57 protein-coding genes and 1 tRNA gene (1 of these 58 cut by a window edge) are annotated in these 56,868 nt (G+C 56.7%); 16 read left to right on the forward strand and 42 right to left on the reverse strand.

What is annotated here, in order from left to right:
- The first annotated feature begins 249 nt into the window (after window positions 1–249).
- From ppk2 to FKCLFG_RS13165, 4 genes are all read left to right on the forward strand, one after another.
- Window positions 250–1,290, forward strand: coding sequence for a polyphosphate kinase 2 (gene ppk2 / locus FKCLFG_RS13150; RefSeq protein WP_472613526.1), 1,041 nt, complete (start codon window positions 250–252; stop codon window positions 1,288–1,290).
- A gap of 110 nt (window positions 1,291–1,400) precedes the next feature.
- The gene (locus tag FKCLFG_RS13155) at window positions 1,401–1,826 is read left to right on the forward strand and encodes a rhodanese-like domain-containing protein (RefSeq protein ID WP_472613527.1); all 426 of its coding nucleotides are present in this window, start codon (window positions 1,401–1,403) and stop codon (window positions 1,824–1,826) included.
- A gap of 262 nt (window positions 1,827–2,088) precedes the next feature.
- Window positions 2,089–2,400, forward strand: a complete 312-nt coding sequence (gene grxD / locus FKCLFG_RS13160) for a Grx4 family monothiol glutaredoxin (RefSeq protein WP_472613528.1) — start codon at window positions 2,089–2,091, stop codon at window positions 2,398–2,400.
- A gap of 16 nt (window positions 2,401–2,416) precedes the next feature.
- Window positions 2,417–3,010, forward strand: a complete 594-nt coding sequence (locus FKCLFG_RS13165) for a UbiX family flavin prenyltransferase (protein WP_472613529.1) — start codon at window positions 2,417–2,419, stop codon at window positions 3,008–3,010.
- A 94-nt stretch (window positions 3,011–3,104) separates the two neighbouring features.
- Here FKCLFG_RS13165 and FKCLFG_RS13170 read toward each other — a convergent pair whose 3' ends face one another.
- Window positions 3,105–4,406 (reverse strand): DUF445 domain-containing protein, encoded by a 1,302-nt coding sequence (locus tag FKCLFG_RS13170; RefSeq protein ID WP_472613530.1) that lies wholly within the window; start codon window positions 4,404–4,406, stop codon window positions 3,105–3,107.
- A gap of 308 nt (window positions 4,407–4,714) precedes the next feature.
- On the opposite strand from FKCLFG_RS13170, the gene FKCLFG_RS13175 reads away from it, so the two are divergent.
- Together FKCLFG_RS13175 and mdoH are read left to right on the forward strand one after the other, a co-directional pair.
- Entirely contained in the window at window positions 4,715–6,274 is a 1,560-nt protein-coding gene (locus FKCLFG_RS13175) for a glucan biosynthesis protein G (RefSeq protein ID WP_472613531.1), read from the forward strand.
- A gap of 32 nt (window positions 6,275–6,306) precedes the next feature.
- Entirely contained in the window at window positions 6,307–8,934 is a 2,628-nt protein-coding gene (gene mdoH / locus FKCLFG_RS13180) for a glucans biosynthesis glucosyltransferase MdoH (protein ID WP_472613532.1), read from the forward strand.
- 67 nt (window positions 8,935–9,001) lie between these two features.
- On the opposite strand, the gene FKCLFG_RS13185 is transcribed toward mdoH, so the two are convergent.
- The 6 genes from FKCLFG_RS13185 to petA form a co-directional block, all read right to left on the reverse strand.
- Window positions 9,002–9,077 (reverse strand) — tRNA-Thr (locus tag FKCLFG_RS13185).
- An 18-nt stretch (window positions 9,078–9,095) separates the two neighbouring features.
- A complete protein-coding gene (locus FKCLFG_RS13190) occupies window positions 9,096–9,611 on the reverse strand; it encodes a ClpXP protease specificity-enhancing factor (protein WP_472613533.1) in 516 nt (171 codons plus the stop codon).
- Window positions 9,612–9,723: 112 nt separating this feature from the next.
- Complete coding sequence (locus tag FKCLFG_RS13195) at window positions 9,724–10,335, reverse strand: glutathione S-transferase N-terminal domain-containing protein (RefSeq protein WP_472613534.1); 612 nt, start codon at window positions 10,333–10,335, stop codon at window positions 9,724–9,726.
- A gap of 85 nt (window positions 10,336–10,420) precedes the next feature.
- On the reverse strand, window positions 10,421–11,182 hold the full coding sequence (locus FKCLFG_RS13200; RefSeq protein WP_472613535.1) for a cytochrome c1: 762 nt from the start codon (window positions 11,180–11,182) through the stop codon (window positions 10,421–10,423).
- Between the two features lie 20 nt (window positions 11,183–11,202).
- The gene (locus FKCLFG_RS13205; RefSeq protein WP_472615861.1) at window positions 11,203–12,615 is read right to left on the reverse strand and encodes a cytochrome b; all 1,413 of its coding nucleotides are present in this window, start codon (window positions 12,613–12,615) and stop codon (window positions 11,203–11,205) included.
- Complete coding sequence (petA, locus tag FKCLFG_RS13210; RefSeq protein WP_472613536.1) at window positions 12,615–13,229, reverse strand: ubiquinol-cytochrome c reductase iron-sulfur subunit; 615 nt, start codon at window positions 13,227–13,229, stop codon at window positions 12,615–12,617. Before petA ends, FKCLFG_RS13205 begins: the two co-directional genes overlap by 1 nt.
- A gap of 299 nt (window positions 13,230–13,528) precedes the next feature.
- On the opposite strand from petA, the gene mscL reads away from it, so the two are divergent.
- Window positions 13,529–13,945 (forward strand): large conductance mechanosensitive channel protein MscL, encoded by a 417-nt coding sequence (gene mscL / locus FKCLFG_RS13215; RefSeq protein WP_472613537.1) that lies wholly within the window; start codon window positions 13,529–13,531, stop codon window positions 13,943–13,945.
- 12 nt (window positions 13,946–13,957) lie between these two features.
- Here mscL and FKCLFG_RS13220 read toward each other — a convergent pair whose 3' ends face one another.
- The gene (locus FKCLFG_RS13220; protein ID WP_472613538.1) at window positions 13,958–14,725 is read right to left on the reverse strand and encodes a Nif3-like dinuclear metal center hexameric protein; all 768 of its coding nucleotides are present in this window, start codon (window positions 14,723–14,725) and stop codon (window positions 13,958–13,960) included.
- A gap of 16 nt (window positions 14,726–14,741) precedes the next feature.
- Here FKCLFG_RS13220 and FKCLFG_RS13225 point away from each other — a divergent pair, with 16 nt between their 5' ends.
- Complete coding sequence (locus FKCLFG_RS13225; RefSeq protein WP_472613539.1) at window positions 14,742–15,908, forward strand: Do family serine endopeptidase; 1,167 nt, start codon at window positions 14,742–14,744, stop codon at window positions 15,906–15,908.
- Window positions 15,909–15,960: 52 nt separating this feature from the next.
- Entirely contained in the window at window positions 15,961–16,638 is a 678-nt protein-coding gene (locus FKCLFG_RS13230; RefSeq protein WP_472613540.1) for a DUF2461 domain-containing protein, read from the forward strand.
- A gap of 94 nt (window positions 16,639–16,732) precedes the next feature.
- On the opposite strand, the gene tatC is transcribed toward FKCLFG_RS13230, so the two are convergent.
- The 25 genes from tatC to FKCLFG_RS13355 form a co-directional block, all read right to left on the reverse strand.
- Window positions 16,733–17,503 carry a twin-arginine translocase subunit TatC gene (gene tatC / locus FKCLFG_RS13235; protein ID WP_472613541.1) on the reverse strand — a complete coding sequence of 257 codons (771 nt, stop codon included), beginning with the start codon at window positions 17,501–17,503 and terminating at the stop codon, window positions 16,733–16,735.
- Window positions 17,504–17,693: 190 nt separating this feature from the next.
- Window positions 17,694–18,188: a Sec-independent protein translocase protein TatB gene (gene tatB / locus FKCLFG_RS13240; protein ID WP_472613542.1), complete on the reverse strand. Its 495-nt coding sequence runs from the start codon at window positions 18,186–18,188 to the stop codon at window positions 17,694–17,696.
- Between the two features lie 78 nt (window positions 18,189–18,266).
- Complete coding sequence (tatA, locus tag FKCLFG_RS13245; protein WP_472613543.1) at window positions 18,267–18,491, reverse strand: Sec-independent protein translocase subunit TatA; 225 nt, start codon at window positions 18,489–18,491, stop codon at window positions 18,267–18,269.
- Between the two features lie 111 nt (window positions 18,492–18,602).
- On the reverse strand, window positions 18,603–18,974 hold the full coding sequence (locus FKCLFG_RS13250) for a histidine triad nucleotide-binding protein (protein ID WP_472613544.1): 372 nt from the start codon (window positions 18,972–18,974) through the stop codon (window positions 18,603–18,605).
- Window positions 18,975–18,997: 23 nt separating this feature from the next.
- Window positions 18,998–19,369, reverse strand: coding sequence for a phosphoribosyl-ATP diphosphatase (locus tag FKCLFG_RS13255; RefSeq protein WP_472613545.1), 372 nt, complete (start codon window positions 19,367–19,369; stop codon window positions 18,998–19,000).
- Window positions 19,366–19,770 carry a phosphoribosyl-AMP cyclohydrolase gene (hisI, locus tag FKCLFG_RS13260; RefSeq protein WP_472613546.1) on the reverse strand — a complete coding sequence of 135 codons (405 nt, stop codon included), beginning with the start codon at window positions 19,768–19,770 and terminating at the stop codon, window positions 19,366–19,368. The genes FKCLFG_RS13255 and hisI overlap by 4 nt, the downstream gene beginning before the upstream one ends.
- Entirely contained in the window at window positions 19,767–20,531 is a 765-nt protein-coding gene (gene hisF, locus FKCLFG_RS13265) for an imidazole glycerol phosphate synthase subunit HisF (protein ID WP_472613547.1), read from the reverse strand. Before hisF ends, hisI begins: the two co-directional genes overlap by 4 nt.
- 14 nt (window positions 20,532–20,545) lie before the next feature.
- The gene (gene hisA / locus FKCLFG_RS13270; protein ID WP_472613548.1) at window positions 20,546–21,310 is read right to left on the reverse strand and encodes a 1-(5-phosphoribosyl)-5-[(5-phosphoribosylamino)methylideneamino]imidazole-4-carboxamide isomerase; all 765 of its coding nucleotides are present in this window, start codon (window positions 21,308–21,310) and stop codon (window positions 20,546–20,548) included.
- A 67-nt stretch (window positions 21,311–21,377) separates the two neighbouring features.
- The gene (gene hisH / locus FKCLFG_RS13275) at window positions 21,378–22,016 is read right to left on the reverse strand and encodes an imidazole glycerol phosphate synthase subunit HisH (RefSeq protein ID WP_472613549.1); all 639 of its coding nucleotides are present in this window, start codon (window positions 22,014–22,016) and stop codon (window positions 21,378–21,380) included.
- Window positions 22,017–22,074: 58 nt separating this feature from the next.
- Window positions 22,075–22,671, reverse strand: coding sequence for an imidazoleglycerol-phosphate dehydratase HisB (hisB, locus tag FKCLFG_RS13280; RefSeq protein WP_472615862.1), 597 nt, complete (start codon window positions 22,669–22,671; stop codon window positions 22,075–22,077).
- Between the two features lie 19 nt (window positions 22,672–22,690).
- Window positions 22,691–23,779, reverse strand: a complete 1,089-nt coding sequence (gene hisC / locus FKCLFG_RS13285) for a histidinol-phosphate transaminase (protein ID WP_472613550.1) — start codon at window positions 23,777–23,779, stop codon at window positions 22,691–22,693.
- A gap of 11 nt (window positions 23,780–23,790) precedes the next feature.
- The gene (locus tag FKCLFG_RS13290; protein ID WP_472613551.1) at window positions 23,791–24,720 is read right to left on the reverse strand and encodes a DNA-methyltransferase; all 930 of its coding nucleotides are present in this window, start codon (window positions 24,718–24,720) and stop codon (window positions 23,791–23,793) included.
- Between the two features lie 154 nt (window positions 24,721–24,874).
- Window positions 24,875–26,197, reverse strand: a complete 1,323-nt coding sequence (gene hisD / locus FKCLFG_RS13295) for a histidinol dehydrogenase (protein ID WP_472613552.1) — start codon at window positions 26,195–26,197, stop codon at window positions 24,875–24,877.
- Window positions 26,198–26,345: 148 nt separating this feature from the next.
- Window positions 26,346–26,996, reverse strand: coding sequence for an ATP phosphoribosyltransferase (gene hisG, locus FKCLFG_RS13300; RefSeq protein ID WP_472615863.1), 651 nt, complete (start codon window positions 26,994–26,996; stop codon window positions 26,346–26,348).
- An 11-nt stretch (window positions 26,997–27,007) separates the two neighbouring features.
- Complete coding sequence (murA, locus tag FKCLFG_RS13305) at window positions 27,008–28,255, reverse strand: UDP-N-acetylglucosamine 1-carboxyvinyltransferase (protein ID WP_472613553.1); 1,248 nt, start codon at window positions 28,253–28,255, stop codon at window positions 27,008–27,010.
- Window positions 28,248–28,490: a BolA family protein gene (locus tag FKCLFG_RS13310; protein WP_472613554.1), complete on the reverse strand. Its 243-nt coding sequence runs from the start codon at window positions 28,488–28,490 to the stop codon at window positions 28,248–28,250. The genes murA and FKCLFG_RS13310 overlap by 8 nt, the downstream gene beginning before the upstream one ends.
- 73 nt (window positions 28,491–28,563) lie before the next feature.
- Window positions 28,564–29,337: an ABC transporter permease gene (locus FKCLFG_RS13315; RefSeq protein WP_472613555.1), complete on the reverse strand. Its 774-nt coding sequence runs from the start codon at window positions 29,335–29,337 to the stop codon at window positions 28,564–28,566.
- Window positions 29,334–30,251 carry an ABC transporter ATP-binding protein gene (locus FKCLFG_RS13320; protein ID WP_472613556.1) on the reverse strand — a complete coding sequence of 306 codons (918 nt, stop codon included), beginning with the start codon at window positions 30,249–30,251 and terminating at the stop codon, window positions 29,334–29,336. Before FKCLFG_RS13320 ends, FKCLFG_RS13315 begins: the two co-directional genes overlap by 4 nt.
- 148 nt (window positions 30,252–30,399) lie before the next feature.
- Complete coding sequence (locus FKCLFG_RS13325) at window positions 30,400–30,684, reverse strand: STAS domain-containing protein (RefSeq protein WP_472615864.1); 285 nt, start codon at window positions 30,682–30,684, stop codon at window positions 30,400–30,402.
- 17 nt (window positions 30,685–30,701) lie between these two features.
- The gene (locus FKCLFG_RS13330) at window positions 30,702–31,349 is read right to left on the reverse strand and encodes an MlaC/ttg2D family ABC transporter substrate-binding protein (protein WP_472613557.1); all 648 of its coding nucleotides are present in this window, start codon (window positions 31,347–31,349) and stop codon (window positions 30,702–30,704) included.
- Window positions 31,350–31,459: 110 nt separating this feature from the next.
- Window positions 31,460–32,167, reverse strand: coding sequence for an MlaA family lipoprotein (locus FKCLFG_RS13335; RefSeq protein ID WP_472613558.1), 708 nt, complete (start codon window positions 32,165–32,167; stop codon window positions 31,460–31,462).
- The gene (mlaD, locus tag FKCLFG_RS13340; RefSeq protein WP_472613559.1) at window positions 32,164–32,640 is read right to left on the reverse strand and encodes an outer membrane lipid asymmetry maintenance protein MlaD; all 477 of its coding nucleotides are present in this window, start codon (window positions 32,638–32,640) and stop codon (window positions 32,164–32,166) included. The genes FKCLFG_RS13335 and mlaD overlap by 4 nt, the downstream gene beginning before the upstream one ends.
- A 134-nt stretch (window positions 32,641–32,774) precedes the next feature.
- A complete protein-coding gene (gene mlaE, locus FKCLFG_RS13345) occupies window positions 32,775–33,557 on the reverse strand; it encodes a lipid asymmetry maintenance ABC transporter permease subunit MlaE (RefSeq protein WP_472613560.1) in 783 nt (260 codons plus the stop codon).
- Complete coding sequence (locus FKCLFG_RS13350; RefSeq protein ID WP_472613561.1) at window positions 33,554–34,348, reverse strand: ABC transporter ATP-binding protein; 795 nt, start codon at window positions 34,346–34,348, stop codon at window positions 33,554–33,556. The genes mlaE and FKCLFG_RS13350 overlap by 4 nt, the downstream gene beginning before the upstream one ends.
- Window positions 34,349–34,747: 399 nt before the next feature.
- Window positions 34,748–36,064: a hemolysin family protein gene (locus FKCLFG_RS13355; protein WP_472613562.1), complete on the reverse strand. Its 1,317-nt coding sequence runs from the start codon at window positions 36,062–36,064 to the stop codon at window positions 34,748–34,750.
- A 717-nt stretch (window positions 36,065–36,781) separates the two neighbouring features.
- Between FKCLFG_RS13355 and FKCLFG_RS13360 the strand changes: the two genes are divergently transcribed.
- The 4 genes from FKCLFG_RS13360 to FKCLFG_RS13375 all read left to right on the forward strand — a co-directional run bounded on the left by FKCLFG_RS13360 (window position 36,782) and on the right by FKCLFG_RS13375 (window position 41,736).
- Window positions 36,782–37,240, forward strand: a complete 459-nt coding sequence (locus tag FKCLFG_RS13360) for a cache domain-containing protein (RefSeq protein WP_472613563.1) — start codon at window positions 36,782–36,784, stop codon at window positions 37,238–37,240.
- A gap of 115 nt (window positions 37,241–37,355) precedes the next feature.
- Window positions 37,356–39,086 (forward strand): methyl-accepting chemotaxis protein, encoded by a 1,731-nt coding sequence (locus FKCLFG_RS13365; protein ID WP_472613564.1) that lies wholly within the window; start codon window positions 37,356–37,358, stop codon window positions 39,084–39,086.
- Between the two features lie 48 nt (window positions 39,087–39,134).
- Window positions 39,135–40,829: a gamma-glutamyltransferase family protein gene (locus tag FKCLFG_RS13370; RefSeq protein WP_472613565.1), complete on the forward strand. Its 1,695-nt coding sequence runs from the start codon at window positions 39,135–39,137 to the stop codon at window positions 40,827–40,829.
- Between the two features lie 286 nt (window positions 40,830–41,115).
- The gene (locus tag FKCLFG_RS13375; RefSeq protein ID WP_472613566.1) at window positions 41,116–41,736 is read left to right on the forward strand and encodes a LysE family translocator; all 621 of its coding nucleotides are present in this window, start codon (window positions 41,116–41,118) and stop codon (window positions 41,734–41,736) included.
- Between the two features lie 325 nt (window positions 41,737–42,061).
- On the opposite strand, the gene FKCLFG_RS13380 is transcribed toward FKCLFG_RS13375, so the two are convergent.
- The 3 genes from FKCLFG_RS13380 to FKCLFG_RS13390 all read right to left on the reverse strand — a co-directional run bounded on the left by FKCLFG_RS13380 (window position 42,062) and on the right by FKCLFG_RS13390 (window position 49,260).
- Window positions 42,062–43,525: a glutamate synthase subunit beta gene (locus FKCLFG_RS13380; RefSeq protein WP_472613567.1), complete on the reverse strand. Its 1,464-nt coding sequence runs from the start codon at window positions 43,523–43,525 to the stop codon at window positions 42,062–42,064.
- A 101-nt stretch (window positions 43,526–43,626) separates the two neighbouring features.
- Window positions 43,627–48,354, reverse strand: coding sequence for a glutamate synthase-related protein (locus FKCLFG_RS13385; protein WP_472613568.1), 4,728 nt, complete (start codon window positions 48,352–48,354; stop codon window positions 43,627–43,629).
- Between the two features lie 192 nt (window positions 48,355–48,546).
- Window positions 48,547–49,260: a transposase gene (locus FKCLFG_RS13390; RefSeq protein ID WP_472613569.1), complete on the reverse strand. Its 714-nt coding sequence runs from the start codon at window positions 49,258–49,260 to the stop codon at window positions 48,547–48,549.
- A 404-nt stretch (window positions 49,261–49,664) separates the two neighbouring features.
- Here FKCLFG_RS13390 and yiaY point away from each other — a divergent pair, with 404 nt between their 5' ends.
- A complete protein-coding gene (gene yiaY / locus FKCLFG_RS13395) occupies window positions 49,665–50,816 on the forward strand; it encodes an L-threonine dehydrogenase (RefSeq protein WP_472613570.1) in 1,152 nt (383 codons plus the stop codon).
- A gap of 123 nt (window positions 50,817–50,939) precedes the next feature.
- Window positions 50,940–51,758 carry a symmetrical bis(5'-nucleosyl)-tetraphosphatase gene (locus FKCLFG_RS13400; protein ID WP_472613571.1) on the forward strand — a complete coding sequence of 273 codons (819 nt, stop codon included), beginning with the start codon at window positions 50,940–50,942 and terminating at the stop codon, window positions 51,756–51,758.
- 24 nt (window positions 51,759–51,782) lie between these two features.
- On the opposite strand, the gene FKCLFG_RS13405 is transcribed toward FKCLFG_RS13400, so the two are convergent.
- The 6 genes from FKCLFG_RS13405 to FKCLFG_RS13430 form a co-directional block, all read right to left on the reverse strand.
- Entirely contained in the window at window positions 51,783–52,520 is a 738-nt protein-coding gene (locus tag FKCLFG_RS13405) for a lysophospholipid acyltransferase family protein (protein WP_472613572.1), read from the reverse strand.
- 118 nt (window positions 52,521–52,638) lie between these two features.
- Window positions 52,639–53,934: a dihydroorotase gene (locus tag FKCLFG_RS13410; protein WP_472613573.1), complete on the reverse strand. Its 1,296-nt coding sequence runs from the start codon at window positions 53,932–53,934 to the stop codon at window positions 52,639–52,641.
- Window positions 53,935–54,000: 66 nt separating this feature from the next.
- Window positions 54,001–54,960, reverse strand: a complete 960-nt coding sequence (locus tag FKCLFG_RS13415; RefSeq protein WP_472613574.1) for an aspartate carbamoyltransferase catalytic subunit — start codon at window positions 54,958–54,960, stop codon at window positions 54,001–54,003.
- Entirely contained in the window at window positions 54,953–55,471 is a 519-nt protein-coding gene (gene pyrR / locus FKCLFG_RS13420) for a bifunctional pyr operon transcriptional regulator/uracil phosphoribosyltransferase PyrR (protein ID WP_472613575.1), read from the reverse strand. Before pyrR ends, FKCLFG_RS13415 begins: the two co-directional genes overlap by 8 nt.
- Entirely contained in the window at window positions 55,452–55,859 is a 408-nt protein-coding gene (ruvX, locus tag FKCLFG_RS13425) for a Holliday junction resolvase RuvX (RefSeq protein ID WP_472613576.1), read from the reverse strand. The genes pyrR and ruvX overlap by 20 nt, the downstream gene beginning before the upstream one ends.
- Window positions 55,860–55,883: 24 nt before the next feature.
- Window positions 55,884–56,549, reverse strand: coding sequence for a YqgE/AlgH family protein (locus FKCLFG_RS13430; protein ID WP_472613577.1), 666 nt, complete (start codon window positions 56,547–56,549; stop codon window positions 55,884–55,886).
- 183 nt (window positions 56,550–56,732) lie between these two features.
- Here FKCLFG_RS13430 and FKCLFG_RS13435 point away from each other — a divergent pair, with 183 nt between their 5' ends.
- Window positions 56,733–56,868: the 5' end (the start) of a cryptochrome/photolyase family protein gene (locus FKCLFG_RS13435; RefSeq protein ID WP_472613578.1), read on the forward strand. It continues 1,340 nt past the right edge of the window; 136 of the gene's 1,476 nt are visible here — the first part of the coding sequence; it begins with the start codon at window positions 56,733–56,735; its stop codon lies off the right edge, out of view.

Genomic DNA, 56,868 nt, shown 5'->3' on the forward strand with positions numbered 1-56,868 from the left:
TGCGACACGAAAGAATAGCATTCCTGATTCTTTCGTGTCTGGCGAAGCATGACCGAAGTGTCGTCAGCGCCACGTTGCAACGCGACGCGCTCGCCAAATCTGGATGCGTTTATATCTACAAAGAAACGGCCAAGACGCAAGCCGCATCCCGTAAGGCATCGATAAGCGTAGCGCATTGCACCGAATGCGCTAAGATTGTCCGGAAGCATTTTTATCCGTAAAAATTAACCAACGCAGATCGGACGCACGATGGCAGACAGCAATAAAAAAGGGTTGAGCGCAACCGGCAAAGCACTTGCCGGCGATACTTTCATCGAGATCATGGAGGCGCCCGAGAGTCCCGCGCTCGGGGCGACGCCGCCGGTGCAACCGACCGACCCGGCGCAGGCTCGGCAAGCCGACCTGGCGGCAATCCGACTGCTGAAGCAGGCGGCCCATGCTGAAATCAGCCGTCCGCAAAAAAAGCGCGGCGTCGCCACCGACAGCGTGCTCAACGAAGGCTGGGAAAAGGGCGTGTATCCGTACAAGTACCGGCTCTCGGTCAAATCCTATGAAGCGCAAAAGCGCGGACTTCAGGTCGAATTGCTGAAATTGCAGGCGTGGGTCAAGGAAACCGGGCAGCGCGTGGTGATCCTGTTCGAAGGGCGCGATGCGGCCGGCAAAGGCGGCGCCATCAAGCGCTTCATGGAACACATGAACCCGCGCAGCGCACGCGTGGTGGCGCTGGAAAAGCCGACCGACTTCGAGCGCGGACAATGGTATTACCAGCGTTATAACCAGCATCTGCCGACCGCCGGCGAAATCGTGCTGTTCGACCGTTCCTGGTACAACCGCGCCGGGGTCGAACGGGTGATGGGATTTTGCAGCGATAACGAGTATCTGGAATTCATGCGGCAAACGCCGGAATTCGAGCGCATGCTGGTGCGTTCCGGCATCCACCTGTTCAAGTTCTGGTTCTCGGTCACCCGCAAGGAGCAGAAATTGCGCTTCGAGCAACGCAAGACCGATCCACTCAAGCAATGGAAACTGAGCCCGATCGACCTGGCGTCGCTCAACAAGTGGGATGAGTACACCAAGGCCAAGGAAGCGATGTTTTTCTATACCGACACCGCCGACGCGCCCTGGACCGTGATCAAATCGAACTGCAAGAAACGGGCGCGTCTGAACGCGATGTGCTTTGTGCTGCAAAACCTGCCGTATGCCAACAAGAACAAGGTTGTGGTCGGCAAGCACGATCCGCTGCTGGTCGGCTCGGCGCAGGCCAATTTTGAAAGCAGCGAGCAGAAATAAGGGCTAACGCGCTGCAGTCTTGACTGGTGCCTTGACTGAAGGTTCCAGTATTCCGCTGGTACGATGCGTTGCTATACTTGATGTTTTTCAGTCACGCATAAGGTGCAACGATGAAATTCACGATAGGCAAGTCCCTGCTGGCGAGCGCGTTGCTCGCTATTGTTGCCGCCGTCAGCGCCACGCCGGCAGCTGCCGGCACGTTGCCAACAACAGTCACAGTCGATGTCAAACAGGGCGCTGCGCTGCAAAGCCGCGGCGCGCTGTTGATCGACGTGCGCGAAGCCGATGAATACGCCGAAGGGCATGCACCCGGCAGCACCCTGATTCCGCTCGGCCAGTTGCAACAGCGACTGGCGGAAATCGCCGGCTACAAGAACCAGCCGGTGGCGGTGATTTGCCGCTCCGGCAACCGTTCGGCGAAGGCGGTCAAGCTGCTCGAACAAGCTGGCTTCAGCGCTGCCGTCAACGTCGAGGGCGGCATGAACGCCTGGCAAAAGGCGGGCTTGCCTGTCATCACCGGCACAGCTTCGCGCTAAATGCGACGCGGCAACAAAATAAAATAAGCGGGAGTATGTTGTTTATTCATGCACTTTCCGCAATATTCACGTGCGGATCAATAAAATACATCGTGATGTATTTTAATTGGATGCAAAATTCCTGATCAAAATCCCGCCGATACGCGCCGAAAACCCGCAAGAAAAACGCAAACAGGCTGAGTGGCGCGCACAAGCACATCAGCAACAAGCTGCCGTTTTTCTTATAATGATCCTTTAAACCTAGAATCAACGAAAGATTGCCATGAACGATGTACAAGTTTGGATCAAAGAAACTGTAACCACAAATCCGGTCGTATTATTTATGAAGGGCACCGCCCAATTCCCGCAGTGCGGTTTTTCCGGCAAAGCGATTCAGATCCTGAAAGCCAACGGGGTCGAAAACATCGTCACCGTCAACGTGCTTGACGATGCAGACGTGCGCCAGGGCATCAAGGAATACTCGAACTGGCCAACCATCCCGCAACTGTATGTCAAGGGCGAATTCATCGGCGGCTCCGACATCATGAATGAAATGCATGATTCCGGCGAACTGAAAACCCTGCTGGGCGCATAAGCCCAGTCACCCTCCAGTGACGCCCTCAAAACGCTTGATCATTGCCATCACCGGCGCCACCGGCGCGGTGTATGGCGTGCGTCTGCTGGAAGTGCTGCGCGTTGCGCCCGGGATACAAACCCATCTGATGCTATCGGAAGCCGGCGCTCTGAATCTGCATCAGGAGCTCGATATGAGCCGCAAGCAGGTCGGTGCGCTAGCCGATGTGGTTCACAATGTGCGCGATATCGGGGCCTCGATTGCCAGCGGTTCGTTCCAGTCGGAAGGCATGATCGTCGCGCCCTGCTCGATGAAAACGCTGGCCGCCGTAGCGCACGGCCTGTCCGACAATCTGATCACCCGCGCCGCCGATGTGGTCCTGAAAGAACGCCGCCGGTTGGTGCTGATGGTGCGCGAAACCCCGTTCAATCTGGCCCACTTGCGCAACATGACCGCCGTCACCGAGATGGGCGGCATCATCTTCCCGCCGCTGCCGGGCTTTTACCAGCGCCCGCAATCGATTGCCGAAATGATCGACCACACGGTCGGTCGGGTGCTCGACCTGTTCGCCATCCCGCATGCGCTGACGCCGCGCTGGAACGGCCTGAAGGCAAGCGACGCATCCGCTTAATCACTCTTAATCAGTTATTGGTTGAGTTTCACCCTTTCGTGAACACCTATTCGAATGCATTTGGCAGGTATTCGACGCCGCCTGCCTATTCTCGTCAGCCCAGCCATTGGCTGAAAACATGGATCAGCAGCCCGACGATGCCGCCCACCAGCGTGCCGTTCAAGCGGATGAATTGCAGGTCGCGGCCGATGTTCAATTCCAGCTTATCGACGATTTCATCATCCTTCCATTCGCGCATTTTGGCCGTAATGAAGCCGCCGATGCGTGGCCGATATTCCTCGATCAGCGGCGGCGCTGCCTGGATGATCTGCGTGTTGATCCACTGTTGCATCGCGCGGTCGTCGCGCAAGGCCAGCGCCAGCCGGTGCGTGACGGCGGCCACTCTGGTGCGCACGCTGGAATCGGCGCGCTGCAAATCGTGCTGCAGCCATTGCCGGAAATCCTGCCATAGCCCGTGCAGATAATCCGACAGCCGGGCGTCGCCTGCCAGCTGCTGTTGGAACTGTTCGATGCGAAAACGGTAGTCCGGATCACTCTTCAATTTCACGATCAGATTGGCCACCATGCGGTTGAAATCCAGGCGCAGCGGATGCTGCGGGTCGGCGTTGATTTCATGCAGCAGCTGCAAGATGCCGGCCACGATTTTTTCGGCGGCGATCCTGCCGCCGGCCATTTTCAGGCGCGCAAAATACAGCGGCAATTCATTCGCCAGCATCTGCTCGATCCGTTCCAGCACCTCCGGCTTGGCAAGCGCCGCTTCGATTGCTTTCAGCAACTGATCGAGCAGCGCCTGATGTCGGTGGTCCAGGGTCAGCATGTCGAGCACGCTGCCGGCTAGTTGCGCCAGATCGAAGCGGGCGATGTGCGCGGTTACCGTGCGGTGCAGATAGTTCCTGACTTCATCCTCGTCCAACGCGTTGAGCGCATACGAAAAGCCGCGCACCGCCAGCTCGCCGAAGCGCCCGGCATTGACTTCTTGCGCAAACCAGGCGGCGATTCTGGCCGCCGGATCGAACTCGCGGATCACATGGAGCACGCGCTCGGTGGCGAAAAATTCGCCTTGCACGAACTGGCCCAGATTGGCGGCGATGCGTTCCTTGTTGGCCGGGATGATCGCGGTATGCGGAATGAAGCGCAGCCCGAGCGGATGGCGAAACAGCGCCACCACCGCGAACCAGTCGGCCAGCGCGCCGACCATCGCCGCTTCGGCAAACGCGGCGATGTACGGCAGCCACGACAACAATGGATAGTGCGCCTTGAAATAGGTGGCCAGCGCGAACACCAGCGCTGCCAGCAGCAGCAAGCCGTTGGCCAGCCACTGCATGCGCCGCAGCCGGCTGCGCTTGTCGTCGTTTTCCGCCGCAGCGGCTCGCCGCATTTGTTCGTCAGATGCCATCATGCGTCTTCCGATTTTTCTTAATAATCAAATTATATGGGGGTATGATAAAAAAGCCATGTAGTTGCGCATAGTTTTATTGCGGAATTAAAAATACACTGTTTAGTATCCATAACGGCCTCAGCGCTTGCGGGAACCGATTTCAGCTGCGCGGCAGGCTCCAGGCAGCCCGTTTATCCGGTTCGCTCTAAATAACTATTCCCCCGATATCTTTCACCGGGAACGAAAAGCCAATGTTGCCATCTAATCCAGTTATTAGCGCAGTTCGCAGTTAGTTATTAGTAAGTTCAAGTTCACACGGGATTCCAATGCATATAAAAAAAATGAACCGGGCAGCGGTACAGGCTGCCCCGGCGGCGCTTTGGCGTTTAGTGGCATCGATGTTGGCTTTGTGCATAGCGCTGGCGGGTACCAGCGCATTCGCGTTCGGTTTTCCCGATGTCGCACAACATGCCAAGCAATTGGCGCAGAGCGCCTATAAAAAACCGGCCAGCAATTTGCCGAATGCAGTCGAAAACCTCAGCTACGATCAATATCGGGACATCCGGTTCAATGCGGACAAGTCCATGTGGCGCAGCGCCAAATTGCCGTTCGAGGTCGCGTTTTTTCATCAAGGACTGTTTTACGATCATCCGGTGAAGATCAATGAAGTCGTTGGTAAAAAAGTGCGCGAAATCAAGTTCGATCCGCAAGCGTTCAACTACGGTAAAAACGAGATCGATCCGAAACAGTTGCAGCAACTCGGCTTCGCCGGTTTTCGTGTGCACTTCCCGTTAAATACGCAGAAATACAAGGATGAGGCGATGGTGTTTCTCGGCGCCAGCTATTTTCGTGCGCTCGGCAAGGGGCAGTTGTACGGAATTTCGGCGCGCGGGCTGGCGCTCGATACCGCACTGAATTCCGGCGAGGAATTCCCGCAATTCACTGAATTCTGGCTGGAACGGCCGCAGGCGAAAGATAAGACTTTAACGATTTACGCGCTGCTGAACTCGCGTCGCGTCACCGGCGCTTACCGTTTCGTGCTCAAGCCGGGTGCAGAAACCGCGGTCGAGGTCAAGGCGCAGCTGTATTTGCGCGAAAACGTTACGCTCCTCGGCATCGCGCCGCTGACCAGCATGTATTTTTTCGGTGAAAACCAGCGTTCGGAGGTCGAGGATCATCGGCCCGAAGTGCATGATTCCGACGGCCTGTCGGTGCAATCCGGCACCGGCGAATGGCTCTGGCGGCCGCTGGTCAATCCCAAGCGGCTGCTGGTCACCTCGTTTGCGCTGGACAACCCGCAGGGTTTTGGCATGATGCAGCGCGACCGCGCATTTGCCAATTACCAGGATCTGGAAGCGCGCTACGAAAAACGACCGAGCGTATGGATTGAACCGAAGGGAAAATGGGGCAAAGGCCGAATCGAACTGGTGCAGATCCCGACGCCGGACGAAACCAACGACAACGCGGTCGCCTTCTGGGTGCCGAGCCTGATGCCGAAACCCGGCCAGCCATTTGACATCGAATACCGGATGCTGTGGCAAAAGGAATCTGAAACGCAGCCGCCGCTGTCGTGGGTAACGCAAACCCGGCGCGGCCACGGCTATACGCGCAAGGTAGATGACAGCATCGCACTGATCGTTGATTTTGAAGGCCCGGCACTGAAAAAATTGCCGGTGGATGCGAAGCTGGAAGGCAGTGTCACCGCAGACGCCAACGGTAAGCTGATGGAAATCAACACCTATCGCAACGGCGAAACCGGCGGCTGGCGCATGGCGGTGCGGCTGCGCCGCGTCGACGATGCCAAGCCGGTCGAATTGCGCGGTCACCTGCGCAGCGGCACCGACACTCTGTCCGAAACCTGGAGCTACATATTACCAACCAACTAAGTACGCCTCCCGCAGAGGCCGAGCTGGCGCCGGTGCATAGTAATGTGCATTGCGCTGACGCCATCGACCGTTATCTTGACCGCCTGCCGCTGACCACGCTGCAGCGGCAAGCCTTGCAGAACGCCACCGCCCGCTGCGACGACGACCAGCCGCAGCGGGCGATGCGCGCTCTGCACCAGACGCTGGCCGACGACGCCAGCAACGACAGCGATAGCGACAACCCGGCCTATGCGTCGGTTGCGACGCGTTTGCAGTTGGCCTATCAATCCTCGCCACCGGCAGGATTGCCACAGCAACCGGTGCCAGTTCCGGCACCAACCATCGACATTGACCGTTGCGGCCGTAGCCGGGTTAACACCACGCCGCCGCTGAACCGCGTTTCGATGGTGCCGCAGCCATGGGGCGCATTGAATCCGTTGACCCGTTGGCTGCACAGACTGAGCGGCAACCACGATCACACCGCGCAAACCATCCGCACCGGGCCGCCGTCGGCAGACGCGCCAGATCCGGCCGGCAACTGGCAGCGCGGCGGCGGCTGGCGGCGGCTGATCCTGCTGTTCCTGATGTTTGGGCAAACCGGCCTGGCCACCTATTTCATGAGCGCAGTATTGCCGTATCACGGCACCAGGCCAATGGAAATAATCACGCTGGCGCTGTTCGCCATTCTGTTCTGCTGGGTCTCGGCTGGATTTTGGACCGCAATGGCTGGTTTTCTGGTGCTGTTGCGCGGCGGCGATAGCTACATGATTTCATCCGGCGACGCTGGCAACCTTGCCGACGGGACGAACAATGCATCGATCGATGCCGCAGCCCGGACCGCGATTGTGATGCCGATTTGCAATGAAGACGTGAACCGTGTCTTCGCCGGTCTGCGCGCCACTTACGAGTCGGTGCGGCGCAACGGCACGCTGCAGCATTTCGATTTTTTCGTCCTGAGCGACAGCAACCAGCCCGACCTGTGCGTAGCCGAACTGGCTGCCTGGAACCGGTTGTGCCAGGCGGTCGACGGCTTTGGCCACATTTTCTACCGACGCCGGCTGCGGCGTGTCAAGCGCAAGAGCGGCAACATTGACAATTTCTGTCGGCGCTGGGGCAGCAACTACCGCTACATGATCGTGCTGGATGCCGACAGCGTGATGAGCGGCGGCTGCCTGGCCAAGCTGGTCCGGCTGATGGAAGCCAACTCCGGCGCCGGCATCATCCAGACCGCGCCGCGCGCATCCGGGCGCGATACGCTGTATGCGCGCATCCAACAATTTTCGACGCGAGTCTACGGCCCGCTGTTTACCGCCGGTCTGCACTACTGGCAACTGGGCGAGTCGCATTACTGGGGGCACAACGCGATCATCCGCTTGGCGCCATTCATCCGCCACTGTGCGCTGGCGCCGCTGCCCGGACGCGGCTCGCTGTCCGGTGAAATTCTGTCGCACGATTTCGTCGAAGCGGCGCTGATGCGGCGCGCCGGCTGGGCGGTCTGGATCGCCTACGATCTGGTAGGCAGCTACGAGGAAATGCCGCCGAACCTGCTGGACGAACTGAAGCGCGACCGCCGCTGGTGCCACGGCAACCTGATGAACTTCAGATTATTTCTGGCGCACGGCATGCACCCGGTGCACCGCGCGGTATTCGCCACCGGCGTCATGGCCTATCTGTCGGCGCCGCTGTGGTTCTTGTTCCTTGCCTTATCGACCGGCATGCTGGCGTCGCACATGCTGACGCTGCCGGAGTATTTCATCGAGCCGCGCCAGCTGTTTCCGATCTGGCCAGAATGGCATCCGGATAAAGCGGTGGCCTTGTTTTCCGCCACTGCCACACTGCTGTTTTTGCCGAAAATCCTGAGCGTGCTGCTGATCTGCGTGCAGGGTGCGAAACGTTTCGGCGGCAGCCTGCACGTGACGCTCAGCATGCTGATGGAACTGGTATTTTCGGCGCTGCTGGCACCGGTTCGGATGCTGTTCCACTCGCGCTTCGTGGCTGCTGCGTTTCTCGGTTGGGAGATGCACTGGAAGTCGCCGCCGCGTGACAACGCCGAAACCAGCTGGGGCGAAGCATTCCGCAAGCACGGTTGGCATACGTTGCTGGGGCTGGTTTGGGGTGGCGGCGTGTTCTGGCTGAATCCATCGTTTCTATGGTGGCTGCTGCCGATCGTCGGCGCACTGATGCTGTCGATTCCGCTGTCGGTATTTTCCAGCCGGGTGTCGCTCGGACGTCGCATGCGCCGCCTGCGCCTGTTCCTGATTCCCGAAGAGATGAAGCCGCCGCCGGAATTACGCGCCACCAATGCCCATTTCGCAGCGACGCCGCCCGCGCCGGCTTTTACAGATGCGGTGGTCGATCCATTGCTTAACGCGCTGCTGTGCGCCTGCGCCACCGCACGTCCCGGTTTGCCCGCAACTACGCGCGAGCAGCACATGGAATTGGCAGACGTCGCGCTGGAACATGGCGCCGATGCACTGACGCCGGAGCAGGCCAACCTGCTGCTGCAAGATCCGCTGGCACTGTCGCGGCTACACTTCGATGTCTGGTGCGCGCCGCAGGCACACCCGCAATGGCGCCTGCTAACTACAATGGCACCTGTAGCGGAACTACTCCACGACGGAGAGGGCTCGCTGCTGATCAAATCAGGAAACTCGTTACACAGTAACTACACAGCGCCATGAAGGAAGCCAAAAAGAAAAAAGGGTTACAAGCCGAAGCGTGTAACCCTTTAATTTTGCTGCTTTATTCTGGTGCCGGCTGCCGGAATCGAACTGGCCACCTGATGATTACAAGTCAACTGCTCTACCAAATGAGCTAAGCCGGCGAAAAACAATATTATAAACTACTTGATTCTAGTTAGTACAGGTCTGCCCGGTTTTTTTGATGAATTCGGCGTTTCAGGATCATCCTTGCCAGCCACATCATGGGCCTTTTCGACGACTGCCGGCACGGCTGCCAAAGCCGGAGTATTTTTCATAGCGTCGCCTACAGTGTTTCCTGCATTGCTATCCTGACGCGGCGCAATTGTGGCTTGGTCAGCTTGCGCATCTTGGGGCTCGAATGCCATGCCCTGACCGTTTTCATGGGCATAGATTGCCATGACTCCTTCAACCGCAACTGAAATCTGGCGCGACACGCCGCCAAAACGGGCGCTGAAACTGACAAAGTCACTTTCCATCTTCAGATTGCTGGTAGCGCTAAAACTGATGTTCAACACGATCTCGCCATTGCGGACGAACTCCATCGGAACATGGCTGCGTGCATCAACCTTGACTGCAAGATACGGCGTATAACCGCTGTCAGTGCACCATTCGTAGATGGCACGCAATAAATAAGGCTTGGTGGAAAGTTCGGACATATTGCAAATGCAGTAAAAAGGTTTTGCCTGGAAATCGTTCAGGTTGCTGCAGACTTCAACAGCGGCATACTGCTGCCCCAACCTGAACGCGTACTTGCTGAATGCGACCGGTTTAACGGCGCATGACTTTTTCAGAAGGAGTCAATGCTTCAATATACGCCGGACGCGAAAAAATGCGTTCAGCGTATTTCATGATCGGCACCGCCGTTTTCGACAGCTCAATGCCGTAGTGGTCAAGACGCCATAACAGTGGTGCAATTGCTACGTCGAGCATGGAGAAATCATCACCCAGCATATATTTATTCTTCAAGAACAATGGCGCAAGCGTTGTCAGCCGATCGCGGATTTCGATACGCGCCTTTTCTTGGCTCTTTTCTGCGCCCTTGGTTTTCTCATTTTCCAGAGTATGGACGTGAATGAACAACTCTTTTTCAAAATTAAACAGCATTAACCGGGCCCGTGCCCGCATTAATGGATCTGCCGGCATCAATTGCGGATGTGGGAAACGTTCGTCGATGTATTCATTGATGATGTTCGATTCATACAGGATCAAATCGCGCTCGACCAGAATCGGCACTTGGCCGTATGGGTTCATCGTAGAGATGTCCTCTGGTTTATTGAACAGGTCGACATCGCGGATTTCAAAATCCATGCCTTTTTCAAACAGGACCAGACGGCAACGTTGCGAGAATGGGCAGGTTGTACCCGAATAGAGAACCATCATTTTATAGTTCCTTTAAAAAACAAAGGGGCGAGACGTAAAACGGCTCACCCGAAAATATCCGCCCGCGAGGTGCGAGCGCATGATATTACTTGATATCTTTCCAGAAGGCAGCGTTCAAACGCCAGGCAACGACAAAGAATATCCCGAGGAAAAGCAACACCCAGACGCCCAAGCGTTTGCGAGTATTTTGTATAGGCTCACCCATCCATTGCAGATAGCCGACCAGGTCGCCAACGGCAGCATCATAGTCATTGGCGGATAATTTTCCCGCTGTAGCCTGCTCGAATCCAGAAAATTTATGTATTACGCCAGTTCCGTGCGGATCTTTTTCCTCCACAAACTTGGCCGTGCGCGTACCTTGCAACTCCCACAGAACATGTGGCATCCCAACATTCGGAAATACCATGTTATTCCAGCCTGTTGGACGCGTATTGTCTTTGTAGTAGGTGCGCAAGTATGTGTACAGATAGTCTGAACCTGAGCCAGCGCCGGAAGAACGCGCCCGCGCAATCACGGACAGATCCGGTGGCACCACGCCAAACCATTCTTTGGCATCTTTGGCGGTCATCGTTGTTTGCATCAGATCGCCGACCTTTTCACCGGTAAACATCAGATTGGTCTTGATCTGATCGTCAGTCAGACCGATATCTCCGAGGCGGTTGTAACGCATCGATGCAGCCGCATGGCAGTTCAGGCAATAATTAACAAAAAGCTTGGCGCCGTTCTGCAAAGCGGCCATATCAGTGCTGCGATCTGGTGCGTGGTCCAGCGGAAAGCCGCCCTCTGATGCAAAAGCGAAAGCAGGCACCAGTACAATGGCAGCAATCAGTTTTTTAAAAAATTTCATTTGTAGTATCCCTTTTGCGCTTAGTGCGAATGGAAAGTGACACGGTCTGGCACGGTCTTGAATGTACCCATTGCACTCCACCACGGCATTAACAAGAAGAAGCTAAAGTAGAACAGCGTACACACTTGCGCAACAAGAGTGCGGGTAGCGGTAGGTGGTTGTGTACCGAGGTAACCAAGCGTCAGGAACGCGATGCCGAACAAGATGTATATGTACTTATGCCATTGCGGACGGTAGCGAATCGACTTGGCTTTCGAGTAATCCAACCAAGGAAGGAACGCCAGGATCACGACCGACAAACCGAACAAGACCACTCCCCAGAATTTCGCGTCTAGGATGCTTGGCAGCATACCGACGATGGCGACCAGTGCAATCACGGCAATGGCCGCCTTGATCTTGGTCGACAGGCGCGATTTGAGCCAAATGAACACGACATAGGCGGCAATCGCAGCCATCAACACATACATAAAGTCCGCCGTGGTCGCGCGCAGCACCGAGTAGAACGGCGTGAAGTACCAGGTTGGCGCAATGTGCAATGGCGTCGTCAGTGGATCGGCCGGGACGAAGTTATTGTACTCAAGGAAGTAGCCGCCCATTTCCGGAGCAAAAAATACGATTGCTGAGAATATGATCAGGAAGGCAGTCACACCCACCATGTCATGAACAGAGTAATACGGATGGAAAGGAATGCCGTCGAGCGGAACGCCGTTCGCATCTGTCGTGTCCTTGATCTCGATTCCGTCAGGGTTATTCGAACCTACTTCATGCAGCGCAATAATGTGGGCGACAACCAAGCCCAACAGCACTAAAGGAACTGCAATAACGTGGAACGAGAAAAACCGATTCAGAGTCGCATCACCCACCACGTAATCCCCGCGAATCCACAATGACAGATCTGGACCGATGAATGGAATGGCGCCGAACAAATTGACGATCACCTGCGCACCCCAGTAAGACATTTGCCCCCATGGCAATAAGTAGCCCATGAAAGCTTCAGCCATCAGGCACAGAAAAATGCCGACGCCAAACAACCAGACCAGTTCACGTGGCTTGCGGTAGGAGCCGTAGAGCAGACCGCGGACCATGTGCAGATAGACCACGATGAAAAATGCGGAAGCACCGGTGGAATGCATATAGCGCACCAGCCAACCCCATGGTACGTCGCGCATGATGTACTCAACTGAGGAGAATGCGAGCGTCGCGTCCGGCTTGTAATGCATGGTCAGAAAAATTCCGGTAACGATCTGCATCACCAGCACCAGCATGGCGAGCGAACCGAAGAAATACCAGAAGTTAAAGTTTTTAGGTGCGTAATATTCGGACAAATGCGCTTTATACGTCGATGTTAGCGGGAAGCGCGAATCAATCCAATTCATCGCCTTGGCAGCTAATGGTGCATCGGCCGGAAGTTGCTTTTCATGAAACGCCATGATTACGCCTCACCTTTCTCGTCTTTACCGATAATGATTTTGGAATCCGACAGATACATATGACGCGGGACGTCCAGATTGGTTGGCGAAGGCTTGTTCTTGTATACGCGCCCAGCCAAGTCGAATGTTGATCCATGACAAGGGCAGAGAAAGCCGCCAGCCCAGTCATCCGGCAATGAAGGTTGTGCGCCAGCCTGAAACTTGGAGTTAGGAGAACAGCCCAGATGAGGGCAAATACCAACAGCGATCAAGACGTCCTTGTGTTCAGGACGTGACCGCGTATGCTTATCGCAATAGGACGGCAAATCCATCGTATAGGATTTTTCTGATACAGGGTCGGCCAGTTTATCCTCGAGTTTGGACAATGCAGCCATCATTTCAGGGGTGCGCTTTAACAGCCATACTGGCTTGCCGCGCCAAGCTACAACCTTCATTTCACCTGGCTTCAGACCCGAGATATCCACCTCCACCGGCGCACCGGCAGCCTTAGCTCGCTCGGATGGCTGAAAGGTACTTACCAATGCTCCCGCCGTTGCCAAACCAGCCACACCACCTATCGCAGCCGTGGCCACGAGCAAACCGCGTCGGCCGGAATCGACCTGCTTTTCGTTACTCATACCAACCCCAATCAGTCAAAATACGAAACTTGCGCGAAGCACCATTAAAAATGTATACAGGGCTTCTATCAACTCTAAATTATAACGGAGCTTGCGTTTCTTATAAAGAAAAATTACCAGCAGTCCAACTTACACAAGTTTTTATCGCTGCATGCCCGGACAGCACCCAACAATGGAAAAACAACACCTATCACAAGCTCTAAGATCAAAACCCAGTGGTTTGCATTTCGCTTGATTTCGTGCAAAGTACAACGCCAGAATCAAATTACGCTTATAACAACGACAAACAGGGGAATTCCATGAGCATGGCACGAGAATTCAAAAACTTTATTTCCAGAGGCAACGTCATGGATCTGGCCGTCGGTGTGATTATCGGCGCAGCGTTCGGAAAAATTGTTGCTTCGCTAGTGGAAGACATCATCATGCCGATAGTCGGAACTATGGTGGGCGGACTGGATTTTTCCAACTATTACCTGCCGCTGAACGGGCAAAGCACCGGACTAGCACTAGCGGAGGCGAAAAAAGCGGGCGCTGTACTGGCCTACGGCAACTTCATCACTATTTCGTTAAACTTCATCATTCTGGCTTTCATTATTTTCCAGATGATTCGCCTGTTTAATAAAATGAAACAGGCAGAAACGCCTCTCGCGCCTGCAGTCACGCCAGAAGAGGTGATTCTGCTGCGCGAAATCCGCGATGCACTTAAAACCCGATAATCCATCTATCCGCTACACCGGATTGTCGATATCAATAAAATGATGCGTAATACCAAACTGCTGGGACAAAAACTGGCCCAGTGCCTGCACCCCGTAGCGTTCAGTCGCGTGATGACCGCAAGCCAGGTAGGCAACACCGGCTTCGCGCGCCAGATGGACGGTAGGCTCCGAGATTTCACCGCTTAGGTAAATATCCACTCCAGCCGCAATGGCATCCACCATGAAACTTTGGGCCGCACCGGTACACCAGGCAATCCGGCGCACAGGCTGCACCGGATCGCCTATAAGCAATGGCCGCCGGCCTAGTTTTGCTTCCACCAAGAGCGCCAGATCTGCTGCGGTTCTGATAGATGCGTTCATGACAGTGCCAAGACAACCTAAATTATCGGCACCAAAGTGAGCATCCATAGACAGTTCAAGCACTTTGGCTAGTTGCGCATTGTTTCCCAGGGTTGGATGCGCATCCAGCGGCAGATGATAGGCGAACAAACTCATATCGTGCGTTAGTAACAATTTCAATCTCTTTTGCTTGATGCCCACTATGCATGGATCTTCTCCGCGCCAGAAATAACCGTGGTGTACCAGTACTGCGTCTGCCTTCAGGATGATTGCAGCTTCAAGCAAGGCCAAATTGGCAGTCACTCCCGTGACGAGCGTTTTTATCGATGCAATTCCTGCCACCTGCAATCCGTTTGGACAATAATCGTTAAAACGTGTAATTTCCAAGGTGAGCGCTAGAAATTTTGCCAACTCATCCCTATTTACCGATTGTTGACTCATTTTCCCTTACCTTCATATGCGACGTTTTTGGTTATTATTTGCACAAGCTGTGACTATTGGTCTGGCCGTATGGTTCATTGTAACGACCTTGAAACCAGATTGGACCGGCAGACTTGGCGGCTCGCAAAACTTGCGCATTGCATCTTCTTCAGTATCAATACAGGAGGCGATGCCATCGCAGTCGCCAGCGCAAAATTCTTATCGGGACGCTGCCAAGCGCGCCATGCCATCGGTGGTCAATATATTCACCACCAAGGAAGCCAGGCAGCTGAAAAACCCCTACTTGGATGACCCTTTTTTCAAGAAATTCTTTGGTGACGGCTATGGCGCGCAGGAAGAAAAGCAATCGAGTCTTGGTTCCGGTGTCGTAATCAGCCAGCAAGGCTATATTTTGACCAACAATCATGTAGTCGAAGCAGCCGATGAAATCGAAGTAGCTCTTGCCGATGGACGCAAAGCGGTTGCTAAAGTGGTGGGCGCCGACCCTGAAACAGACTTGGCCGTGATCAAGATTGATGTGCCGAATCTGCCTGCCATTACCTTGGGGCGCATCGAACAAGTTCGGGTTGGGGACCCAGTACTTGCCATTGGCAATCCATTCGGTGTCGGTCAGACGGTCACCATGGGCATTATTTCGGCGTTGGGACGCAATCATCTTGGCATCAATACCTTCGAGAATTTTATCCAGACAGACGCCGCCATCAATCCAGGCAATTCGGGCGGTGCGCTGATCGACACCAATGGCAACCTGCTCGGCATCAACACTGCCATCTATTCCAGTAGTGGCGGCTCACTCGGAATCGGTTTTGCCATCCCGGTCTCGACCGTCAAGACAGTCATGGAATCGATCATCAGTACCGGCCAGGTAGTGCGCGGCTGGATTGGTGTCGAACCGCAAGATATCACGCCAGAACTGGCGGAAAGCTTTGGCCTGACCACGAAGGCCGGGGCCATCATCGCCGGCGTTCTGCGCGACGGCCCGGCCGATAAAGCCGGGATCAAGCCGGGCGACATACTGGTCGCGATTGAAGACAAACCTGTCACCGATATCACGGAAATGCTCAACCTGATCGCGCAACTGACTCCAGGCAATAAAGCAAAATTCACCATTTCGCGCCGCAACCAGAAATCTGTATTGCAAGTCACAATTGGCAAGCGCCCGAAAATTCAGCGCGAACAATGAAAATACAGACGATACCTCAGCATCACCCGCACCAGGCCACACGATTTCTGCCATGCACATCCGTGACCTGATTCAGTTTCTCACTGAATTAAGTGAAAACAACAACCGCGCCTGGTTCGCAATGAACCGGCCGCGTTACGACATACTGCGCGAAGAATTTCTGGCGTTCGTCAGCGGCCTGATTGCCGAGATTGCTGTTTTTGATCCGCCCGTCGCCGGTTGCGATCCTAAAAAGGCCTTGTTCCGAATCAACCGCGACATGCGTTTCTCAAAGGATAAAAGACCCTACAAAACCACGTTTTCCGCTTCGATCTTGCCTAGCGGGCGCAAGAAACCAAGCGAGGGCGGCGGCCCGGTCTATTATTTTCTGATCAATGCGGCCGGACAACTGCAGTTTGGTGCTGGCGAATACGCGCCGCCATCACATCGTTTGCGCGCCATTCGCACACAAATCACAGTGGATACACAAGGCTTTGACAAACTTCTAAAGGACAGGAAATTGCGAGCCGCATTCGGCGGCTTCTATGAAGAAGGTAAATTGACACGCCCGCCCAAAGGATTCGCTGCGGACCTGCCGCATATCGAGCAGATCAAGCTGAAGAATTTCTTCGTCTGGAAGGAGGCTGAGTTGAACCGGAACACGCCGGAAGCGGCCACCGCGACTCTGCTTTCTGGTTTCCGCGATGCCTATGCGCTGGTGGCGTGGTTGCGTGGTGTGCCGCAACTATAGCTATGTTCTTTCTGAATTATTACAGGGGTATATACTAATTTCCCTTTGATTTAGTGTGGAAGCCGCCATCGCATGGATGAGTATATAAACACACTCAGGCTTCGGGCGCTTCTTTAGCCGGCGCTTGCGTTGCCTTGGCAAAAATCGGGGCCACCAGCAATCCCAGTTCATACAACAGGCACATCGGCACTGCCAGTGAAAACTGGCTCACTACATCGGGCGGCGTCACGATGGCAGCGATCACGAAAGAACCGACGATGACGTAAGGCCGAATCGACTTCAATTTTTCCAGCGTCACCACCCCCATCCGCACCAGTACGATCACCACAATAGGCACCTCGAACGTCAAGCCGAAAGCCAGGCACATCGACATCACAAAATCCAGGTAATTCTCTATATCAGGCGCCACCGTGATGGAAGCGGGCGCGAATTCGTTAATGAATTTGAATACCCGGCCGAATACAAGAAAATAACAAAATGCAATTCCCGTCAAAAACAACAGTGACGAGGACACCACCAGCGGGATGACCAGTTTCTTCTCATGCAAATATAGGCCAGGCGCGATAAAGGCCCAGACCTGATACAACACCCAAGGCAAGGCCAGGATGAATGCGAGCAGGAGAGTGACCTTCATTGGCACCATGAAAGGGGAAATCACCCCGGTGGCGATCATCTTGGCACCGGACGGCAATGAAGCCATCATGGGGCGTGCCAGGAAGTCGTAGATATGCGCCGGACCGGGCCACAGGAACAACAGGCCGCAGATGATCAGCACGCCAATCGAAGCCCGCACCAGTCGGTCGCGCAACTCGACCAGATGTGAAATGAAGGTGTCTTCCATACCTGTTTTTGGTTCTTCAGACATAGGGCTTGCTGGCATATAAATTAAGAGAGTGAATGGGAGCTTAACCCTGGAAAAAGCACTGCAGAACCAGGAACTGGCCGATCCCCTGCGAGTTCAAATCATAGCGCGTACTGCAGTGCAGCGAGCATCTTGCCAGCATCCGCTTTGGTTTGAAACATTCCCCAGCGTATGGCCAGCCCGCGCTAGGGCGCTAGTGAAACGAGTAGGAAGTTTTACTGCCCGGACGATACCTCGAGACCCGCGCGGCGCCTGACAGCAAATGCGACTTGCCGCCATGACGCTGCTTGTACCAAGTGGGGATGGCCGATGTACGAGCCAATTTTTTCTTGCGAAAGCTTTTCGCTTTTGCGGCAACCTGCTCGTGCGGGGCGGTAGCGAACGTGTATGGCGTATCGTTGTCAAAACCACCTACAGCAGTCTTGAGTTCGCGCTCGGTGTCGGATATATTGCGCGTGATTGAACTCTCGACGTCCTTGGCCGCTTCCTGCACTTCCTCCTGCATTTTGCGCAACTCATCGAGTTCCATCTCGCGACTGACCTCGGATTTCACATCATTGATATAACGCTGGGCGCGCCCCAGTAATGAGCCCACCATGCGCGCGACTTTCGGCAATTTTTCAGGGCCGATCACCACCAGCGCAACTACCCCGATCAATGCCAGTTTGGAAAGACCTAAATCAATCATAAGACTCTAACGACAGGCAGCAAACAGCACCAAGTATGGCGCATGGCATCTGCCATGCGCCGTACTGACAGGTGCTGCTCAGTCCTTCGTTTTCTCTTTCGATTCAACATCAATTGTGTTTTTTTCATTGGTTTTCGGCAAGTTCTGGGCTGTGGATTTTTCTTCCTCACCCTTGACGCCATCCTTGAAACCCTTGACTGCCTTGCCCAAGTCAGAACCCATACTACCTATTTTCTTGGTGCCGAACACCAGCATCACAATGACCAAGACAATCAGCCAATGCCAAATACTTAACGAACCCATGATTATTCCTTTCAAGACGGATCATTACCGCCAGAGTGTGCCTGATACGCTCACATCGTGCCGCGAAGGCGCGAAAAAATTTACGGTCATACCAACTTAACTGCGCCGTTCCTAACGTCGGCCGCGCCATGGTTTCGGTCCACCGATCACATGCAGGTGCAGATGGTACACCTCTTGACCGCCATCCGGACCCGTGTTGATCATTGTCTTGTAACCACCTGTTTGACCATTATTTTCGTCATTAGTTAGCGCACAGCCGGATTTTTTTGCCAGCTTTGGCACCAGCAGCAGCATCCGCGCCAACAGGTCGGCGTGTTCGCTGCCGCAGTCCGATAACGTGTCGATATGCTGCTTTGGAATCACCAGCAAGTGTACCGGAGCGGCCGGATTGTTGTCCTTGAATGCCAGCAGCGCATCATCTTCATAAACAATCTCGGCCGGGATGGTTTTTGCCGCAATTTTGCAAAATATGCAATTATCCAACATGACTCCGTAATTTTTAAATTTCAGTTTTTGTGCGACTCTTCGGCGTCGCGCAAGATATCCTTGCGCGCCGCTTTTTCTTCGATGCCGGACAGACCTTCGCGCCGCGCCAGTTCATCCAGCACCTGTTGCGGCGTCAAACCGAACTGCGCCAGCATGACCAGCGAATGGAACCACAAGTCGGCACATTCATACAGCACTTTCGAAGCATCGCCGTCGATGCGCGCATCTTTTGCCGCCATCACGGTTTCGGTCGCCTCTTCGCCGATTTTTTTCAAGATAGCGTCGTCGCCCTTGGCAAACAAACGCGCCACATACGACGTCTCCGGATTGCCGCCATTGGCCAGTTTGCGCGATTCGATGACCGCAGCCAGTCGATTTAGTGTTTCACTCATTTATAAATGCTTTCAGGGTTCTTCAACACCGGATCGACTGCCTGCCAGACACCATCGGTGGCAGCGCCTTCGAATTTCTGGAAGAAACAGGAATGCCGCCCGGTATGGCAGGCAATGCCATCAGTCTGCTCGACCTTTAGCAACACCACATCCTCGTCGCAATCCAGACGGATTTCATGCACTTTCTGGATATGCCCCGATTCTTCGCCCTTGTGCCAGAGTTTCTTGCGCGAGCGACTCCAGTATACGGCTTCTCCCAGTTGCACCGTCCGGGTCAGCGCATCGCGATTCATCCAGGCGAACATCAATACGTCATTGCTGCCCACTTCCTGTGCAATCACCGGCACCAGACCGTACTCGTCCCAGCGCACCTTGTTTAACCACTTGAAATTTGCGTTCATGCTAGCCTCATTGGAATGCCCTGCTCCACCATGAAGCGCTTTGCTTCCTGCACAGTGTGTTGTCCATAATGAAAAATACTGGCCGCCAGCACCGCATCGGCACGCCCGACCTTGATGCCATCGGCCAAGTCCTGCAGACCGCCGACGCCACCGGAGGCAATTACCGGGATGTTCACTGCGTCTGAAACGCCGCGCGTCAGGCCGAGGTCGAAGCCGACCTTGGTGCCGTCGCGATCCATGCTGGTAAGCAATATTTCACCGGCACCGAGGCTCTCCATTTTCTGTGCCCAGGCGATTGCATCCAAGCCGGTCGGGTTGCGACCGCCGTGCGTAAATACTTCCCATTTGCCGGTTGCGGTCTGCTTCGCGTCAATCGCCACCACGATGCATTGCGAACCGTATTTTTGCGCGGCATCGAACACCAGTTGCGGGTTGGTCACCGCCGAGGTATTGATGCTGACCTTGTCGGCCCCGGCGTTCAGCAAGCGCCGCACATCTTCTACCACGCGCACTCCGCCGCCAACCGTCAGCGGAATGAACACTTGCGAGGCGACCGCCTCGATGATGTGCAAAATCAGGTCGCGCCCATCGCTTGATGCGGTGATATCGAGAAAGGTAATCTCGTCTGCGCCCTGTTCATCGTAACGGCGGGCAATCTCGACTGGGTCACCAGCATCGCGCAACTCAAGGAAATTGATGCCCTTGACCACGCGGCCGGCGGTGACATCCAGGCAGGGAATGATGCGTTTGGCAAGTGTCATTTAATTCCCCATCGCTATGCACTCAACGCATCGGCGCGCGTTTGGGCTGACAGCAAATCGAGTGAACCTTCATAAATCGAGCGACCGCAAATCACGCCTTCGATGCCCTCGTCCTGCACTGCACACAACGCTTCCACGTCAGAAATGTCATGTACGCCGCCGGATGCGATGACCGGAATCTTGACCGCCTGCGCCAGTTTCACCGTGGCTTCCACGTTGACTCCGCCCATCATGCCGTCGCGGCCGATATCGGTATAGATGATGGCTTCTACGCCATAACCTTCGAACTTCTTGGCCAGATCAATGACTTCATGACCAGACAGCTTGCTCCAGCCATCGGTGGCGACTTTGCCATCCTTGGCGTCCAGGCCGACGATGATCTGGCCCGGGAATGCGCAGCAGGCGTCATGCAGGAAGCCAGGGTTTTTCACTGCTGCGGTGCCGATGATGATGTAGCTCAAACCGCTGTCCAGATAACGTTCGATCGTGTCCAGATCGCGGATGCCGCCGCCCAGCTGTACTGGGATTTCCTCGATATCGTTATCGAGCGCGAACTCGCGCACCATCTGCAAAATCGATTTCACAGCGGATTCGTTCTTCGGCTTGCCCGCGAAGGCGCCGTTCAGGTCCACCAGATGCAGGCGGCGCGCGCCCTGCAACAGCCAGTGATGCGCCATTGCGGCTGGATCTTTGGAAAATATGGTGGCTTGGTCCATGTCGCCTTGTTTAAGGCGTACACATTGGCCGTCTTTAAGATCGATTGCAGGGATGAGCAGCATGGCGGGCAGTGGGAATAGTTAGGGGTTGAGGATAATGTACATTGATGACAGCGGCATATGACTGGAATCAAGGTTTCCAGTTAACGAAATTTTTATACAGGCGCAAGCCGGCCGAGGCGCTTTTTTCCGGGTGAAACTGAGTCGCGAAAATATTGTCGCGCGCCACAGCGCAGGCAAATGCAGCGCCATAATTGGTCTGCCCGACGGTGTCAGTTGCTGCGGCAGGCTGGGCATAATAACTGTGCACAAAATAAAAATAGCTGTCGTCGGCAATGCCGTCCCACAACGCATGCGGCCGCGCCTGGCTGACCCGATTCCAGCCCATCTGCGGCACCTTGAAGCGCGAGCCATCTTCCTGCAACTGGCCTTCCAATTGAAAACGCACCACCTTGCCGGGCAACAGTCCGAGCCCGGGAGTGTCGCCCTCTTCGCTGCTATCAAACAACATTTGCTCGCCGACGCACACGCCAAACAGCGGCTTGCTGCGCGCCGCTTCCAGCAGCGCCTCTTGCAAACCGGATTCGCGCAAACAGCGCATGCAGTCCGGCATTGCGCCCTGACCAGGCAGGACAATCCGGTCGGCCGCGCGCAAATCGGCAACTGCGCTCGAGATGCGCACATCCGCTTCGGGAGCAACATGGCGCAAGGCCTGCGCCACCGAGCGCAAATTGCCCATGCCGTAATCCACCACAACGATTTTATTCATATTTTATAGGTTCGACAATTCAGGTACCAACCGGATCAATGCACTCGGCGGCAAGCGGTTACAGGCTGCCTTTGGTCGATGGAATAGTACCTGCTGCGCGTGCGTCAAGTTCGGTTGCCATGCGCAATGCGCGCCCGAAAGCCTTGAATACCGTCTCGCACTGGTGATGCGCATTGTCGCCGCGCAAGTTATCGATATGCATCGACACCAGCGCATGGTTGACGAAACCCTGGAAGAATTCGTGCACCAGATCGACGTCGAAAGCACCGATCATCGCGCGGGTAAACGGCACATGGAACTCCAGTCCGGGGCGTCCCGAAAAATCGATCACCACCCGCGACAGCGCTTCGTCCAGCGGCACATAGGCGTGACCGTAACGGCGAATGCCCTTCTTGTCGCCGATGGCCTTGGCGAATGCCTGGCCGAGCGTAATGCCAACGTCTTCCACCGTGTGATGGGCGTCGATGTACAAGTCTCCGTGGGCTTCGATATCGAGATCGATCAGGCCGTGGCGAGCGATCTGGTCCAGCATGTGGTCCAGGAAAGGCACGCCGGTAGCAAGTTTCTGCGCGCCGCTGCCATCCAGATTGATGGCGACGCGAATCTGCGTTTCGTTGGTATTGCGAGTGACTTCTGCAATGCGCGGGGAGGACATGTTCATTGGGCTGCCAAAGTTACGTTGCTAGCGATGCTTTCAGGGCATCGAGGAATTGCTTGTTTTCTTCCGGCGTGCCGACAGTCACTCGCAGGCAGTTTTTCAGTAATGGATGCATTTTACCGACATTTTTGATTAACACCTTGCGCTCCAGCAGCCGGGCAAACACATTCTGCGCATCGATGTACTCGGATTGCACCCGAATCAGCAAAAAGTTCGCGGCCGAAGGAAAAACCACGATCTCCGGCAGCGCCGCCAAAGCGTCGGCCAATCGGCCTCGCTCGTCACGCACCATCTGCGCCTGCGCCTCCAGCACATCGGTATGATCCAGCACGAACTGCGCGGCAGCTTCACTCAACACATTCACATTGTAGGGCGGGCGCACCTTGTCGAATTCCTGCAACAAGGCTTGGCTGGCCGCCATGTAGCCCAACCTGATGCCGGCCAGGCCGAGTTTGGAGACGGTGCGCATCACCACCAGATTATCGAACTCCGCCAGCCGCGGCATCCAGCTCGAAGGCGCAAACGGCTGATAGGCTTCATCCGAGACCACTATGCCGGTGTCGCCGACGGCGCGAATAATCTCTTCCATGTCGCCAGCGTCGAATAGGGTGCCGGTTGGGTTGTTCGGATACGCCAGATAGACAATCGCCGGTTTGTGTTCGGCGATGGCGCGCAGCATGGCGTCTTTATCCAGCGTGAAATCGGGTTTTAACGGTACGCCGACGAATTCCAGCCCGGCAAATTGCGCCGATATTGCATACATCACGAAGCCGGGCATCGGTGCCAGCACCTTGGCGCCAGGTTTGGCGCAGGCCAGAGAAATAATCGCAATCAGTTCATCCGAACCATTGCCCAGCACCACGTCGAAACCGGCCGGCACGCCAAACTGGGCGCAGATTTTGGCCTTCAGCGCGGCGTAGGATGGCACCGGATAACGGTTCAGCGCGACCTCAGCCAGGCGCCGGGCCAGTTCCTGGCGTAGCGGCTGCGGCAAAGTGTAGGGGTTTTCCATCGCATCGAGCTTCACAAAACCGCTGGAATCAGGGACGTGGTAAGCCGATAACGCACGGATGTCGGGACGGATGATGTTTTCGATGAGGGACATGAAGGCGGCTATTAATGGTTATCGAATGCAAGTTCGTCTTGCACCGAATAAAAGGAATCAAAGGGAAAATCTGCTTGCCTGGCGACTGTGCGTGTGCCTTTTTTGCGACCTTTTTGGCCTTTTTTAATGTCAGTGAGCTTGGCGCGCACCGGCTCTATTGGCTGGTTGCGTTGGGGTATTAACCGCGACTCTGGCGCGGCCAGACGCTTTTCGATTATCGCGCAATACTCCGGATTCAACTCAAAACCGGCGAAATTCCGGCCGCAGCGTCGCGCCGCTACTGCGGTGGTGCCGCTGCCCATGAAAGGATCGAGCACCACGCCGTCAGGCGGGCAAGACGCCCTGATGATGCGTTCGACGATTTCCAGCGGCTTCTGGGTCGGATGGTCGGACCGTTCCGGATGCTCGCGATGCAAGCGCGACACGCTCCATAAATCCTTCGGGTTGTAACCCAATTCCAGCCACTTGGCACCGACGAAAATCGAGCGCGAACGGGCTTTCTTGGTTTCGGCGTCATACGGAATGCGAATTGCATCCAGATCGAAGTAATAGCCTTTTTGCATCACGAAAAAACCGATGGTGTCATGCACTGAAGTAAAACTGCGGGTGCTGCCGCCCATTGACGGTACCCGGCGATCCCAGATGATTTCATTGACCATCGTCATGCGCTGTTTCAGCATCACGAAAATTTCCGGCGCATTGCGCCAAGTCAAAAACAGATACAAGCTGCCGTTGGCCTTCAACTTGGGCAACGCCGCATCGATCCATTGCGTGCTCCAGGCCAGATAACCGGCGGCGTCGAGCTTGTCGGAATCGTTGCCATAATCCTTGCCTAAGCCATACGGCGGATCGGCCACTATCAGGTCGATCGAACCGTCCGGAATCCGCGCCAATCCTGTCAGCGCGTCTTCACAATACACCTTATTGCGCCACGGATTCACTGCAACAGTCCTCGCAAGAACAACATACTGAAACTTGTATTTTTAAATACACACTGAATATATACGGGAAATACACTTTTTATGCGTATACCCCCAATAAAACTCCAGAGAGAGTGGATTGACAAGGGCTTATGCGAAAGCAGTTCTGAGCAATTCATTGCAGCCGATATTCCGCGCTGCGGGCGTGCGCCTGCAGACCTTCGCCATACGCCAGTTCGGCTGCGATCCGGCCCAGCGTTTGCGCCCCGGCTTCGGATGCCTCGATCATGCTGGAGCGCTTCTGGAAGTCGTACACGCCCAGCGGCGACGAAAAGCGCGCAGTGCGCGAAGTCGGCAGTACGTGGTTCGGTCCGGCGCAGTAGTCGCCCAGCGCTTCCGACGTGAACCGTCCGAGAAACATCGCGCCGGCATGGCGCACTTTGTCGGCCCATTGCTGCGGGTTTTCGGTAGAAATTTCCAGATGTTCGGCGGCGATCATGTTGGCAATTTCACATGCCTGATCCATGTCGCGCACCTTGACCATCGCGCCGCGCTGGGTCAGCGAAGTGGAAATTACGTCCTTGCGTGGCATCTGATCCAGAAATTTGTTAATGCTGGCTTCCACCTGATCGAGATAAGCAGCGTCCGGGCAAAGTAGGATCGATTGCGCCAGTTCATCATGCTCGGCTTGCGAAAAAAGGTCCATTGCGATCCAGTCGGGATCGGTGCTGCCGTCGCACATGATCAAAATTTCCGACGGGCCGGCGATCATGTCGATGCCGACCGTGCCGAACACGCGGCGCTTGGCCGCCGCCACATACGCGTTGCCGGGGCCGACGATCTTGTCGACTTGCGGAATGGTTGCGGTGCCATACGCCAGCGCGGCGACCGCTTGCGCGCCGCCGATGGTGAATACGCGGTCGACGCCAGCGATTGCCGCCGCCGCCAGCACCAGCGGATTTTTTACGCCGTCCGGAGTGGGCACCACCATGATGATTTCCTGCACGCCGGCAACCTTGGCCGGAATCGCGTTCATCAGTACCGACGATGGATAGGCCGCCTTGCCGCCCGGCACATAAATGCCGACTCGGTCCAGCGGCGTGACTTTTTGCCCCAGCACGGTGCCGTCAGGCTCGGTGTAGCTGAAACCGTCGGAGCCGATTTCCTGTTTTTGGCGCAGATGATAGGCGCGCACCCGGTCAGCGGCAGTCTGCAAAGCGCTGCGGCGTTCCGGCGCGAGGCCGTCCAGCGCAGCCTGCAACTCGGCCGGCGCAATTTCCAGCGCAGCCATGCTGTCAGCGCTGGCAACATTCAGCCGGTCGAAGCGCTGCGTGTATTCCAGCACGGCGGCGTCGCCGCGCAGTTTGACGTCAGCCAGTATGGCGGCGACCGCGTGCTCGATCGCTGCGTCTGCGCTGGCGTCGAACGCCAGCACCGCGCTTAAGTGCGCCTTGAAGTCGGCGCTGGAACTGTCTAGTCGTCGGATTTTGATCGCCATGGTTTGCCTTGCGTCTTCTCGATTATCGCTGCCATAAAATAATTTATGCAGGAGTATGCCTAAAAACAGCGCAATTTCCGCATATATACATTGCGGTACTAAAACATACCAAACGCAGTATGTTACTTTCTCATGCTGCCAACAGCGCTCACGCCATTTTAAGCGAAGCCGCTTCAAATGCATCCAGAATCGGCTGCAGCGCTTCCCGCTTCATTTTCAGTGCCGCCTGGTTGACCACCAGCCGCGATGAAATTTCCATGATGTGTTCGACTTCAACCAGATTATTGGCGCGCAGCGTGTTGCCGGTGCTGACCAAATCGACAATCGCGTCCGATAGTCCGATCAGCGGCGCCAGTTCCATCGAACCGTACAGCTTGATCATGTCGACATGCACACCCTTGGCAGCGAAATGTTCGCGGGCGATCTGCACGTATTTGCTCGCCACGCGCAGCCGCGCGCCTTGCCGCACCGCGCTGGCGTAATCGAAGCCGGCCTGCACCGCCACCGACATCCGGCAATGGGCTATGTTCAGGTCGATCGGCTGATACAGCCCTTCGCCGCCATGCTCGATCAGCACATCCTTGCCGGCCACGCCGAAATCGGCAGCGCCGTACTGGACATAGGTCGGCACGTCCGACGCCCGCACGATGATGACGCGCAAGTTTGGATTGGTGGTAGCCAGAATCAGCTTGCGCGAGGTTTCCGGATTTTCGGTCACGGTGATGCCGGCGGCTTCCAGCAACGGCAGCGTTTCGTCGAAAATGCGGCCTTTGGACAAGGCCAGCGTCAGTTGTTGCATATTTTGCATTATTACACTCGTTTGATGTCGGCGCCCACCGCCGACAGTTTGACTTCCATCCGGTCGTAACCGCGATCCAGATGATAGATGCGCTCGATCAGGGTTTCGCCCTGCGCTGCCAGCCCGGCGATTACCAGCGAAGCCGAGGCGCGCAAGTCGGTCGCCATCACTGGCGCGCCGATCAGTTGCTCGACCCCATGCACAATCGCGGTATGGCCTTCGGTATCGATCTTCGCACCGAGCCGTTTAAGCTCTTGCACATGCATGAAACGATTTTCGAAAATCGTTTCCGTGACGTGGCTGGCGCCGCTGGCGATGGCATTGAGCGCCATGAACTGGGCTTGCATGTCAGTCGGGAAGCCCGGATATTCGGTGGTGCGAAAACTCACCGCCTTCGGGCGCGACGCCATCTGCACCCGCACCCAATCGCTGCCCGAGGTCAGGATCACACCGGCTTCGCGCAATTTGTCGAGTACTGCATCAAGAATGTCGCTGCGGGTGTTTCGCAGCGTCACGTCGCCGCCCACGGCTGCTACTGCGCACAGGAAAGTGCCGGTTTCGATGCGGTCGGCGATGATCGTATGCGCGGCGCCGTGCAGCGCTGACACGCCCTGAATCAGCAGCCGGTCGGAGCCGATGCCATCGATCCTGGCGCCCATGGCAACCAGCAGGTTGGCCAAATCGGTGATTTCCGGTTCGCGTGCGGCATTTTCCAGCACCGTTTCGCCATCGGCCAAAGTGGCTGCCATCAGTAGGTTTTCGGTGCCGGTGACGGTGATCATGTCGGTCACGATGCGCGCACCCTTGAGCCGCTTGGCTTTGGCGTGAATGTAACCGGCCTCAATCGTGATTTCCGCACCCATCGCCTGCAAGCCCTTGATGTGCTGCTCGACCGGACGCGAACCAATCGCGCAACCGCCCGGCAGCGATACCTTGGCTTCGCCGAAACGCGCCAGCAACGGACCCAGCACCAGAATCGAAGCGCGCATGGTCTTGACCAGCTCGTAAGGCGCCTCCAGCTTGTCAATTGCATTGCCTTGCAGGGTGCAGTGTTCGCCCTCCTGGGAAATCTGCAAGCCGATCTGGCGCAGCAGGCGCAACATGGTCGAGACATCCTGCAACTGCGGCAAGTTCGATAGCACGACCGGCTCGGCCGTCAGCAAACCGGCGCACAGAATAGGCAGGGCGGCGTTCTTGGCGCCGGAGATGGTGATTTCGCCGGACAGCCGGCGGCCGCCAGTGATGCGCAGTTTATCCATGCTGGGCGAATTCTTCCGGAGTCAGGGTTTTCATCGACAGCGCATGGATTTCTTCGCGCATGCGCTCGCCCAGCGCCGCATAGACGATCTGGTGCCGCGCGATCGGGCGCTTGCCGGCAAACGCCTCCGAGACGATGAGCGCGCTGAAATGCTGGCCGTCACCTTCAACTTCGAGGTGGCTGCAGGCCAGCCCCGCGGCGATATAGGTTTTAATCAGTTCTGGTGTAGTCGACACGATTTTATCTTTCCTGGTAAGCAGCCAATAAGGGCTGATAGAGGCTAATGGATATTATTTGATTTCAATGCAATTAGTGGCGCAACTTGTAGCCGTGCTTCAACATCTGGACCGCAAAAACAGCCAGGATGATGGAAAATCCGGCCACAATCGCGAAACTGAGCAGCGGATCGACGTCAGACTGACCGAAGAATCCATAGCGGAAGCCGTCAATCATATAAAAAAATGGATTGAAATGCGAGACCATCTGCCAAAAAGGCGGCAGCGAATGGATCGAATAAAACACTCCCGACAAAAAGGTGGCCGGCATGATCAAAAAATTCTGAAAGGCGGCCAGCTGATCGAATTTTTCCGCCCAGATGCCGGCAATCAAGCCCATCGTGCCCAGCATGAATGAACCCAGCACCGCAAAAATCACGATCCACCACGGCGCCATGAAGCGCACTTCGGTAAATAAGGCGGTGATGATGAAAACCCCGGCGCCCACCACCAGCCCGCGCACCACTGAAGCCAGCACATAACCGGAAAACAGCTCCCAGTGCGACAACGGCGCCAGCAGCACGAACACCAGGTTGCCGGTGATCTTCGACTGGATCAGCGAAGACGATGCATTCGCAAACGCATTCTGCAGCACGCTCATCATCACCAGACCCGGCACCAGGAACGCGGTATAGCCCACACCCGGATAGACCTGCACATGGTTTTCCAGCACATGTCCGAAAATCAGCAGGTATAGCAGGGACGTGATGACCGGCGCCGCCACCGTCTGGGAAGCAACCTTCCAGAAACGCAGCACTTCCTTGTAAAACAGGGTTTGAAAGCCTTTCGGCATGGAGAATGGGCTCATCGCAACAGTTCTCCATCCATGATTTGCAAAAACACGTCTTCCAGATCGGCCTGTTGCAATTGCATCGCTTCGATCACCGCGCCGCTTTCGCGCAACACAGCCAGAATCGGCTCGACTTCGGCGTAGTCATTGACCCGCAACGGGTAGACATTGCTGGAATGCGATTCTTTCGATTCCACCAGCAACGGCCGCAACGCCGGCGGCAACACGCCATTGCGCAAATGCAATAGCAGCAGCGAACCCGAAATACGCTTGATCAGCGCATCCGTGGTGTCGAGCGCTACCACCTTGCCGTTCTTGAGCATCGCAATCCGGTTGCACAGCGCCTGCGCTTCTTCCAGATAATGGGTGGTCAGCACCACGGTGTGGCCTTCGCGGTTCAGGCGCTCGATGAATTTCCACAGGGTCTGGCGCAACTCGACATCGACGCCCGCAGTCGGTTCGTCCAGCACGATCACCGGCGGCTTATGCACCAGTGCCTGCGCCACCAACACGCGCCGCTTCATGCCGCCCGAAAGCGCGCGCATGTTGACATCGGCCTTGTCGGTCAGGTCGAGATTATCCATCACCTCGTCGATCCATTTGTCGTTATTCTTTAGTCCGAAATAGCCGGATTGCAGGCGCAAGGTTTCGCGCACGCTAAAAAACGGATCGAACACCAGTTCCTGCGGCACTACGCCCAGTTGCTGGCGCGCAGCGCGGAAATCGGTGGCAACGTCAAAGCCCTGCACGGTGACGCGACCGGCGTCAAGTCGGGTCAGACCGGCAATGATCGAAATCAGCGTAGTTTTGCCGGCGCCATTGGGGCCGAGCAGACCAAAAAACTCGCCTTCCTCGATCGATAGCGAAACGCCGCCCAGCGCCTGCAGCGATTTGTAGCGTTTTTCGACTTGGGTTATCTGAATGGCAGCCATAGTGGCGCGATAGGCACTTTACACAAAAAAATGAGTCGGAATGCCTCGGGATTATTATCAATCCTTGACGGCAAAGCTGTTGATTATAGGAGCTTTGGGAAATTTCAGGCGTTCAAGACAGGCAACGGCAATGGCGCCAGCCTGAAGATCAGCGATGGAGTGGGTGCTCGCCGACGCCAGCCGGCAACAAATCATCGACGTCATACAACGCAATCAGACTGTGCAGATTGGCCGGCAAATTTTCAAATGTGAGCGCCAGCTTGCGCGCTTTGGCGGCGCGCTGCCAAGCCAGCAGCACGGCAACGGCCGACGAATCGACCGTCGTTATCGCGGCCATGTCGATTACCGACTGTTGCTGCGCCAGCGCCTGCAAGCCCTGCTCCAGCACGGCAGTAGCGTTATTAAAGGTCAGCGATTGAGCGGGCCGGAACAGCGGCAGGGTTGCCGGCATCAGGAAGATTTTGCTGTTTTCGCGGCGTCTTCTGCCAGCCGCTTGTTCTTCTCGGACAACACCTTGATCAAGCCATCGATGCCGGACTTGCTGATTTCGGCTGAAAAACTGCCCTTGTAAGTTTGCACCAGCCAGGCGCCCAGCACATTGATGTCATAAATTTTCCAGCCGGCGGCCGTTTTCTGCAGGCGATAGTTCAGCTGGATCGGTTCGCCGCGCGTTTGCACCACTTGCGAGCGCACTAGCACATCGGTGTCGGTGGCGGCGGCACGAAAAGGTTTGAAGTCAAGCTTTTGATCCTTGACTTGTGAAATTGCCCCCGAATAGGTATAGACCAGCAGGTTGAGAAATTCAGCGGTCAACTGTTTTTTCTGCTCCGGCGTGGCTTCGCGCCAGTTACGGCCCACTGCCAGCGCGGTCATGCGCTCAAAATCGACGTATGGCAGGATTTTGGCTTCGACCAGTTCCAACACCCGTTTCTGGTTACCGCCCCGGATTTCACGGTCGGTTTTGGCGATCTCCAGCACTTCCTGGCTGATGCGCTTAACCAGCGCATCGGGCGCCTCTTCCGCCGCCTGGGCGGTAACCGTAAATGCCAGCGTAACAAGGGCGAACACGGCAACAATAAATTTATTCAGGATTTTCATATTTTTAAAAATTAGTTAGAACAGCAGGCATGCTGTAATTGCAATAATTCGACTATAGAAATAGGGCCGGGTTCCCTCGGACGGCGGCAAGGCCGCCGCATCCGATAAGGTTAATAGCCGTCATCATCTTTGCTGCGGCCATCCTGCACCAGGCTTTCACGCCGCTGCAGATAGGCGTCGCGGGTAAATGCATATTTATCCAGCGCGGCATCTTCGATCAGGGACGAGGCCCCCAGCAGTGCTGCACGCTGATCGACCAGCCGCACGCCGGTACCGATATTGCGCACATTGACCGGGTCCTTGTAACTCCACAGGTCGGCCGAAAAATCGACCGGGAACGCTGCCGTGTCGCGCGCTGTGGAAGCGCCGAACACCGGCAACACCACGTACGGCCCCGACTTCATGCCCCAGACGCCCAGAGTCTGGCCAAAGTCTTCCTTGTGCTTGGCCAGGCCCGCTTCGGAACCGATGTCGAGCACGCCCAGGAATCCCATCGTGCTGTTGAGCGCAACGCGCATGATGTCGGTCATGCCATTTTCCAGCTTGCCTTGCAGCAAATTATTGACTGCAGTCCATACGTCGCCGATATTGCCAAAGAAGTTGCCGACCCCGGTCTGCACAAACGATGGCAGCACATCCCGATACACAGTCGCCACTGGCTTCAAAACCACCTGATCGAGCTTGTCGTTGAAGCCGAACATGGCCCGGTTATAGCTTTCAAGCGGGTCCTGGGGATGACTGCCGGTGGCGCAGCCGGACATTGCCAGTGTCAATCCCAGTACTACGCCGAGCACCGTTTTTCGATGTGTTATTTTCATTTATCGCCCTCTTTTCCGTCTGCCACCTTGCTGAACAGGAACTGACTGATCAGGTTTTCCAGCACCACCGCGGATTGTGTCATGACGATTCTGTCGCCGGCTGCCAGGTTATTTGTATCGCCGCCCGCTTCCAGCCCGATATATTGCTCGCCCAGCAGGCCGGAGGTCAGGATTTTGGCCGAGGTATCCTTCGGAAACTGATAGCGCTGTTCCAGATCCAGCGTCACTTGCGCCTGGTAAGTCTTGTCGTCGAAGCGGATTGTGCCTACCCGCCCGACCACTACGCCGGCGCTTTTGACCGGCGCGCGCGGCTTCAGGCCGCCGATGTTGTCGAAGCGGGTCACGACCGGATAGGTTTTATCAAAGGAAAGCGCGCTACTCATATTGCCCACCTTCAGAGACAGGAACATCAGCGCCGCCGCACCCAGCAATACGAACAGGCCAACCCAGATATCGAATGATTTTCGCTGCATGAAATACTGCCTTCTTCCGCCGTTTAACCCAAAAATGATGGGGGTATATTAAAAAATACAGTGAGTACCGCATATAAATAAAGCGATATTAAAAATACCTTAATAGGTATATCTACACCATCAGGACTGTGCGTCTACTTGTTGAACATCAGCGCCGTCATCACGAAATCGAGCCATAACACCAGCAAGGACGATACCACTACCGTGCGGGTGGTGGCGCGCGCCACGCCTTCCGGCGTCGGCTGCGCTTCATAGCCTTGATACAGCGCAACGAAGGTCGCGGCAATTCCGAACACCACGCTTTTCAGCACGCCGTTGGCGATATCGTTCCAGACATCCACTCCAGCCTGCATTTGCGACCAAAATGCGCCTTCATCGACGCCGATCAAGGGTACGCCAACAAAATATCCTCCCAATACACCCAGCGCGCTGAACAACGCCGCCAGGATCGGCATCGCGATAATGCCGGCCCAGAAGCGCGGCGCAATCACGCGCTGCATCGGATCGATTGCCATCATCTCCATCGCCGACAATTGCTCGCCGGCCTTCATCAAGCCGATTTCCGCGGTCAGCGAAGTACCAGCGCGGCCGGCAAACAGCAGCGCGGTCACGACCGGCCCCAGTTCGCGCGTTAAGGACAGCGCCACCAGCAGGCCCAGCGATTGCTCGGAACCATAGCTATTGAGCGTGTAATAGCCTTGCAAACCCAGCACGAAACCGACAAACAGGCCCGACACCGAAATAATCACCAGCGAATAATTACCGATGAAGTGGATCTGGTCAGTTATTAGGCGCGGCCGCCGCCAGAGACCGCTTGATGCCCGCAAAATCGCCAGGAACGCCGTCGCGGTATAGCCCAGATCGGCCAGCAAGGTACGCGTGACTGCGCCCAGCGCCGCCAACCAACGCAGCATCATGAGCGCGCCTCCAGTCCCAGATCCGCCGCCAGCGTGCGGCCGGGATAATGGAACGGCACCGGACCATCGGCCCGGGCATTGATGAACTGTTCCACATATGGGTCACTGGACGCCTGCAACTCGGCCGGAGTGCCTTCGGCGACGATTTTCCCTTGCGACAGAAAATAGATGTAATCGGCAATCGCAAACGATTCATGCACATCGTGCGAAACCAGGATCGAGGTCGAGCCGAGCGCATCGTTCAGACGCCGGATCAGGTTCGCGATCACGCCCATCGAAATCGGGTCCAGCCCGGCGAACGGCTCGTCATACATGATCAGTTGCGGGTCCAGCGCAATCGCGCGCGCCACCGCGACCCGCCGCGCCATGCCGCCGGAAATCTCGGCCGGCTTCATTTGCGCCGCATTGCGTAGTCCCACCGCGTGCAGCTTCATCAGCACCAGATCGCGGATCATCGCTTCACCGAGATCGGTATGTTCGCGCAGCGGGAAGGCGACATTTTCGAACGCGGTCAAATCGGTAAATAGCGCGCCATGCTGAAACAGCATCCCCATCTTGCGCCGCAGCGCATACAACCCCTTGGCATCGAGCGCTTGCACCGGCTGCCCGTCCACCTGCACCGAGCCGGACTGAGCCCGGATCTGGCCGCCGATCAAACGCAGCACCGTAGTCTTGCCGGAGCCGGAACCACCCATCACGGCCACCACCTTGCCGCGCGGAAAGCGCATGTTCAGGCCGTTCAGGATATGGCGCTCGCCATATGCAAAACTGAGGTTGTCTATTGAGACCAAGGGGGAGGCGTCTGATGGCACGTTTGCGTTTGTCAACAAGGATTGCGGAAAGCGCCATTATAAATGGAATGTTGCACTGCGGCTTGATTGGCCCGAGATGGTTGTGCGGCATAATCCGCTGCACCGGCACCTGCGGCGCACGGATGGCTGGCGGCCAGCGCGTGCAACGGCGCGCCGCACACTTTGCAATAATGTAAAAAACAAGGGGGTATATGAAAAAATAGTATATTTTCAGCATATATATTATGCGCACATAAAAAATACTATTAATAGTATAAAAAATCTGCCGCAGCGTCCGCTGCGGCAGATTTCTGCATCGACTTCAGGTTGCCATCCGGCACGGCCCGGATTGCCTGGCTCTGTGTGACTCGTAGTCAGTCAAGATCGAGAGCGGTGTTACTACTGTGCAGTCGTATCGGATGGATAGACGCGCACCAGCGCGATACGGGTGCCGTTCATCTTCTGGACCACAATCTCGAACTGTTCGAAGACGATTTTTTGGCCTTCTTTCGGAATGTCGCCCAGCTTCACCATGATCAGGCCGCCCACCGAATCGGCGCCTTCCAGATCGAAGTCTTCATTCTCGATATCGATGCCCAGGATGCGCTCCAGCGTAAAAATCGACAGGCTGCCCTTGCCGACCAGGGTGCCGTCTTCGAGCCGGGTCCAGTCGTTTTCGGTTTGCCTGAATTCGTCGCGGATATTGCCCACCAGAGCACCCAGCAGATTGTCCAGTGTCAGAAAGCCCTGCGGATTACCGCCTTTTTCACCGACGATGACAAAGTGCGGAGCGCCGGTGCGGAAGCGGCGGAACAGCTCAAGCGCCGGCATGTGCGGTGGCACCTGTTGCACCGGGCGCAGATAGTCGCGCCAATTGTCGATCGAATCGCCCTCCTGCTGCGCCAGAAACAAATCCTTCAAATGGATCATGCCCAGCACGCGTGCGCCGTCGAAATAGGGATAACGGCTGAAGCGGTTGCGCGCCACCGTTTGCATATTTTCCTGCAACGATTTGGACTGCTCCAGCGCGGCGACTTCATGAATCGGGCGCATCAGGTCCGACACTTTGAGCTCGCTGAAATCGAGCGTTTGCGCCAGCACATTCCATTCGTCGTGACTGAATTTTCCGGCCGGGTGGCTGGAGCGCAAGATCAGCTTGAGCTCCTCCTTGGAATAGTGCGCATCATGCGCGCTGGCATTGCCCAGGCCGGCCATCCGCAGCACCCAGTTGGCGCTGGCATTGAGGACCCAAATTGCCGGGTACATCAGCCAGTAAAAACCATACAGCGGCAGCGCACTCCACAAACCGATCTTGTCGGGGCTGCGAATCGCCATCGATTTCGGCACCAATTCGCCGACCACGATATGCAAAAATGAGATCACGAAGAAAGCGAACGCAAACGAGATGCTGTGAATGACTTCCGGTGAGGTGACACCTGCCAAACCGAACAAAGGCTTCAGCAAGCTCGCAAACGCAGGCTCGCCGATCCAGCCCAAACCGAGCGACGCCAGCGTAATGCCGAGCTGGCAAGCAGACAGATAAGCATCGAGCTGGGTGTGCACTTTGGCGAGAATCTGTCCAGGCAATCCATTCTTTTTGGCGATGGCGCGAATGCGCGTCTGCCGCAGTTTGACCAGGCTGAATTCCGCCGCCACAAAAACACCATTGAGCGCGACCAGAAGTAATGCAACAACTATGAGGAGAATATTTTCCATTAGAAGGATTTTTGTCACTAAGGTGACTACTATACAGGTGCTCCGGAATGCGGCTTGGACACAACCAACACAGTGCATTATCGCTTCGCACGTGCGCGCCAAGTCCTGGAATCGACTGTATTAAAGCGCACCCTCAACAGCTTTAAAAGAGCGCAACAAAGCCTGTGCGCATGCCGGAAATACAACACCAGAACCCGATCGAATCAGAGATCGAGGTAGCCCTGCGCCAGTGGGTCCCGGCTATCCGGCAGAAAGACGAAAGATGCCACTGGAACAACCATACACAGCGCGCGCCATCAGCTATGCCTTCGATGCGCGCTGACGAGAACTAAGGCGCCGGTCTTGGGCATACCAAGTGCCAAACCGGCCACAACCGACGCCTTGACATCAAAATGTTGCCATACGGCTATAATGCCGTCTTTTAAACGGTTCCTGATGCTTGCACGATCAGGTTTTCGGGCACCGTACTGACGCCCTACCCTGATGTCGCGAGGGGACTTGTGTTGGATGTAATTGCCCTTTCATCCTGATGGCGGCCGGTTTGCATCCCGCAGAAGCATCGAACGGCCACAGGCCGAAAAATCGGCGTTGACTCCTGTTTGACCGAATTGAAGCTTTAATAAAAACGGCTTTTACAGCGATGGCGGAGGACGGCGCCAAGGCAAGTCGACAGATACATCAATTTATCAATTACCAACGAATGTTAAAGAAAATCACATGAATAAATTACTCAAAACAACCGTTTTTGCGCTGTGCGCACTCAGTCTGAATGCTGCATCTTTTGCAGCCGAGCGCGGCACGATTGACGAAGCCATTGTGCTGGTACAAAAAGCAAAGGCTTACATCAAGGCAAACGGTAATGAAAAAGCGTACGCCGAATTCAGCAGCCCAAAAGGACAATTCCATGATCGCGATCTTTACATTTTCGTGTTCGACAAGAAGGGAAATACCCTTGCGCACGGCGGCAACCAGCGCTTGATCGGCAAGAATCTGTATGAGCTGAAAGATGTCACTGGCCTCTATTCCACCCAGGCTTTGCTGGACGCCGCACAGAAAGGCGGCGGCAAGAGCCATTTCAAATTCCTGAATCCGCAAACCAAGGCGATTGAAGCGAAAACCGGCTACTCCGAAATGGTCGGCGACGTCATGGTCGGATCTGGCGCATACGTCAAATAATCAATCGATTCCCGAAAAAGAGGGCCTGCGGGCTCTTTTCTTTTTGCCCCGCGGGATGCGCAATAAAGTATCAAAAAATTAATGTGCAATACAAAAAAATGATTAAGGTTTGAATATGAATTTGCGTAACTTACGTATTGGCGTAAGACTGACTGTCGGCTTCTCGGTCATATTGGCAATGCTGATTTTCGTTGTCGTGGCCGGCAACATGATTAATGCCAGCAGCACGAATAAATTGATGCACCAGCTTGAAACCGCCAATGCGAAAACGATGTTGGCAACCGAAATGGAAAACGCGCTGCTCGAAGGCGCCATCGCAATGCGCAACACTGCTCTGCAGTCTGAGGTTAGCGCTACGCAAAAAGAAGGAGAAAAGGTCAAGGCGCAGAGTAAGCGCTACGCCAGCGCGCACGATAAGTTAGTCGCAATAGGACTGACCGAAGGCGAGAAAAAAATACTGTTGAATATCGAGAAACTGGACAAGGAAATGGTCGATCCTTTCCTTCAGGTCACCGGCCTTGCACTCATATTCGATCCCGAAAGTGCTGGGAAAGTGATTGCCTCTTCGATCGAACCGCTGAGTCAGAAAGCGTTGGTGGAAATCAACCAGCTAGTCGCCATCCAGCAGGGGGCGGCTACCGCCGTGATGGCCAATACCGTGGTTACGGGAAGAAAACTGCAGATACTGCTGTACCTGATCGGCGCGATCGCGACGGCAATCGGCGCGGCATGCGCCTGGATATTGACCCGCAGTATTACGCATCCGCTACGCAATGCCGTATCGATTGCGCAGGCGGTCGCTGAAGGCGATCTCACCTCGCAGGTGCGCGTGGTCGGCAAGGACGAGGTCAGCCAACTGCTGGATGCGCTGAAGAAGATGAATGATAATTTGTTTGAAACCGTAACAAAGGTGCGGCAGGGAACGGACACAATCGCCACTGCTTCCATGCAAATCGCCGCCGGCAATCTCGATCTTTCATCGCGTACCGAGCAGCAAGCAAGCAGCCTGGAGGAAACCGCTGCATCCATGGAAGAGTTGACCAGCACCGTCAAGAAGAACTCCGACAACGCGCGCCAGGCTAACCAATTGGCGGGGTCCGCATCGGACGTTGCCGTCAAGGGCGGTTCGGTGGTGTCGCAGGTGATCGAGACCATGGCTTCGATCCATGTATCTTCCAAGAAGATAGTCGACATCATCAGCGTAATCGACGGCATCGCATTCCAGACCAATATCCTGGCGTTGAACGCCGCAGTGGAAGCAGCCCGCGCCGGTGAGCAGGGCCGAGGTTTCGCGGTAGTCGCGGCCGAAGTGCGCAACCTTGCACAACGCGCCGCAGGTGCGGCCAAAGAGATCAATGGACTGATCGCCGATTCGGTCGAAAAAGTCGCCGTCGGCACCAAACTGGTAGATCAGGCCGGCGCCACCATGGATGAGATTGTCGAGAGCGTCAAGCGCGTGACCGACATCATGGGCGAAATCACGGTCGCCAGCCAGGAACAGACCTCGGGCATCGAGCAGGTCAATCAAGCCATCAATCAGATGGATCAGGTTACCCAGCAAAATGCAGCGCTGGTGGAGCAGGCGGCCGCAGCAGCCCAATCCTTGCAAGACCAAGCCGGCAATCTGTCGCACGTCGTCAGCATCTTCAAGCTTGATAGTGATAGCGCGCCTAATGGTGTTGCAATTGGTGTTGCAATTACTACGCCTGCTGCGCGCGGCAGGATCGATACCGCACGTCCCGCTTTGCGGATGCAGCCGGCCAGGATCATCTCCAACTCCACTTTAAAAGGCAAACCAGTTGCACCGACCAAGACGGCTGCGAGCGACGATTGGGAAGAGTTTTAACCACCGATTTACAGCACGGCCACAGCACACCCCTTTTGAAAGCTGAACATGACAAAGTACACTAGCCAATCACCCGACTCGGCTGCAAGACGCGATTTTTTGGCAAAAATAGCGGCCACCACAGGCGTCCTGGCATTGGGCCAAACGCCTTTTGCTTTCGCCCAGCAGACCACGCTTGCCACGTCAAGCAAAGGCATGGTGACCAGCCCCCATACGCTTGCCACCGAAGCCGGTCTGAAAGTATTGCGTGAAGGCGGCAACGCTATCGAGGCAACGATTGCGATGGGTTCCGTGATTGCCGTCACCTACCCGCATTTCTGCGGAATCGGGGGCGACGCCGTCTGGATCGTCGCTGACCGGGATGGCCGCAAGACGACACTGATGGGCATCGGGCAAGCAGCCGAGAAGACGCCAGAATTCAGCGGCAAGATTCCGTTGCGCGGCGCGGGTTCCACCGTGACTTCTGCTTGCACCGTCGACACCTGGAATCGGGCGCATGAATTTTCCAAAAAGAACTGGGGCGGCAAAAAAAGTTTTGCTTCGCTCCTCGATACAGCGATTGGCTACGCTGAAAACGGCTTTCCGACGACCGCTTCCCAAGTTTTCTGGCATGACTTCCGCAAGACTGAAGTAGCCAATTGGCCCGGTTTCGCCAAACTCTTCATGCCGAACGGGAAGGCGCGGCAGGTTGGCGATATCTTCCTGCAGCCCGACCTCGCGCGCAGCCTCAAGCTGATTGCGAAGAATGGTCCACGCGACTTCTACGAAGGTGAACTCGCGGCGCAAATCGCCAAGGGTTTGCAAGCTGCCGGATCGCCATTGACCGCAGCAGACCTGAAAAAGACCGTGGCCAGAGAAGCAGCGCCGGCAATGCTGGACTATCGCGGCGTCACGCTGCTGGCACCGCCGTCCCCGACCCAAGGCATTTCCACGCTGGAGATCATGGGCGTGCTGCGCGAGTTCGACCTGAAAAACGTGCCCGAAGGCAGCGCTGATTACTATCACCTCTGTGTTGAAGCCGTGAAACAAGCTTTCCTGGATCGCCCAGGCATCGCCGATCCGGATTTCGTCAAGCAAGCGGTGAATCTATGGCTGTCGAAAGAGCATCTCGCGCGAAAAGCGGCCGCCATCGACAAGGCTCACGCCATGCCATGGCCGCACGTATTTAAAACGGGCGACACGGTATACATCGGCGCGACCGATTCGGAAGGGCGCAGCGTAAGCATTCTACAAAGCGTCTATTTCGACTGGGGGAGCGGCGTCGTGGTCGGCGATACCGGCATTCTCTGGCAAAACCGCGGCGCCGCTTTCAGCCTCGATCCAAACAGCCCGAATGTGCTGAAACCCGGCAAGCGTCCGTTTTACACGCTCAATCCGGGTATGGCGCTCAAGGATGGCAAACCGCATATTCTGTACGGTACGCAGGGTGCCGACGGTCAGCCGCAAACTTTAGCCGTGGTTCTGACGCGCCTGCTGGATTACAAGCTCGATCCGCTCCAGGCGCTGGCCCGGCCGCGCTTCCTGCTCGGGCAAACCTTCTCCGACAGCCGGGACAGCCTGAAGCTGGAGCGGGATGCCGGCGCCAATGTTTTCGCCGAACTTGCGCGACGCGGTCACGAGATGAGCCCGATCGAGTCCAACAGCCCGCTCGGCGGCCAGGCCGGCGCTATCGTCATCCACGCAGATGGCAAAATAGAAGGTGCGCATGATCCGCGCAGTGATGGATCCGCCATGGGCGTGTAAAGGCACTTGATAGCAAAGCGAGTCGGTCACCAAGACACCGGCCGGCCGACTTTAGACAACGCGCTTCAAATGGCATTTTTGGGCCGGCAACCGCCATTCACGCTGAATGGCGGCCCGAAAGCACGGATTTTCCATACCGACAAAATCACCTCATTGGTGCACCGCGTGCGCGCACATCCGCACCAACTGGGACACGGCCAGCGGCGGGGCTGGAGCCGACTGCTGCGGCCCCGCCGCCGGTTTTGAAGGTGGATAATTGCGGTACTGCCCTCTTATCGAAAATCCCATGGACATATCCACCATCGCACTCTTCGTGCCGGCCTGCTTCGCGCTCAACATGGCGCCGGGCCCCAACAATTTGCTCTCGCTGAGTAACGCCACCCGCTATGGTTTTCGCCAATCGTGCGCCGCAGGGCTGGGCCGCTTGCTGGCGTTTGTCGGCATGCTCACGCTGACTACGGCTGGTCTGGCCGCCGTGCTCCACGCGTCAGAACTTATTTTCTACGGCATCAAGATCGGCGGCGCTGCCTACCTGTTCTATCTGGCCGTCCAGCTTTGGCGTGCCAACCTAAGTCCGCAAGTCGAGGCGGCCGCGCCCCGCGTCGGCTTGCTGTCTCTGGCCCGACAAGAGTTTCTGGTGGCCGCCGGCAACCCAAAGGCAATTCTCATATTTACCGCGTTCTTGCCGCAGTTCATCAATCCAGCGCAACCGGTCACACCGCAGTTCGCGCTGCTGGGCGCATTGTTCCTGGCGCTGGAGTGGCTAGCAATTGCCGCCTACGCGTACATGGGCGTACATATGCGGCGCTGGTTTGCCCGGCCGCGCGGTCAGCGCATCTTTAACCGGTGCTGCTCTGTCTTGTTGGCGGGCGCTGGTTTTGGGTTGCTGGCATCGCGCCGCGCCTGATGGCGAAACGGACCCGCCGCGCTAATTAAGCGCGGCGATCTTTGGAGATTCGCGGGTGATCCATTGCATGATCCGCCTCACAGGCTCAAGGTTTTCAGGATCAGGCCGACCACCGCGCATGCGGCGATGACGTGAATGGGATCGCGCATGCTTCAAGCAATCCGGCCATCGACCGCATCGAGAATCAAAAACAATGGGGTATGCCAAAAAACATGGCACTTTACGCATATATATTGTGCAGTAACAAAAAATACCATGTGCAGTAAAAAACCTGCAGCATCTTGCGATGCAGCAGGTTTTTTTGCGACGGCTGGCCGTTCCGTTCTTAGCGTGGCAGTACCGAAACCCCCATCAGGAATTCATCCACGGCGCGCGCACATTGGCGGCCTTCGCGGATCGCCCACACCACCAGCGATTGGCCGCGCCGCATGTCGCCGGCGGCGAATACCTTGGCGGCCGAGGTTTTATAGCAACCGTCGCCTTCGGTGCTGGCGCGGGCGTTGCCGCGCACGTCTTTCTCGACCCCGAAGGCATCCAGCACCTGCTGCACCGGCGACACGAATCCCATCGCCAGCAACACCAGATCGGCCTTCATCGAAAATTCGGAATCCGGCACTTCGACCATTTTGCCGTCTTGCCATTCGACCCGGCAGGCGACCAGTTTTTCGACTTTGCCGTTCTTGCCTTCGAAGCGTTTGGTGGCTACCGCCCAGTCGCGCTCGCAACCTTCGTCGTGCGAGGAGGAAGTGCGCAGCTTGGTCGGCCAGTACGGCCACACCATCGGCTTGTTTTCCTGTTGCGGCGGCTGCGGCATCAGTTCGAACTGGGCCACGTCGGCGGCGCCTTGCCGGTTCGAGGTGCCGACGCAATCGGAGCCGGTATCGCCGCCGCCGATCACCACCACATGCTTGCCGGTCGCCTTGATCTGGTCTTTCTGCTTGTCGCCGGCATTGACCTTGTTTTGCAACGGCAGGAAATCCATCGCGAAATGCACGCCTTTGAGCTCGCGCCCCGGCACCGGCAAATCACGCGGTTGCTCGGCCCCGCCGGCGATGATGACGGCGTCGAAATCTTTTGCCAACTGCTCGGGCGTGATGGTTTCGGTGGCCCAGTTGTTGACGTTTTTCGGGAAATCGCGGCCGACGAAAACGCTGGTGCGAAAGGTCACGCCTTCGGCCTCCATTTGCGCGACGCGACGGTCGATCTGCGATTTTTCCAGCTTGAAGTCAGGAATGCCGTAGCGCAGCAAGCCGCCGACGCGGTCGCTCTTCTCGAACACCGTCACCGTATGGCCGACCCGCGCCAATTGTTGCGCCGCCGCCATGCCGGCCGGGCCGGAGCCGACTACCGCGACACTTTTGCCGGTCTTAACGGCAGACGGCTGCGGCACTACCCAGCCGTTTTCCCAACCCTTGTCGATGATGAAATGTTCAATCGACTTGATGCCGACCGGCGCGTCATTGATGTTCAGCGTGCAAGCCGATTCACAGGGCGCCGGGCAGATGCGGCCGGTGAATTCGGGGAAATTATTGGTCGACAACAAGGTTTCCAGCGCCGCCTGGTAATTGCCGCGATACACCAGGTCGTTCCAGTCCGGGATGACATTGTTTACCGGGCAGCCGTTGGAGCAAAACGGAATCCCGCAGTCCATGCAGCGCGCACCCTGCGTCTTGGCGTCGGGGTCCGACAGATGCATCACGAACTCTTTGTAATTCTTGAGCCGCGCTGGTGCTGGCAGATATGTTTCTTCCTGTCGTCTGAATTCCATGAAACCGGTTATCTTGCCCATTTCTACCCCTTTATCTGATCTGGCCAGCGCCCTGCGAAACACAGTGCCGGCATGGCAGGCCGGGTTGTCCGGCCCGCACTACTTAATTGCGTAAGCTTTATTTATGCCACAACCGTCGGCAACGATTCCAGCGTGGCGGCCTCGGCCTTGTCCGCCTTTGCCGCATGCATTTCACCCAGAGCGCGCTTGTATTCGATCGGGAAGATCTTGACGAACTTGCTGCGGGTATCGGCCCAGTTGTCGAGCATGTTGCGCGCGCGCGTGCTGCCGGTGTATTTGAAATGACGCTCGATCAAGCCTTTCAGAATCGCTTCGTCGGCCAGCTTTTCGCCATCGCGCTCCAGCGCATGCCACAGGCTGCGATCCACAATTACCGCTTGCTCGGCCACCGGCAAAATCTTTTCCAGCGTGACCATCGCTTGATTGCACTTGCAGGCGAAGTCGCCATCCGGGTCAAACACGTAGGCAATCCCGCCCGACATGCCGGCCGCGAAGTTGCGCCCGGTGGCGCCCAGCACCACCACGGTGCCGCCGGTCATGTATTCGCAACCGTGGTCGCCGGTACCTTCCACCACCGCAGTGGCGCCCGAGTTGCGCACCGCGAAACGCTCGCCGGCCACGCCGCTGAAGAAAGCTTCACCCGCGATAGCGCCGTACAACACGGTGTTGCCGATGATGATGTTGTCGACTGCGCGGCCGCGGAATTCGGTGTTCGGACGCACGATGATGCGCCCGCCCGACAGGCCTTTGCCGACGTAATCGTTGCCGCCGCCGACCAAATCCAGCGTGATGCCGTGCGCCAGGAACGCGCCGACGGACTGGCCGGCAGTGCCTTGCAACTGAATGTGGATGGTGTCGTCAGGCAAGCCGGCATGGCCGTAACGCTGCGCCACTTCACCCGACAGCATGGTGCCCACGGTGCGGTTGACGTTCTTGACCGGCGAGATGAAGGAAACCTTTTCGCCGGTTTCCAAGCCTACTCTGGCTTGCGCAATCAGTTTGTGATCGAGGGCTTTTTCCAGCCCGTGATCTTGCATTTCCGCATGCTTGATCGGCATATCGGCGGCGACTTCAGGCTGATAGAAAATCCGCGAGAAATCGAGGCCCTTTGCCTTCCAGTGCGAAATTGCCTTGGATTTGTCGAGCAAGTCGGCGCGGCCGATCAGTTCGTCGTAAGTCCTAATTCCGAGTTGCGCCATGATCTGGCGCGCTTCTTCGGCCACGAAGAAGAAGTAATTGACCACGTATTCCGGCTTGCCGGAGAATTTGGCGCGCAGCACCGGATCTTGGGTGGCAACCCCAACCGGGCAGGTGTTGAGGTGGCATTTGCGCATCATGATGCAGCCTTGCACCACCAGCGGTGCAGTGGCAAAACCGATTTCATCGGCGCCCAGCATGGCGGCGATGGCGACGTCGCGGCCGGTCTTCATCTGGCCGTCAGCCTGGACCCGAACCCGGCCGCGCAAGCCGTTCAACACCAGCGTTTGCTGGGTTTCCGACAAGCCCAGCTCCCAAGGCGTGCCGGTATGCTTGATCGATGACAAGGGCGAAGCGCCGGTGCCGCCGTCATGGCCGGCAATCACCAGATGGTCGGCTTTCGCCTTGGAAACACCCGCGGCAATCGTGCCGACCCCGACTTCGGACACCAGCTTGACCGACACCGAAGCGCGCGGATTGGCGTTTTTCAGATCGTGAATCAATTGCGCCAAATCTTCGATCGAGTAAATATCATGGTGCGGCGGCGGTGAAATCAAGCCTACGCCGGGCACCGAAAAACGCAGTTTGGCGATGTATTCAGAAACCTTGCTGCCCGGCAGCTGACCGCCCTCGCCCGGCTTTGCGCCTTGCGCCATCTTGATCTGGATCTGATCGGCGGAATTCAGATATTCCGCAGTCACGCCGAAACGGCCGGATGCGACCTGCTTGATGCGCGAGCGCATCGAATCGCCTGCCAGCAAGGGAATATCCGCCACAACCTGCTCGGCACCGAGAATCGACGCCATCGTTTCGCCCTGCTTGATCGGGATGCCTTTCAATTCCTGAGTGTAACGCTGTGGATCTTCGCCGCCCTCGCCGGTGTTCGATTTGCCGCCGATGCGGTTCATCGCCACTGCCAGCGTTGCATGCGCCTCGGTCGAGATCGAACCGAGCGACATCGCGCCGGTAGCGAAACGCTTGACGATTTCCTTGGCCGGTTCCACCTGATCCAACGGGATCGCCTTGGTCGGATCAATCCTGAACTCGAACAAGCCGCGCAAGGTCATGTGGCGCTTCGACTGCTCGTTGACGATCTGCGCGTATTCCTTGTAAGTGTTGAAGTTGTTGGAGCGGGTCGAATGCTGCAGTTTCGCAATCGCGTCCGGAGTCCACATGTGTTCTTCGCCACGCACCCGGAACGCATATTCGCCGCCGGCGTCAAGCGCATTTGCCAGCACCGGATCGTCGCCGAAAGCTTGCTGATGCAAGCGCAATGCTTCTTCGGCCACCTCGAACACGCCGATCCCTTCGACATTCGACGACGTGCCTTTGAAGTATTTATCCACCAGCGATTTGTTCAGGCCGATGACCTCGAAAATCTGCGCGCCGCAATACGACATATAGGTAGAGATGCCCATCTTCGACATCACCTTCAGCAAGCCCTTGCCGACACCCTTGGTGTAGTTATAGATAGCGGTGTCTGCAGACAAATCGCCTGGCAAACCCTGCGCCATGCCAGCCAGCGTTTGCATCGCCAGATAAGGATGCACCGCTTCCGCGCCGTAACCTGCCAGCAGCGCGAAATGATGGGTCTCGCGGGCCGAACCGGTTTCCACCACCAGGCCGGTCGATGCGCGCAAGCCCTGCTTCACCAGGTGCAAATGCACCGCCGAGGTAGCCAGCAGCGCCGGAATCGCGACTTCATTGGCGTCCATCTTGCGATCCGACACGATCAGGATATTGTGGCCGGACTTGACCGCATCGACCGCCTCGGCGCACAGCGAAGCCAGGCGCGCCTCGATGCCTTCGCTGCCCCAGGCGACCGGATAGCAGATATTGAGCTCATACGATTTGAACTTGCCGCCGGTATGCGCGCTGATGTTGCGCAGGTTGGTCATGTCGGCAAAATTGAGTATCGGCTGCGCCACTTCCAGGCGCATCGGCGGGTTGATGTTGTTGGTGTCGAGCAGGTTCGGTTTGGGGCCGATGAAGGACACCAGCGACATCACCATCGCTTCGCGGATCGGGTCGATCGGCGGATTGGTGACTTGCGCAAACAATTGCTTGAAATAGTTATACAGCGGCTTGAGCTTGTTCGACATCACCGCCAGCGGCGAATCGTTGCCCATCGAACCGATGGCTTCTTCACCATTGGTGGCCATCGGCGACATCAGGAACTTGATGTCTTCCTGGGTGTAGCCGAACGCCTGCTGGAGGTCCAGCAGCGTGGCTGCCTTTTCCCCGTTTCCCGGCTCTACCTCTACAGCGCCGGCCTTGACCTTGAGATCGCCCAACTTGATGCGCACCGAATTGACCCAGGCCTTGTATGGCTTGGCATTGGCGTAGGTATTCTTGAGTTCCTGGTCGTCGATGATGCGGCCCGCTTCGAGGTCGATCAGGAACATCTTGCCCGGCTGCAGACGCCATTTCTGGATGATTTTCGATTCCGCAATCGGCAACACGCCGGATTCGGACGCCATCACCACGAAATCGTCGTCAGTCACGATATAACGCGCCGGACGCAAGCCATTGCGGTCCAGCGTGCCGCCGATGTGGCGACCGTCGGTGAAAGCCATCGCAGCCGGACCGTCCCACGGCTCCATCATTGCGGCATGGTATTCGTAAAAAGCGCGCCGGTTATCGTCCATCTGGGCGTGGTTTTCCCACGCTTCAGGGATCATCATCATCATCGCCTGCGCGATCGGATAACCAGCCATCACCAGCAATTCCAGCGCATTGTCGAAAGTCGCAGTATCGGATTGGCCTTCGTAAATCAGCGGGAACAGTTTTTGCAAATCGTCGCCTAGCACCGCCGACTTCATCACCCCTTCGCGCGCGCGCATCCAGTTGAAATTGCCTTTGACCGTATTGATTTCACCGTTATGGGCAATCAAACGATACGGATGGGCCAGCGGCCATTCCGGGAAAGTGTTGGTCGAGAAACGCTGATGCACCAGCGCCAGCGCGGAAATGCAGCGCGGATCCTGCAGGTCGCGGTAATACTCGCCAACCTGATCGGCCAGCAGCAGGCCCTTGTAGACAATAGTGCGGGCCGACATCGACGCCACGAAATATTCCTGGCCATGCAGCAGATTGAGGGCCTGAATCGCATGCGAGGCTGATTTGCGAATCACATACAGTTTGCGTTCGAGCGCATCGGTAACCATGATATCGGGGCCGCGTCCAACGAAAATCTGGCGAATGAAAGGTTCTTTCTTGCGCACCGTAGGCGACATCGGCATATCGGCATCGACCGGCACATCGCGCCAGCCCAGCACGATCTGGCCCTCGGCACGCACCGCGCGCCCCAACTCTTGCTCGCAAGCCATGCGCGACGCATGTTCTTTCGGCAGGAACACCATGCCCACGCCGTATTCGCCTGGCGGTGGCAAGGTCACGCCTTGCTGCGCCATCTCTTCGCGATAAAACTGGTCGGGAACCTGAATCAGGATGCCGGCGCCATCGCCCATCAGCTTATCGGCGCCGACTGCGCCCCGATGGTCCAGATTTTTCAGGATCAGCAGACCCTGCTCGATCACGGAATGCGATTTGACGCCTTTGATATGGGCAATAAAACCGACGCCGCAGGCGTCATGTTCTCTGGTTGGATCGTACATACCTTGTGCGCGCATAACCGTTCTCCACTGCTTGATGAGTTTGAAAGCGAAGAATAGTGCAGCGCAAAAGAAAACTCAATAACAATAATTAGGGTCAGTGTAAAATTAAGTATGAATAATTTTTAAAATAGATTTAAATAGGGACGGAGTGAATAAAGGTCGCCTGTTAGTGCGGTATCTGTTTTTCTTGCGTGCTATCCGCCTTGATCAATCCAGCTTGACGCGCGAGGCCTCGGATTTTTTCCGTGGCCGCCCTCTTTGGGCTGGCGCCACACGGCGATTCACTTGCTGCGCCAGCGACTGCTGGAACGCTGCGTCGCCCAGTACCCAGCCCTTTAATAGCGATGCATTCAGCAATGCGACCTGCTTCGGCGGCAAGGCCTGTTCCAACAATGCCTTATATTCCGCCTCGCGCTCGAAAGGCGTATTGCCCAGCGACCAATACAGCGGGTGATCGGTCACCAGCGGATCGACTCTGGCTCCGACATGGTGCGCATAACTCGACCACGGATATTGCGCCGCCGTCGCCACCAAGCCGGAGCGCACCGGATTGGTTTCGAGATAGCGATAACAGGTCAGCAGGTAGCGCGGCGCTTCGATCACCGACGCCTTGAAGCGGCCCTGCCACAGCGTGCCGACATGTCCATGCTTGCGGTTGAAGTACGGCACGTAATGACGCCCCACCCACTGCATCATGCGGCCCAAACCGGCTTCATCAGTGGGCGTGGCTAGCAGATGAAGATGATTTTCCATCAATACGTAGGCATGAATGGCAACCTTGAACTGGCGCGCAGCATCGTGCAGCCAGCCCAGGAAAGCCAGAAAATCGCTGCTGTCGCAAAAAATCGGCTGCCGGTTATGGCCTTGCTGAAGAATGTGGTGCGGCTGCTGGGGAATTACGAGTCGGGGAAGTCGGGCCATAGTGCGCAGTGGTGTGAAGGTATATGAAGATGTGCGTCAAGCATCCCATTTTAATAAGAACGCGACTCGGGCCCTATTTAAATTTGGAATCGCCGCGTTTCAATCACATCCACGCATTTTTGTTTTCAAAGTGCGATATTGGAACAGTAATTCTTGCTGTGTTCATAAAATGACCACTTTCAGCAAAATCCTGTGCGGCAATTCGATCAAGCATCCTGATCAGCGCCTACACCCAAGTGATGCGCCATTCCTGGATTTTTCGCAATAAAAGCCAAGCTGGCATGGCTATTGCCACTAGAGGTTTATGCAGCGCGGACTGGTGGCAAAGACCCATCATCAGAACCATCACAATCCTGCCTGGCTTTCGCGTTTTGCAAAAGCCTCACCTATTAGGAGTACTTGCTATGACTACATCCACCTTCTTTATGCCCTGCGTTAACATGATTGGCGCTGGCTGCCTGAAAGACGCCGCCGGCACCATCAAATCGTATGGTTTCAAGCAGGCGCTGATCGTGACCGATACCGTGTTGCATAAAATTGGCGTGGTCGCTCAGGTGCAGGCTTTGCTGACTGAGGCGGGCGTGAAAAGCGTGGTCTACGACGGCACCAAGCCGAACCCCACCACCATCAACGTGGCCGAAGGTCTGGTGATTCTGAAAGAATTCCGGTGCGACTGCATCATCTCCCTGGGCGGCGGTTCTCCGCACGACTGCGCCAAGGGCATCGCTCTGGTGGCCACCAACGGCGGCGAAATCAAGGATTACGAGGGCGTCGATCGCTCCCCTAAACCACAGCTGCCTTTGATTTCCATTAATACCACTGCAGGGACCGCTGCGGAAATAACCCGTTTCTGCATCATTACCGATGTGGAAAGCCATATCAAAATGGCTATCGTCGATAAGCACGTTACCCCGATCCTGTCGGTCAACGATCCGGAGTTGATGGCGGGCATGCCAAAAGGTCTGACTGCGGCAACCGGCATGGATGCGCTGACGCACGCGGTGGAAGCGTATGTCTCAAGCGCCGCCACCCCGGTTACGGACGCCTGCGCGCTGAAAGCAGTCACCATCATCAGCCAGTCTTTGCGGCAGGCGGTGGCGAACGGCGACGATATGGCGGCGCGTACCGCGATGGCTTACGCGCAGTTTTTGGCCGGGATGGCGTTCAACAATGCCTCGCTGGGTTACGTCCACGCGATGGCGCATCAGTTGGGCGGCATGTACGACTTGCCGCACGGCGTCTGCAACGCAGTGCTGCTGCCGCACGTGCAGAGCTTCAATGCGACGGTTTGCGCCGGCCGCCTGAAAGATGTCGCCGCGGCTATGGGCGTTGAGGTGAAAGACATGAATGATCAGCAAGGCGCGGATGCCTGTATCGCCGCCATCCGCACACTGTCAAAGGATGTGAAGATTCCAGCGGGCCTGACCGATCTGAACGTGAAGGAAGAAGATCTGGCATTGCTGTCCACCAACGCGCTGAAAGATGCCTGCGGATTCACCAACCCGATCCAGGCCAGCCACGAGCAGATCGTCGCCATTTTTAAAGCGGCGATGTAATTCTGTTCAACAAGACCGTCGTGCCAGCGGCGGTCTCGATGCAATATTGGTTAAACATGATACAAATGCACCAGCAGTGCAGGCCTGCACTGCTGGTGCATTTTCAGAGACAACCAATACCTTATGAACACTTACGTAATCGGCGACCTGCAAGGTTGCCAGCGCCCGCTGCTGCAATTGATGGCGCGCATTGATGCGACGTCACCGGCTTCGCGCATTTTATTTGCCGGCGATCTAGTCAATCGCGGGCCGGACTCGCTCGCCACTTTACGCACGGTAATCGGCCTCGGTGACCGTGCCAGGACGGTATTGGGCAATCACGACCTGCACTTGCTGGCCGCGTCGCAAGGCATCCGCCCGACGCATCGCTCCGACACGCTGGATGACATCCTGCAGGCGCCGGACTGCGATGCGCTGCTCGACTGGGTGCGCCGGCAACCGCTGGCGATCCTGCAGGACGGCCATGTGCTGGTCCATGCGGGCGTGGCGCCGCAATGGAGCGCCGCCCAAACGCTGGAACTGGCGCAGGAAGTGGAAGCCGCGCTGCGCGGACCGAACTGGGTCGAATTTTTGCGGGCGATGTACGGCAATAAACCGGACCGATGGGACGATGCGCTGACCGGCGCCGACCGTTTGCGCTGCATCGTCAACATTCTGACCCGAATCCGCTTTTGCGCCGCCGACGGCACGATGGACTTCGCCACCAAGGAAGGCGCCGCCAACGCGCTGCCCGGCATGATGCCGTGGTTTGAGGTGCCGAACCGCCGCAGCGAGGATGTGACGATGGTATTTGGCCATTGGTCGACGTTAGGATTGGTACAACGGCCGAACCTGATCGCGCTCGATACCGGTTGCGTCTGGGGTGGGAAGTTGACGGCGGTCTGTCTGGAAGACCGCAGCGTGATTCAGATCGATTGTCCGCAATGCCAAATGCTGGGATGATGCCGGCATTTCAATGACCCATCGTTACGACTGCGGGTGTCCCAGCGCTTGTGCTACCGATGATCTGGTTGCTTGCGCGATGTCGCGCCGGTGTGCGCCGGTGGTTTCAATCATCGGCAGCCGCACCAATTCCGCCTTGATCTGCCCCGCCTTCAGAATAATGGAAATGCTTTGCGCAAAGCTCATGTCGCCGATGAAAGCGACTGCCGGATGCGGCGCGCCGCTGGCATCCAGATAGCGCAGCGCATACGGCTGCACCGGCACGGCCGCTTCAATCGCCGCTTCGAACAGATTGGCATGGAACGGCAACAACAGGCCCTGCTCGGTGGTGGTGCCTTCCGGGAAGAACGCAACGCGCTCGCCGGCGTGGACGGCGGCAACTAGACCTGCATAAATCCGCTTGACTTCACGCCGATTGCCGCGCGCCAGGAATACCGTGCCAGCCTTGCTACTGAGCCAGCCGATCAGCGGCCAGTCGCGCACATCGGCTTTGGCCACGAAGCGGCACGGCTGATAGGTATTGATGACGAAAATATCCAGCCAGGAAACATGATTGGAGACAATCATCGCATTCGGGGCTTGCTGCCCTTCCACCAGATGCAGCACTTCCAGTTGCACGCCGCAAATTGACAATAATTGACCCGACCAGCGCTGGATGCGGCGCTCACGCCCGGCGGCGTCGGTGCGCGGGAAGATCACCGCACAAGTCCACAAGCCCACTATCAAGTGGGCGGAAATCCGCAAATATTGGTATGCGATCATCTTCGGCCAGGCCTTGTGCCAATCAATATACCTTGTGCTGTATTTTTGTATTCCGCAATGTATATATGCAGAAATAGCGGTGTTTCAAGCCATACTCCCGCCATTTTAATTAAACCAATCAGCGCATGAACGCGACATGGCCGGCGACAATCGTGGCCCTGACCTGGCCGAGCATTTCATAACCCAGGAAAGGCGTGTGCTTGCCTTGACTGGCGAGTGCGCTGGCTTCGACCGTCCAGCGTGCATTCGGATCGAACAGGCAGATATCGGCGACGCTGCCGAGGCGCAACTGGCCGCAGTCCAAGGCGCCGATCCGGGCGGCATCGGTAGTGATTTTCGCAATCGCCCGGCTCATCGGTTGCGCTGCCGGCGCGATGCATTCTTCGGCCCATTTCAGCGCCAGCGACAGCAGCAGTTCCAGTCCGGTAGCGCCGGGCGTGGCTTCGCCGAAAGGCAGCAGTTTTTCTTCATCGTCGACCGGCGTGTGGTCGGAGCAGATCGCATCGATGGTGCCGTCCAACAAACATTGGCGAATCGCATCGCGGTCGCGCTGCGAGCGCAACGGCGGCAGCATGCGGGCGTTGGAATCGAAAAAGCCGATATCCATCTCGGTCAGATGAATGTGATGCGCGCCGACGTCGCAGCTGACCGGCAGCCCTTCCTGCTTGGCCGCGCGCACCAGTTCCAGCCCGGCGGCGGACGACATGCGGCACAAATGTACCCGCGCGCCGGTCACCCGCATCAGCTCGAAAATGGTGTGCAAGGCGACGGTTTCGGCGATTACCGGAATTCCGGACAAACCGAGCCGGGCGGCAATCGGGCCGCTATGCGCAATGCCGTCGTGGCCCAGGTGCGCATCCTGCGGGCGCAGCCAGATGCTGTAGCCGAAAGTTTTTGCATATTGCATCGCCCGAAGCAGCACGTTGGTGTCCAGAATCGGTTGGTCCGCTTGCGAAAAGCCGATGCAGCCGGCTTCGGTCAACTCCGCCATTTCGGTCAACGCCTGCCCCTTCAGGCCGACAGTCAGCGCGCCCAATGGATAGACGTGAGCCTGATTCAGCGATTTGGCGCGGTGCTTGAGCATTTCGACCAGGCCCGGTTCGTCGAGCACCGGATCGGTATCCGGCGGGCAAATCAGGCTGGTGACGCCGCCCTGCATCGCCGCCTGCATTTCGGATTCCAGCGTGGCCCTGTATTCGTAACCGGGTTCGCGCAGGCGCGCGCTGAGGTCGACCAGACCGGGCGCAATGATCAGGCCGCTGGCATCGATGACTCTGGCCGTGCCGAAGTCCGCCGGCGCGCCACCGGGTTCATAGATGCCGGCAATTTTGCCGGAAGCGATGCAAATATCTTTTTTGGCGTCGATCCCATTAGCCGGATCGACCAGATGGCCGTTTTTGATGTGGAGTTTCATTGGTTAATTACCTTGGTCACTCCTCCACCTGCAAAGGGGGAGGAATTAAAAACAAATAGCAGCGATCTAGTTCCCCGCCAAAATCCCCATTACGGCCATCCGCACCGCAATCCCGAATGTGACTTGCGGCAGGATCACTGCTTGCGTGCCGTCGGCCACCACCGAGTCGATCTCGACGCCGCGGTTCATCGGTCCCGGGTGCATCACGATGGCATCCGGTTTGGCTAGCGTCAGCCGTTCCGGCGTCAGGCCGTAGCTTTTGAAATATTCTTGCGCGGAAGGCAGCAAAGCGCCGGTCATGCGTTCGTTTTGCAGTCGCAGCATGATGATCACGTCAACCCCCTTCAAGCCGGCGTTGATGTCGGTGAAAACGCGCACGCCCATTTGTTCCAGACCGCCCGGCAGCAACGTCAGCGGTGCGATGGCGCGGATTTCCGGCACGCCCAGCGTGGTCAGCGCGTGGATGTCGGAGCGCGCCACGCGGCTGTGCAGGATGTCGCCGACGATTGCCACCGTGAGCTGGCTGAAATCTTTTTTGTAGTGGCGGATGGTGTACATATCCAGCAAACCCTGGGTCGGATGCGCATGGCGGCCGTCGCCGGCGTTGACCACATGCACATGATGGTGCTCGATCCGGCGCAGGTGGTCGGCGATCAGGTGCGGCGCGCCGGACTGGCTGTGGCGCACCACGAACATGTCGGCATGCATCGCCGCCAGGTTGTCGATGGTGTCGAGCAGCGACTCACCCTTGCTGGCGCTGGAAGCCGAGATATTCAGGTTGATCACATCGGCCGACAAGCGTTTGGCCGCGATCTCGAAAGTGGTGCGGGTGCGGGTCGAGTTCTCGAAGAACAGGTTGAACACGCTTTTGCCGCGTAGCAGCGGCACTTTCTTGACTTCGCGGTCGGACACGCTGACAAACGAGGATGCGGTATCGAGAATGTGGTTGAGGATGGGTTTTGGCAGGCCTTCGATGGTGAGCAAATGTTGCAGCTCGCCATTTTTATTCAGTTGCGGATTATGCATGGGAGGTTGTTAGCGAGAGCGTGAGTTGGCCATCTTCGGCGCGTTGTAGCAGCAGGGTTTGATCGGCGGTCAGTTGGACGGTAGCGGCGACAAAATCGGCGGCAATCGGCAGTTCGCGCCCGCCGCGGTCGACCAGTGCCGCCAGCATGATTCTTGCCGGTCGGCCGTAATCGAACAATTCATTGATCGCCGCGCGCGTGGTGCGCCCGGTGTACAGCACGTCATCGACCAGCAGGATGACGGCATCATCGACCGGGAATGCAATCTGGGTCGGCTTGACCTCGAAATGCAAGCCTTTTTCCGCGTAATCATCGCGATAAAAAGAGACGTCGATAAAGCCGAGCCGGTCGCTCAACTGCAAATCGGCCGCCAGCCGTTCGGCCAGCCAGGCGCCGCCGGAATGGATGCCGACCAGAGCGAGATTGTCGATGCCCGCCAAGGCAGTTTTAATGCGTGCGGCCAGCGCCAGATACAGGGCTTCCGCGTCGAGATCAGGATTGGGCATGTTCATGTGCGTGGTCAAGGTCATCAAAGTATTGTTGCAAAATGATTGCGGCGGCGCGGGCGTCGATCACCTCGCCGCGTTTGGCTTCCAGCACTGCGGAAGAATAGCGTTCGTCCACCAGCGTGGTTTCCAGCGCGAAGCGGCCGTGCAACTGATGGGCGAAACGGCGGCAGCGCACCGTCATTTCGTGCTCGGCGCCGTCCGGATGAAGCGGCAGGCCAACCACGCAGCGCGCCGGTTGCCACTCTTTGAGCACGGCCGCGATGGCGGCAAATTTAGCCACGTTGGTAAGCGCTGCAATGACGGTCAGCGGTTGCGCCTGCCGCAGCATGCTATTGCCGACCGCGACGCCGATGCGTTTGAGGCCGAAATCGAACGCCAGCACAGTTTCCACTAGGCGATACCGCGACCGGAACTCTTATGCATGGCCGGCTTCGGACGTGAGCATCATCGGGTCGATGCCGAGCAATTTGATGGCGGCGGCATACCGTGCATCGAACGGCACGTCGAACAGCACGGCGGGGTCGGCCAGCACGGTCAGCCACGCGTTGCGGGCAATTTCATCTTCGAGCTGACCGGGGCTCCAGCCCGAATAACCGACGCTGATCAAGAACTGGCTCGGGCCATGCCCGGTGGCGATCGCTTCGAGCACGTCGCGCGAAGTCGTGAAGGCGATCTGATCGGTCACTTTCAGGGTGGATGAATAGTTCGCCGCCGGCGTATGCAGCACAAAGCCGCGATCTTCCTGAACCTGGCCGCCGAACATCACCGGCCGGTCGGCGATAGCCAAATATTCGGCCGTTTTCTCGCCCGCCAGTTCGACCCGGTCGAGCAAATCGTCGATGCACATATCGGTCGGTTTGTTGATCACTATGCCGAGCGCACCCTGGCTATTGTGTTCGCACAGATACACCACGGTGCCGCTGAAGACCGGGTCGGGCATGGAGGGCATTGCGATCAGAAAATGATTCGCTAAATCAAGTGCATTGAGTGTCATGACGCCGGCATGACCGGGCACATCGGAACTGACCTGGGACGCGCCAGGCAAGGCTTGCATTTTTGGATTTTTACTGAGTTTGGGCATGGCCGTATTCTAGCAGTTTTGCTGCCCCGTACCGCAGGCTGGCGTACATGGCTCTGCCGACTTGTTGTGACATACCGCAAAGCCTTGACCGGTTTTGGTTGGCGTCATGATCGGTGATATTTAAGCCATTTTGACTGGCTGAAGGCTGTCATACTCAATTTTTACCCACTTTGCCGCCCATCCATGCCCACCTTCGACACCGCACTGGTCTGGTTCCGCCGCGATTTGCGCGACTTTGACCATGCCGCGCTGTACCACGCATTAAAGCAAAGCCGGCGCGTGTTTTGCGCCTTCATCTTCGACCAGACCATCCTTCAGC

Source organism: Gelidimonas denitrificans, from assembly GCF_055694065.1.

What these genes read in the sequence shown, in the direction of transcription:
- ppk2 (WP_472613526.1), top strand. Translation starts at nt 250, where the DNA reads ATGGCAGACAGCAATAAAAAAGGGTTGAGCGCAACCGGCAAAGCACTT.
- FKCLFG_RS13155 (WP_472613527.1), top strand. Translation starts at nt 1,401, where the DNA reads ATGAAATTCACGATAGGCAAGTCCCTGCTGGCGAGCGCGTTGCTCGCT.
- grxD (WP_472613528.1), top strand. Translation starts at nt 2,089, where the DNA reads ATGAACGATGTACAAGTTTGGATCAAAGAAACTGTAACCACAAATCCG.
- FKCLFG_RS13170 (WP_472613530.1), bottom strand. Translation starts at nt 4,406, where the DNA reads ATGGCATCTGACGAACAAATGCGGCGAGCCGCTGCGGCGGAAAACGAC.
- FKCLFG_RS13175 (WP_472613531.1), top strand. Translation starts at nt 4,715, where the DNA reads ATGCATATAAAAAAAATGAACCGGGCAGCGGTACAGGCTGCCCCGGCG.
- FKCLFG_RS13190 (WP_472613533.1), bottom strand. Translation starts at nt 9,611, where the DNA reads ATGTCCGAACTTTCCACCAAGCCTTATTTATTGCGTGCCATCTACGAA.
- FKCLFG_RS13195 (WP_472613534.1), bottom strand. Translation starts at nt 10,335, where the DNA reads ATGATGGTTCTCTATTCGGGTACAACCTGCCCATTCTCGCAACGTTGC.
- FKCLFG_RS13200 (WP_472613535.1), bottom strand. Translation starts at nt 11,182, where the DNA reads ATGAAATTTTTTAAAAAACTGATTGCTGCCATTGTACTGGTGCCTGCT.
- petA (WP_472613536.1), bottom strand. Translation starts at nt 13,229, where the DNA reads ATGAGTAACGAAAAGCAGGTCGATTCCGGCCGACGCGGTTTGCTCGTG.
- mscL (WP_472613537.1), top strand. Translation starts at nt 13,529, where the DNA reads ATGAGCATGGCACGAGAATTCAAAAACTTTATTTCCAGAGGCAACGTC.
- FKCLFG_RS13220 (WP_472613538.1), bottom strand. Translation starts at nt 14,725, where the DNA reads ATGAGTCAACAATCGGTAAATAGGGATGAGTTGGCAAAATTTCTAGCG.
- FKCLFG_RS13225 (WP_472613539.1), top strand. Translation starts at nt 14,742, where the DNA reads ATGCGACGTTTTTGGTTATTATTTGCACAAGCTGTGACTATTGGTCTG.
- FKCLFG_RS13230 (WP_472613540.1), top strand. Translation starts at nt 15,961, where the DNA reads ATGCACATCCGTGACCTGATTCAGTTTCTCACTGAATTAAGTGAAAAC.
- tatC (WP_472613541.1), bottom strand. Translation starts at nt 17,503, where the DNA reads ATGTCTGAAGAACCAAAAACAGGTATGGAAGACACCTTCATTTCACAT.
- tatB (WP_472613542.1), bottom strand. Translation starts at nt 18,188, where the DNA reads ATGATTGATTTAGGTCTTTCCAAACTGGCATTGATCGGGGTAGTTGCG.
- tatA (WP_472613543.1), bottom strand. Translation starts at nt 18,491, where the DNA reads ATGGGTTCGTTAAGTATTTGGCATTGGCTGATTGTCTTGGTCATTGTG.
- FKCLFG_RS13255 (WP_472613545.1), bottom strand. Translation starts at nt 19,369, where the DNA reads ATGAGTGAAACACTAAATCGACTGGCTGCGGTCATCGAATCGCGCAAA.
- hisI (WP_472613546.1), bottom strand. Translation starts at nt 19,770, where the DNA reads ATGAACGCAAATTTCAAGTGGTTAAACAAGGTGCGCTGGGACGAGTAC.
- hisF (WP_472613547.1), bottom strand. Translation starts at nt 20,531, where the DNA reads ATGACACTTGCCAAACGCATCATTCCCTGCCTGGATGTCACCGCCGGC.
- hisA (WP_472613548.1), bottom strand. Translation starts at nt 21,310, where the DNA reads ATGCTGCTCATCCCTGCAATCGATCTTAAAGACGGCCAATGTGTACGC.
- hisH (WP_472613549.1), bottom strand. Translation starts at nt 22,016, where the DNA reads ATGAATAAAATCGTTGTGGTGGATTACGGCATGGGCAATTTGCGCTCG.
- hisB (WP_472615862.1), bottom strand. Translation starts at nt 22,671, where the DNA reads ATGTCCTCCCCGCGCATTGCAGAAGTCACTCGCAATACCAACGAAACG.
- hisC (WP_472613550.1), bottom strand. Translation starts at nt 23,779, where the DNA reads ATGTCCCTCATCGAAAACATCATCCGTCCCGACATCCGTGCGTTATCG.
- hisD (WP_472613552.1), bottom strand. Translation starts at nt 26,197, where the DNA reads ATGGCGATCAAAATCCGACGACTAGACAGTTCCAGCGCCGACTTCAAG.
- hisG (WP_472615863.1), bottom strand. Translation starts at nt 26,996, where the DNA reads ATGCAACAACTGACGCTGGCCTTGTCCAAAGGCCGCATTTTCGACGAA.
- murA (WP_472613553.1), bottom strand. Translation starts at nt 28,255, where the DNA reads ATGGATAAACTGCGCATCACTGGCGGCCGCCGGCTGTCCGGCGAAATC.
- FKCLFG_RS13315 (WP_472613555.1), bottom strand. Translation starts at nt 29,337, where the DNA reads ATGAGCCCATTCTCCATGCCGAAAGGCTTTCAAACCCTGTTTTACAAG.
- FKCLFG_RS13320 (WP_472613556.1), bottom strand. Translation starts at nt 30,251, where the DNA reads ATGGCTGCCATTCAGATAACCCAAGTCGAAAAACGCTACAAATCGCTG.
- FKCLFG_RS13330 (WP_472613557.1), bottom strand. Translation starts at nt 31,349, where the DNA reads ATGAAAATCCTGAATAAATTTATTGTTGCCGTGTTCGCCCTTGTTACG.
- FKCLFG_RS13335 (WP_472613558.1), bottom strand. Translation starts at nt 32,167, where the DNA reads ATGAAAATAACACATCGAAAAACGGTGCTCGGCGTAGTACTGGGATTG.
- mlaD (WP_472613559.1), bottom strand. Translation starts at nt 32,640, where the DNA reads ATGCAGCGAAAATCATTCGATATCTGGGTTGGCCTGTTCGTATTGCTG.
- mlaE (WP_472613560.1), bottom strand. Translation starts at nt 33,557, where the DNA reads ATGATGCTGCGTTGGTTGGCGGCGCTGGGCGCAGTCACGCGTACCTTG.
- FKCLFG_RS13355 (WP_472613562.1), bottom strand. Translation starts at nt 36,064, where the DNA reads ATGGAAAATATTCTCCTCATAGTTGTTGCATTACTTCTGGTCGCGCTC.
- FKCLFG_RS13360 (WP_472613563.1), top strand. Translation starts at nt 36,782, where the DNA reads ATGAATAAATTACTCAAAACAACCGTTTTTGCGCTGTGCGCACTCAGT.
- FKCLFG_RS13365 (WP_472613564.1), top strand. Translation starts at nt 37,356, where the DNA reads ATGAATTTGCGTAACTTACGTATTGGCGTAAGACTGACTGTCGGCTTC.
- FKCLFG_RS13370 (WP_472613565.1), top strand. Translation starts at nt 39,135, where the DNA reads ATGACAAAGTACACTAGCCAATCACCCGACTCGGCTGCAAGACGCGAT.
- FKCLFG_RS13375 (WP_472613566.1), top strand. Translation starts at nt 41,116, where the DNA reads ATGGACATATCCACCATCGCACTCTTCGTGCCGGCCTGCTTCGCGCTC.
- FKCLFG_RS13380 (WP_472613567.1), bottom strand. Translation starts at nt 43,525, where the DNA reads ATGGGCAAGATAACCGGTTTCATGGAATTCAGACGACAGGAAGAAACA.
- FKCLFG_RS13385 (WP_472613568.1), bottom strand. Translation starts at nt 48,354, where the DNA reads ATGCGCGCACAAGGTATGTACGATCCAACCAGAGAACATGACGCCTGC.
- FKCLFG_RS13390 (WP_472613569.1), bottom strand. Translation starts at nt 49,260, where the DNA reads ATGGCCCGACTTCCCCGACTCGTAATTCCCCAGCAGCCGCACCACATT.
- yiaY (WP_472613570.1), top strand. Translation starts at nt 49,665, where the DNA reads ATGACTACATCCACCTTCTTTATGCCCTGCGTTAACATGATTGGCGCT.
- FKCLFG_RS13400 (WP_472613571.1), top strand. Translation starts at nt 50,940, where the DNA reads ATGAACACTTACGTAATCGGCGACCTGCAAGGTTGCCAGCGCCCGCTG.
- FKCLFG_RS13405 (WP_472613572.1), bottom strand. Translation starts at nt 52,520, where the DNA reads ATGATCGCATACCAATATTTGCGGATTTCCGCCCACTTGATAGTGGGC.
- FKCLFG_RS13410 (WP_472613573.1), bottom strand. Translation starts at nt 53,934, where the DNA reads ATGAAACTCCACATCAAAAACGGCCATCTGGTCGATCCGGCTAATGGG.
- FKCLFG_RS13415 (WP_472613574.1), bottom strand. Translation starts at nt 54,960, where the DNA reads ATGCATAATCCGCAACTGAATAAAAATGGCGAGCTGCAACATTTGCTC.
- pyrR (WP_472613575.1), bottom strand. Translation starts at nt 55,471, where the DNA reads ATGAACATGCCCAATCCTGATCTCGACGCGGAAGCCCTGTATCTGGCG.
- FKCLFG_RS13430 (WP_472613577.1), bottom strand. Translation starts at nt 56,549, where the DNA reads ATGCCCAAACTCAGTAAAAATCCAAAAATGCAAGCCTTGCCTGGCGCG.